At 70.0% G+C, this 56,818-nt stretch carries 50 protein-coding genes, 1 pseudogene and 1 riboswitch (1 of these 52 running past the window's edge); of the genes and pseudogenes, 27 read left to right on the top strand and 24 right to left on the bottom strand.

Annotated elements, in window-relative coordinates:
• Positions 1 to 399, bottom strand: the 5' portion of a protein-coding gene (locus tag K377_RS11410; protein ID WP_258395018.1) for an ABC transporter ATP-binding protein. Its footprint begins 624 nt before the window's first position; the window shows 399 of its 1,023 coding nt (coding positions 1-399); its start codon is at positions 397 to 399; the stop codon falls past the left edge of the window.
• Between the two features lie 302 nt (positions 400 to 701).
• Between K377_RS11410 and K377_RS11405 the strand changes: the two genes are divergently transcribed.
• The 6 genes from K377_RS11405 to K377_RS11380 all read left to right on the top strand — a co-directional run bounded on the left by K377_RS11405 (position 702) and on the right by K377_RS11380 (position 6,426).
• On the top strand, positions 702 to 1,547 hold the full coding sequence (locus tag K377_RS11405) for a M24 family metallopeptidase (protein ID WP_111663110.1): 846 nt from the start codon (positions 702 to 704) through the stop codon (positions 1,545 to 1,547).
• The gene (locus tag K377_RS11400; RefSeq protein WP_181512532.1) at positions 1,547 to 3,328 is read left to right on the top strand and encodes an SDR family oxidoreductase; all 1,782 of its coding nucleotides are present in this window, start codon (positions 1,547 to 1,549) and stop codon (positions 3,326 to 3,328) included. The genes K377_RS11405 and K377_RS11400 overlap by 1 nt, the downstream gene beginning before the upstream one ends.
• Complete coding sequence (locus tag K377_RS11395) at positions 3,325 to 4,245, top strand: metal-dependent hydrolase (protein ID WP_111663109.1); 921 nt, start codon at positions 3,325 to 3,327, stop codon at positions 4,243 to 4,245. Before K377_RS11400 ends, K377_RS11395 begins: the two co-directional genes overlap by 4 nt.
• Before the next feature lie 51 nt (positions 4,246 to 4,296).
• Complete coding sequence (locus K377_RS11390; protein ID WP_111663108.1) at positions 4,297 to 5,223, top strand: MerR family transcriptional regulator; 927 nt, start codon at positions 4,297 to 4,299, stop codon at positions 5,221 to 5,223.
• A 148-nt stretch (positions 5,224 to 5,371) separates the two neighbouring features.
• Positions 5,372 to 5,911 carry an RNA 2'-phosphotransferase gene (locus K377_RS11385; RefSeq protein WP_111663107.1) on the top strand — a complete coding sequence of 180 codons (540 nt, stop codon included), beginning with the start codon at positions 5,372 to 5,374 and terminating at the stop codon, positions 5,909 to 5,911.
• Between the two features lie 44 nt (positions 5,912 to 5,955).
• Positions 5,956 to 6,426 (top strand): hypothetical protein, encoded by a 471-nt coding sequence (locus K377_RS11380; protein WP_111663106.1) that lies wholly within the window; start codon positions 5,956 to 5,958, stop codon positions 6,424 to 6,426.
• Between the two features lie 67 nt (positions 6,427 to 6,493).
• Here K377_RS11380 and K377_RS11375 read toward each other — a convergent pair whose 3' ends face one another.
• Complete coding sequence (locus K377_RS11375) at positions 6,494 to 7,396, bottom strand: LLM class flavin-dependent oxidoreductase (RefSeq protein ID WP_111663105.1); 903 nt, start codon at positions 7,394 to 7,396, stop codon at positions 6,494 to 6,496.
• Between the two features lie 261 nt (positions 7,397 to 7,657).
• On the opposite strand from K377_RS11375, the gene K377_RS11370 reads away from it, so the two are divergent.
• From K377_RS11370 to K377_RS11350, 5 genes and pseudogenes are all read left to right on the top strand, one after another.
• Positions 7,658 to 8,068: a hypothetical protein gene (locus K377_RS11370; RefSeq protein WP_258395012.1), complete on the top strand. Its 411-nt coding sequence runs from the start codon at positions 7,658 to 7,660 to the stop codon at positions 8,066 to 8,068.
• A gap of 95 nt (positions 8,069 to 8,163) precedes the next feature.
• Positions 8,164 to 8,838 carry an ABC transporter ATP-binding protein gene (locus tag K377_RS11365; protein WP_111663103.1) on the top strand — a complete coding sequence of 225 codons (675 nt, stop codon included), beginning with the start codon at positions 8,164 to 8,166 and terminating at the stop codon, positions 8,836 to 8,838.
• Positions 8,839 to 8,921: 83 nt separating this feature from the next.
• Positions 8,922 to 11,162, top strand: a complete 2,241-nt coding sequence (locus K377_RS11360; RefSeq protein WP_237551501.1) for an FtsX-like permease family protein — start codon at positions 8,922 to 8,924, stop codon at positions 11,160 to 11,162.
• A gap of 24 nt (positions 11,163 to 11,186) precedes the next feature.
• Positions 11,187 to 11,483, top strand: a pseudogene (locus K377_RS11355) (LLM class flavin-dependent oxidoreductase); the annotation flags it as partial.
• An 89-nt stretch (positions 11,484 to 11,572) separates the two neighbouring features.
• A complete protein-coding gene (locus K377_RS11350) occupies positions 11,573 to 12,472 on the top strand; it encodes a Cof-type HAD-IIB family hydrolase (protein ID WP_111663101.1) in 900 nt (299 codons plus the stop codon).
• A 168-nt stretch (positions 12,473 to 12,640) separates the two neighbouring features.
• Here K377_RS11350 and K377_RS11345 read toward each other — a convergent pair whose 3' ends face one another.
• From K377_RS11345 to hisC, 6 genes are all read right to left on the bottom strand, one after another.
• Positions 12,641 to 13,693, bottom strand: a complete 1,053-nt coding sequence (locus tag K377_RS11345; protein ID WP_111663100.1) for a M23 family metallopeptidase — start codon at positions 13,691 to 13,693, stop codon at positions 12,641 to 12,643.
• A 155-nt stretch (positions 13,694 to 13,848) separates the two neighbouring features.
• Positions 13,849 to 15,594: a GAF domain-containing protein gene (locus K377_RS11340; RefSeq protein WP_111663099.1), complete on the bottom strand. Its 1,746-nt coding sequence runs from the start codon at positions 15,592 to 15,594 to the stop codon at positions 13,849 to 13,851.
• A gap of 43 nt (positions 15,595 to 15,637) precedes the next feature.
• Entirely contained in the window at positions 15,638 to 19,165 is a 3,528-nt protein-coding gene (gene cydD, locus K377_RS11335; protein WP_111663098.1) for a thiol reductant ABC exporter subunit CydD, read from the bottom strand.
• Between the two features lie 51 nt (positions 19,166 to 19,216).
• Positions 19,217 to 20,221 (bottom strand): cytochrome d ubiquinol oxidase subunit II, encoded by a 1,005-nt coding sequence (gene cydB / locus K377_RS11330; protein ID WP_111663097.1) that lies wholly within the window; start codon positions 20,219 to 20,221, stop codon positions 19,217 to 19,219.
• Positions 20,222 to 20,240: 19 nt separating this feature from the next.
• Positions 20,241 to 21,746, bottom strand: coding sequence for a cytochrome ubiquinol oxidase subunit I (locus tag K377_RS11325; protein WP_111663096.1), 1,506 nt, complete (start codon positions 21,744 to 21,746; stop codon positions 20,241 to 20,243).
• 252 nt (positions 21,747 to 21,998) lie between these two features.
• Positions 21,999 to 23,078 (bottom strand): histidinol-phosphate transaminase, encoded by a 1,080-nt coding sequence (hisC, locus tag K377_RS11320; RefSeq protein ID WP_111663095.1) that lies wholly within the window; start codon positions 23,076 to 23,078, stop codon positions 21,999 to 22,001.
• Between the two features lie 376 nt (positions 23,079 to 23,454).
• On the opposite strand from hisC, the gene K377_RS11315 reads away from it, so the two are divergent.
• The 3 genes from K377_RS11315 (at position 23,455) to K377_RS11305 (ending at position 26,954) form a co-directional block, all read left to right on the top strand.
• The gene (locus tag K377_RS11315; protein WP_111663094.1) at positions 23,455 to 24,570 is read left to right on the top strand and encodes a LacI family DNA-binding transcriptional regulator; all 1,116 of its coding nucleotides are present in this window, start codon (positions 23,455 to 23,457) and stop codon (positions 24,568 to 24,570) included.
• Between the two features lie 227 nt (positions 24,571 to 24,797).
• Positions 24,798 to 25,889, top strand: a complete 1,092-nt coding sequence (locus K377_RS11310; protein WP_111663093.1) for a metallophosphoesterase — start codon at positions 24,798 to 24,800, stop codon at positions 25,887 to 25,889.
• A gap of 183 nt (positions 25,890 to 26,072) precedes the next feature.
• Positions 26,073 to 26,954 carry a hypothetical protein gene (locus K377_RS11305; protein ID WP_111663092.1) on the top strand — a complete coding sequence of 294 codons (882 nt, stop codon included), beginning with the start codon at positions 26,073 to 26,075 and terminating at the stop codon, positions 26,952 to 26,954.
• A 94-nt stretch (positions 26,955 to 27,048) separates the two neighbouring features.
• Here K377_RS11305 and thiC read toward each other — a convergent pair whose 3' ends face one another.
• Entirely contained in the window at positions 27,049 to 28,842 is a 1,794-nt protein-coding gene (thiC, locus tag K377_RS11300; RefSeq protein ID WP_111663091.1) for a phosphomethylpyrimidine synthase ThiC, read from the bottom strand.
• Positions 28,835 to 28,991, bottom strand: a riboswitch (TPP riboswitch). Its footprint overlaps the gene before it by 8 nt.
• A gap of 71 nt (positions 28,992 to 29,062) precedes the next feature.
• On the opposite strand from thiC, the gene K377_RS11295 reads away from it, so the two are divergent.
• Positions 29,063 to 30,418, top strand: coding sequence for a YibE/F family protein (locus K377_RS11295; protein WP_111663090.1), 1,356 nt, complete (start codon positions 29,063 to 29,065; stop codon positions 30,416 to 30,418).
• Between the two features lie 93 nt (positions 30,419 to 30,511).
• On the opposite strand, the gene K377_RS11290 is transcribed toward K377_RS11295, so the two are convergent.
• The 4 genes from K377_RS11290 to K377_RS11275 form a co-directional block, all read right to left on the bottom strand.
• A complete protein-coding gene (locus tag K377_RS11290) occupies positions 30,512 to 30,979 on the bottom strand; it encodes an SsgA family sporulation/cell division regulator (RefSeq protein ID WP_111663089.1) in 468 nt (155 codons plus the stop codon).
• 100 nt (positions 30,980 to 31,079) lie between these two features.
• Positions 31,080 to 31,859 (bottom strand): IclR family transcriptional regulator, encoded by a 780-nt coding sequence (locus K377_RS11285; RefSeq protein WP_258395010.1) that lies wholly within the window; start codon positions 31,857 to 31,859, stop codon positions 31,080 to 31,082.
• A 174-nt stretch (positions 31,860 to 32,033) separates the two neighbouring features.
• A complete protein-coding gene (locus K377_RS11280; RefSeq protein ID WP_111663224.1) occupies positions 32,034 to 32,252 on the bottom strand; it encodes a DUF5326 family protein in 219 nt (72 codons plus the stop codon).
• Between the two features lie 194 nt (positions 32,253 to 32,446).
• Positions 32,447 to 32,764 carry a cupin domain-containing protein gene (locus K377_RS11275; RefSeq protein ID WP_111663088.1) on the bottom strand — a complete coding sequence of 106 codons (318 nt, stop codon included), beginning with the start codon at positions 32,762 to 32,764 and terminating at the stop codon, positions 32,447 to 32,449.
• Between the two features lie 59 nt (positions 32,765 to 32,823).
• Between K377_RS11275 and K377_RS11270 the strand changes: the two genes are divergently transcribed.
• The 5 genes from K377_RS11270 (at position 32,824) to K377_RS11250 (ending at position 36,516) form a co-directional block, all read left to right on the top strand.
• Complete coding sequence (locus K377_RS11270) at positions 32,824 to 33,201, top strand: phage holin family protein (protein WP_111663087.1); 378 nt, start codon at positions 32,824 to 32,826, stop codon at positions 33,199 to 33,201.
• A 9-nt stretch (positions 33,202 to 33,210) separates the two neighbouring features.
• Positions 33,211 to 33,711, top strand: coding sequence for a low molecular weight protein-tyrosine-phosphatase (locus tag K377_RS11265; protein ID WP_111663086.1), 501 nt, complete (start codon positions 33,211 to 33,213; stop codon positions 33,709 to 33,711).
• A complete protein-coding gene (locus tag K377_RS11260) occupies positions 33,708 to 34,874 on the top strand; it encodes a cystathionine gamma-lyase (protein WP_111663085.1) in 1,167 nt (388 codons plus the stop codon). Before K377_RS11265 ends, K377_RS11260 begins: the two co-directional genes overlap by 4 nt.
• Positions 34,875 to 35,068: 194 nt before the next feature.
• Complete coding sequence (locus tag K377_RS11255) at positions 35,069 to 35,974, top strand: LysR family transcriptional regulator (RefSeq protein ID WP_111663084.1); 906 nt, start codon at positions 35,069 to 35,071, stop codon at positions 35,972 to 35,974.
• Between the two features lie 59 nt (positions 35,975 to 36,033).
• The gene (locus K377_RS11250; RefSeq protein ID WP_111663083.1) at positions 36,034 to 36,516 is read left to right on the top strand and encodes an NUDIX domain-containing protein; all 483 of its coding nucleotides are present in this window, start codon (positions 36,034 to 36,036) and stop codon (positions 36,514 to 36,516) included.
• A gap of 30 nt (positions 36,517 to 36,546) precedes the next feature.
• On the opposite strand, the gene K377_RS11245 is transcribed toward K377_RS11250, so the two are convergent.
• Positions 36,547 to 37,986 carry a globin domain-containing protein gene (locus K377_RS11245; protein ID WP_237551472.1) on the bottom strand — a complete coding sequence of 480 codons (1,440 nt, stop codon included), beginning with the start codon at positions 37,984 to 37,986 and terminating at the stop codon, positions 36,547 to 36,549.
• Between the two features lie 695 nt (positions 37,987 to 38,681).
• On the opposite strand from K377_RS11245, the gene K377_RS11240 reads away from it, so the two are divergent.
• Complete coding sequence (locus K377_RS11240) at positions 38,682 to 39,548, top strand: GNAT family N-acetyltransferase (protein WP_111663081.1); 867 nt, start codon at positions 38,682 to 38,684, stop codon at positions 39,546 to 39,548.
• Positions 39,549 to 39,627: 79 nt separating this feature from the next.
• Here K377_RS11240 and K377_RS11235 read toward each other — a convergent pair whose 3' ends face one another.
• Entirely contained in the window at positions 39,628 to 40,050 is a 423-nt protein-coding gene (locus tag K377_RS11235; RefSeq protein ID WP_111663080.1) for a heme-binding protein, read from the bottom strand.
• A 60-nt stretch (positions 40,051 to 40,110) separates the two neighbouring features.
• Positions 40,111 to 41,310, bottom strand: a complete 1,200-nt coding sequence (locus K377_RS11230) for an MFS transporter (protein WP_111663079.1) — start codon at positions 41,308 to 41,310, stop codon at positions 40,111 to 40,113.
• Positions 41,311 to 41,454: 144 nt separating this feature from the next.
• Here K377_RS11230 and K377_RS11225 point away from each other — a divergent pair, with 144 nt between their 5' ends.
• Positions 41,455 to 41,913 (top strand): MarR family winged helix-turn-helix transcriptional regulator, encoded by a 459-nt coding sequence (locus K377_RS11225; protein WP_111663078.1) that lies wholly within the window; start codon positions 41,455 to 41,457, stop codon positions 41,911 to 41,913.
• A gap of 39 nt (positions 41,914 to 41,952) precedes the next feature.
• Positions 41,953 to 42,405, top strand: a complete 453-nt coding sequence (locus tag K377_RS11220; protein ID WP_111663077.1) for a GNAT family N-acetyltransferase — start codon at positions 41,953 to 41,955, stop codon at positions 42,403 to 42,405.
• A 70-nt stretch (positions 42,406 to 42,475) separates the two neighbouring features.
• On the opposite strand, the gene K377_RS11215 is transcribed toward K377_RS11220, so the two are convergent.
• Complete coding sequence (locus tag K377_RS11215; protein ID WP_111663076.1) at positions 42,476 to 43,855, bottom strand: serine hydrolase; 1,380 nt, start codon at positions 43,853 to 43,855, stop codon at positions 42,476 to 42,478.
• 76 nt (positions 43,856 to 43,931) lie between these two features.
• Positions 43,932 to 45,407, bottom strand: a complete 1,476-nt coding sequence (gene dnaB, locus K377_RS11210) for a replicative DNA helicase (protein WP_111663075.1) — start codon at positions 45,405 to 45,407, stop codon at positions 43,932 to 43,934.
• 461 nt (positions 45,408 to 45,868) lie between these two features.
• Between dnaB and K377_RS11205 the strand changes: the two genes are divergently transcribed.
• Positions 45,869 to 47,206, top strand: a complete 1,338-nt coding sequence (locus tag K377_RS11205; RefSeq protein ID WP_111663074.1) for an MATE family efflux transporter — start codon at positions 45,869 to 45,871, stop codon at positions 47,204 to 47,206.
• A gap of 165 nt (positions 47,207 to 47,371) precedes the next feature.
• On the opposite strand, the gene rplI is transcribed toward K377_RS11205, so the two are convergent.
• From rplI to rpsF, 4 genes are all read right to left on the bottom strand, one after another.
• The gene (rplI, locus tag K377_RS11200) at positions 47,372 to 47,818 is read right to left on the bottom strand and encodes a 50S ribosomal protein L9 (protein WP_111663073.1); all 447 of its coding nucleotides are present in this window, start codon (positions 47,816 to 47,818) and stop codon (positions 47,372 to 47,374) included.
• Positions 47,819 to 47,836: 18 nt separating this feature from the next.
• Complete coding sequence (gene rpsR, locus K377_RS11195) at positions 47,837 to 48,073, bottom strand: 30S ribosomal protein S18 (RefSeq protein ID WP_003949403.1); 237 nt, start codon at positions 48,071 to 48,073, stop codon at positions 47,837 to 47,839.
• Between the two features lie 60 nt (positions 48,074 to 48,133).
• Positions 48,134 to 48,742 carry a single-stranded DNA-binding protein gene (locus K377_RS11190; protein ID WP_111663072.1) on the bottom strand — a complete coding sequence of 203 codons (609 nt, stop codon included), beginning with the start codon at positions 48,740 to 48,742 and terminating at the stop codon, positions 48,134 to 48,136.
• Positions 48,743 to 48,814: 72 nt separating this feature from the next.
• The gene (gene rpsF, locus K377_RS11185) at positions 48,815 to 49,105 is read right to left on the bottom strand and encodes a 30S ribosomal protein S6 (protein ID WP_010353482.1); all 291 of its coding nucleotides are present in this window, start codon (positions 49,103 to 49,105) and stop codon (positions 48,815 to 48,817) included.
• Between the two features lie 298 nt (positions 49,106 to 49,403).
• Between rpsF and K377_RS11180 the strand changes: the two genes are divergently transcribed.
• From K377_RS11180 to K377_RS11170, 3 genes are all read left to right on the top strand, one after another.
• Positions 49,404 to 49,724: a hypothetical protein gene (locus K377_RS11180; RefSeq protein ID WP_111663071.1), complete on the top strand. Its 321-nt coding sequence runs from the start codon at positions 49,404 to 49,406 to the stop codon at positions 49,722 to 49,724.
• Between the two features lie 127 nt (positions 49,725 to 49,851).
• Positions 49,852 to 50,973, top strand: a complete 1,122-nt coding sequence (gene femX, locus K377_RS11175) for a peptidoglycan bridge formation glycyltransferase FemX (protein WP_111663070.1) — start codon at positions 49,852 to 49,854, stop codon at positions 50,971 to 50,973.
• A gap of 144 nt (positions 50,974 to 51,117) precedes the next feature.
• On the top strand, positions 51,118 to 52,149 hold the full coding sequence (locus tag K377_RS11170) for an alanine racemase (protein WP_111663069.1): 1,032 nt from the start codon (positions 51,118 to 51,120) through the stop codon (positions 52,147 to 52,149).
• An 82-nt stretch (positions 52,150 to 52,231) separates the two neighbouring features.
• Here the strand turns inward: K377_RS11170 and K377_RS11165 are convergent, their stop codons facing one another.
• Entirely contained in the window at positions 52,232 to 53,743 is a 1,512-nt protein-coding gene (locus K377_RS11165; RefSeq protein ID WP_111663068.1) for a glycosyltransferase family 87 protein, read from the bottom strand.
• A 120-nt stretch (positions 53,744 to 53,863) separates the two neighbouring features.
• A complete protein-coding gene (locus K377_RS11160) occupies positions 53,864 to 56,593 on the bottom strand; it encodes a transglycosylase domain-containing protein (RefSeq protein WP_111663067.1) in 2,730 nt (909 codons plus the stop codon).
• Between the last annotated feature and the right edge of the window lie 225 nt (positions 56,594 to 56,818).

Below are 56,818 nucleotides of genomic sequence, written 5' to 3'. Positions count from 1 at the left end.
CGAGTAGCCGCCGATGGGGCGGTAGCGCTCCTCGTAGAGGCCGACGTGGCGCAGGGTGTCCGCCGTGCGCTCGCGGGCCGCGGTCGGTGGCAGGCCGGACATGCGCGCCATGTGGACGACGAACTCGGTGGCCGAGACGTCGGGCGGCAGGCAGTCGTGCTCCGGCATGTATCCGACCCGCTCGCGGATCTCGGCGCCCTTGGTGGCGACGTCGAGCCCGAGCACCTCGGCACGGCCCTCCGTCGCCGGAGACAGACCCAGCAGGATCTTGATCATGGTGGACTTGCCGGCTCCATTGGCACCCACGAGCCCGGTCACTCCGGGCCCGATGTCCATGGTCAGCCGGTCAAGCGCGGTCACCCGTGGGAACCGCTTGCTCAGGCTTTCGGTCGCGATCACAGTCACGTCATCGAAGGTAGTGGCGCACGCCACACGACGCGTCAGACCAGGGTGTCGACCTCGTATGAGACCTGAGTATTACGGGTCCGTAGGGGTCATCCCCGAGTAGCCCCTCGGGCTCAGGGTGTTCCCCGGCGGCGGGGACCGCGCCTGTCCACAACCGGCAGGTAATCCACAGATCCGCGCAGGCCCCTTGACGTCGCCGTCAGCCATTGTCACATTCATCAGTGTCAAGTTACGAGCGCGTACGGCGACGGCCCCGGCACCGGGTCCGGGCGGCCGTGACACGGACGGACGGTGGCATGACCTCAGCAGTGGTACTGCCTGAACTCTCCGCGGAGCTGCGGGGGTTCAGGGAAGTGCAGACGCTCGCGTACGAGTGCGCGGAAGCGGTCGCGGCGCAGCTGAAGCCAGGGGTGACCGAGCGCGAGGCCGCGCGGATGCAGCGGGAGTGGCTGCGCGAGCGCGGGGTGCGGGACTGGTTCCATCTGCCCTTCGCCTGGTTCGGGGACCGCACGGCGTTCGCGAACTTCCGGGTACCGCTGCAGTTCTTCCCCACGAACCGCCGGCTGGAGGCGGGGATGCCGTTCATCCTCGACATGGCCCCGGTCTTCAAGGGATACACGGCGGACATCGGCTACTCGGGCTGTCTCGGGCTCAATCCCCTGCACGACAAGCTGCTCGCCGACCTGGAGGCGCACCGCGAGCTGATCCTGCGCGAGGTGCGCGAGCGGCGCCCGCTGCGCGAGATCTACGAGAGCGTCGACCGGCTGATGGTGCGCCAGGGCTATGCGAACCGGCACCGGGCCTATCCGTTCGGCGTGATCGCGCACAAGGTCGACCGGGTCAGGGAGCGCCGTCTCAACCCGACGCTCTTCGGCTTCGGCACCCAGTCGCTGAAGGGTCTGGCGAGCGACGCGCTGCACGGGCACCGGGACGGCTGGTCGCCGCTGTGGTCGCCGTACCGGTTCTCCGACCATCCGCCGCAGCCCGGCCTGTGGGCGGTGGAACCCCACCTCGGATTCCGGGGCACGGGCGCCAAGTTCGAGGAGATCCTCGTGGTCACGGACTCCGCGGACCCCCAGGAGAGCGCTTTTTGGCTGGACGACGATCTGCCGCACGTGCGGCGCTGGGCGGAGGGCATCTGATGACGGACCTGACGACGATCCACGGAGCGCGCGAGCGCGTCGTGCACACGGGCGGCGTCGAGCTGTGCGTCGTGGAGCTGGGCGACACGGCGCGGCCGACCGTCGTGCTCGTCCACGGCTACCCCGACTCCAAGGAGGTCTGGTCGGAGGTCGCCACGCGCCTCGCGGACCGCTTCCACGTGGTGCTCTACGACGTCCGGGGCCACGGACGCTCCACCGCGCCGAAGCCGCTGCGCGGCGGGTTCACCCTGGAGAAGCTGACCGACGACTTCGTGGCGGTCATCGACGCGGTGAGCCCGGACCGGCCGGTCCACGTGGTGGGCCACGACTGGGGTTCGGTGCAGTCCTGGGAGTTCGTCACGGTCCGCCGCACCGAGGGCCGGATCGCGTCCTTCACCTCGATGTCGGGCCCATCCCTCGACCACTTCGGACACTGGATCAAGCAGCGGGTGAAGCGGCCCACGCCGCGCAAGGTGGGCCAGTTGCTCGGACAGGGCGCCAAGTCCTGGTACGTGTACATGCTGCACACGCCCGTCCTGCCGGAGCTGGCCTGGCGCGGGCCGCTCGGCAAGCGCTGGCCGAAGATCCTGGAGCGCGTGGAGCGGATCCCGGCCGGTGACTATCCGACGGCGTCGCTGCCCTCGGACGCCGCGCACGGCGCCTGGCTCTACCGGGACAACGTCCGGGCCCGGCTCGCCCACCCGCGAGAGGACGCGTACGCGCACGCGCCCGTGCAGCTCATCACGCCGCTCGGGGACGCCTTCCTGTCGCCGAAGCTGTACGACCGGCTGGAGCTGTGGGCGCCGCGGCTGACGCGCCGCACCATCCCGGCCAAGCACTGGGTGCCGCGCACCCGGCCCGACCAGCTCACCGCCTGGATCGGCGAGTTCGTCACCGCGACCGAGGAGCTGGCCGACGGGGTGCCTGCGCAGCAGAAGGTGGCCGACGGCAAGTACGCGGACCGGTTCGGCGGTCAGCTCGTGCTCGTCACCGGGGCGGGCAGCGGCATCGGGCGGGCCACCGCGTTCGCGTTCGCCGAGGCCGGCGCCCGCCTGATCGCCGTCGACCGGGACGCCGAGAGCGCCACCCGCACCGCCGAGATGGCCCGGCTCATCGGCGCCCCCGAGGCCTGGGCGGAGACCGTCGACGTCTCCGACGAGCAGGCCATGGAGAAGCTCGCGGAGAAGGTCGCCGCGGAGTACGGCGTGGTGGACGTCCTGGTGAACAACGCGGGGATCGGCCTGTCCGGCTCCTTCTTCGACACCACCCCCGAGGACTGGAAGAAGGTCCTCGACGTGAATCTGTGGGGGGTCATCCACGGCTGCCGGCTGTTCGGCAAACAGATGGCCGAGCGCGGGCAGGGCGGCCACATCGTGAACACCGCGTCCGCGGCCGCGTACCAGCCCTCGAAGGCCCTGCCCGCCTACTCCACCTCCAAGGCCGCGGTGTTGATGCTCAGCGAGTGCCTGCGCGCGGAGCTGGCCGGACAGGGCATCGGCGTCTCCGCGATCTGCCCCGGCCTGGTGAACACGAACATCACGTCGACGGCCCGGTTCGTCGGCGCCGACAGCGCGGAGGAGGAGCGCCGGCAGAAGAAGTCCTCGCGGCTGTACGGTCTGCGCAACTACCCGCCGGAGAAGGTCGCCGACGCGATCCTCGCCGCCGTCGCGCACAACAAGGCGGTCGTCCCGGTCACCCCCGAGGCCCGCGGCGCCCATCTCATGTCGCGCTTCACGCCCAGGGCCCTGCGCGCCGTCGCCCGGCTGGAGCCCCCGCTGTGAGCACGGCGGCGGAGCACCCGGGGCACCACACGATCACCCCGCGCCGTGTCTCCTTCGGCTGGGAGGCGACGCCCCTGCACTGGATACCGGACGAGCCGACGGCCACCCATGTCATCAACGTGCTGCATCTGTTGCTGCCCGCGGGCGAGCGCTGGTTCGTGAAGGTCTTCAAGGAGGGTCTGCCCCTGGTCCGGGACCCGGCGCTCCTCCAGGACGTGAAGGGGTTCATGGGGCAGGAGGCGACCCACAGCGTCCAGCACGCGCACGTACTGGACCACTTGGCGGCCCAGAAGCTGGAGACGGCGGACTACACCAAGTACGTCGACTTCCTCTTCGAGCGGCTGCTCGGCGAGCGGCCACCGCTGGGGCTGCCGATACCGGAGCGGGAGTGGCTGCGTCACCGGCTCGCGGTCGTCGCGGCGATCGAGCAGTTCACGGCGGTCCTGGGCGACTGGGTGCTGCACGCCGAGGCACTCGACCGCGCGGGCTGCGACGCGATCATGCTCGACCTGCTGCGCTGGCACGGCGCGGAGGAGGTCGAGCACCGCTCGGTCGCCTTCGACATGTACCAGCACTGCGGCGGCACGGGCCTTCCGCGTTACGCCCGCCGGGTCGCCGCCATGGCCGTCACCGCGCCGGTGATGCTCTACCTGTGGGGCTGGGGCGCCGCCTATCTGATCCGCCACGACCCGCAGCTCGCCGGCCGCCTGCGCTACTCGCTCGCGGAGCACAACCGGGCGGCGCGCAGGGGCCTGTTGCCCGCATGGCGCGACTTGGGTGCGGCGATACCCCGCTATCTGCGCCGGTCGTACCATCCCTCGCAGGAGGGTTCGCTGCGCAAGGCCGTCGAGTATCTGGCCGTCTCACCCGCGGCCAGGGCCGCGGCCGGAGCGATCGGCCGTTCGGCGATCGCGTGAGCGGACCGGGACCTTCCGCCGAGTGACCGGTACGACCGAGGGACGTGGGGTGTGACGGAGCGAGCGGGGCAGCCGGCCGCCGAGTACCGGATCGAGGACCTGGCCCACCACAGCGGCGCCACGGTCCGCACGATCCGCGCCTATCAGGACCGCGGCCTGCTGCCGCGCCCCGAGCGTCGCGGCCGGGCCAATGTGTACACGGACACGCATCTGGCCCGGCTGCGCCAGATCGCCGATCTCCTCGACCGGGGATACACGCTGGCCTCCATCAAGGAACTCCTGGAGGCGTGGGACGCCGGCCGGGGCCTCGGCGGGGTCCTCGGTCTGGTCGCCGAGGTCGACAAGCCGTGGACGGACGAGCGGGCGGGCCGCATCACCCGGGCCGAGCTCGACGAGCGTTTCGGCGGCGATCCCGACGAGGCCGCGGTGCGCGACGCGATCGAACTCGGGGTGCTGGAGCGCGTACCGGACAAGGACGACGAGTTCCTCGTCCCGAGCCCTCAAGAGCTCGCGGTGGCCGTCGAGTTGTACGCGGCGGGTGTGCCGCTCTCCGCGATCTCCAACCATCTGCGGGAGTTGAGGGGTCAGGTCGAACATATAGCGGCGCGTTTCCTGGAGTTCACCACCGAGCACGTGTTCGCGCGCTATCTCGGTCCACAGCCACCGACGGACGCCGAGGCCGCCGAGGCCGCTGCCCTGGTCCGCAGGCTCCGGCCGCTCGCTCAGCAGTCGGTGGATGCCGAACTGGCCCGGGCCATGCGGTTGTTCGCGACCCGTCATCTGCACCATCACTTGTCCGCAGGACCGGTCGCCCCGCCCGCCGACGAGCCGCAGTCCGTCGCCGTACCAGCGGAGACAATGCGCGCCGTGAGTGCGCTGGTTGGGGCCGAGAACGTCTCGGCGTTCGTCGCGGCTGCCGCCCAACGCGAGGTACAAGCACGGACATTGGACGCATTGACGACAAGTCACAACAAGTAGCGCTTAATTACTCAAGTGCCGTGTACCGCATGCCAGTTGTCCACAGATTCGTCAATTCCCCTGTGGATAACTGGACTTGCTTGTGGATCAAACATGCGAGCCAAAAAATCCGGAGGAGTTTTCACGGACCGTCCGGCACCCTGACGCCATGGACGAACAACGCACGGTGAAGGTGTCGAAGTACCTCTCGAAACACCTGCGCCACCAGCCCGAGCGCCTCAGCCTCGCTCCCGACGAGGCGGGCTGGGTGGAGATCGACGACCTGCTCGCCGCCACCGCCGCACACCGGTTCCGGATCACCCGCGCCGAGCTGGACCACGTCGTCGCCACGAACGACAAGCGGCGCTTCACGATCGACGGCACCCGGATCCGCGCCAACCAGGGCCACACCATCGACGTCGACCTGGGACTCGCGCCGGCCGAACCGCCCGCGTACCTGTACCACGGCACCGTCGCCCGTTTCCTCGACGCGATCCGCGCCGAGGGCCTGCGCCCCATGGACCGGCACGACGTGCACCTGTCGGCGGACCGCGAGACCGCGACCCGCGTCGGCGCCCGGCGCGGCCGCCCGGTCGTACTGCCGGTGGACGCGGGCGCGATGCACCGCGACGGCCACGTCTTCCGGCTGAGTGCCAACGGCGTCTGGCTCACCGCCGCCGTACCCCCGCGCTACCTGCGCTTCTCCTGAGGCCCGGGCCCACGCCCGTACCCGCTGAGGCATCATCAACAGGTATGGACCACAGGCACGCTTCCTCGTATCCCCACCTGCCCACCACGGAGACGGCCGTCGCAGCCCTGCGCGAGGTCGCCCGTGAGTTCAACCTGGAGATCGAGGTCACGCACGACATCGGCGCCGACCAGACCTCCCGCCGCAGCCACGCCGGCCTGGGCGTCACCACCGACCCCGACGGCTCCCTGCCCCACGAGGCCCACGTGGAACTGGGCGGCACACCCCGCATCGACGTCCGGCTCTTCCCCGAGGACGACGCGCTGATCACGGTCGAGGGCGTCGAGTTCCACGACATCCCGCGCGACGAGGTCCCGGCCTTCCTGCGCTCCTGCTACACCGACCTCGCCCACGTCCGCGGCAAACGCTTCCCGCCCGGCTACCGCCTCATCGTGCCACTCCCCGGCGACCGCACGTACAAGGAGTACCTGCCGATGATCGGGCTCACTCGGTGGTTGAGCGGGCGGGTGCGCTGAGGAGGCCCGCCCGGTTGAGCGCCGGGGTTGCCCGAACCGGCTGAGGTGCCCCGGCTTCAGTCAGCGTTCAGCGGAGTTGGGCCGCGGCCTCGACGGCGATCTTCTCGAAGACGGCCTGGTCGGCCGCGAAATCCGAGTCGGGGATGGGCCAGTGCACCACGAGCTCGGTGATGCCCAGCTCGGCATAGCGGCCGGCGAAGTCCACGAAGGCGTCGACGGACTCCAGCGGGCTCGTGCGGTCCGGGGTGAAGCCGGTGAGCATGATCTTGTCGAGCTCGTCCGGGTTGCGATCGAGCTCGGTGCACGCGGCCGTGAGCCGGTCGATCTGGCCGCGCACGGCCTGGACCGACTGCTCGGGCGTGCCGTTCTCGAAGAGCTTCGGATCCCCCGTCGTCACCCACGCCTGTCCGTGCCGGGCGGCGAGACGCATCCCGCGCGGGCCGGTGGCGGCCACCGCGAACGGCAGCCGCGGACGCTGGACGCAGCCGGGAACGTTGCGCGCCTCGACCGCCGTGTAGTGGTCGCCCGCCCAGGACACGGCGTCCTCGGTCAGCAGCCGGTCGAGCAGAGGTACGAACTCACCGAAGCGGTCGGCCCGCTCACGCGGCGTCCACAGTTCCTGGCCGAGTGCCGTCGCGTCGAATCCGGTGCCGCCGGCGCCGATCCCCAGGGTGATCCGCCCGCCTGAGACGTCGTCGAGGGAGATCAGTTCCTTGGCGAGCGTGACCGGGTGCCGGAAGTTCGGAGACGTGACGAGCGTGCCCAGACGCAGCCGCTCGGTCGCGGTCGCCGCGGCGGTCAGGGTGGGGAGCGCCCCGAACCAAGGCCCGTCCCGGAACGTGCGCCAGGACAGGTGATCGTAGGTGTAGGCGGCGTGGAACCCCAGCTCCTCAGCGGACCGCCACTTCGCACGGCCTCCCTCGTGCCATCGGTCGACGGGGAGGATGACGGTGCTGAGACGAAGTTCCATGAGGCCGAGCCTACGGTGCTGAGCAACGGCCCACCGGCGCAGGTGCCGGACGACCCGCCTCGGGCAGCGGCCCCTCCGCGGCAATCAACAGATCCTTTTCGCCCTGCTCGAAAAGGCCCATGACCTCCCGTTCAGCGGGGCGCGTCATCGATCCTCCCTGGTTCACCGGATGGGAGGAATCAAGATCCCAACTATGGGCCCTTCGGAGTCAAATCGATACTCTCCGTTACATCTGGTCGGGCGGTCACACATGGAGGAAGCGTGCGAAAACTGGCAACAGCGACGGTCGCCACTGCCTTGTTCATCGGAGGAATGGGAACCGCGTTCGCCGGAGCCTGGCATTCCATCCCCAAGCTGGACACCAGCGGCGCGGCGTTCACCAGGGGCACCTACACGTGGGAACCCCGCGGACAGAACCACGGCGCCTTCCACCTCAGAGGAGACCTGTCCGACACGTCGAAAAGCGACGGCAACAACGTCTACGCGCAGGCAAAGGTCGAGGGCTACTCCTGGAATCGCTTCAACGGCAAGCAAGGAAAGACCGTCCCGCTCGACAAGGTCGTCTATGACGGGGCCGCGCAACTCACCAAGGACGCCTGGGTCCGGATGTGTCGCGACAGAGGCTCGACCCATCCGGACAACTGCTCTGTGACCAAGCACTACCAGAGGTAGCGGCACGGACGGTGTGGTGGGGCCGGACGGCAGTCGGGCCCCACCGCCGGGTCAGGGCCGCGGGGCCGTCGAGACACGGAGAGGTACCGGTCACCATGAAAGCCATCCTTCGCGCGACGCGTGTGGAGCTGTGTTACGGCTCGCACAGAGCCGTGAGCGGAGTGGACTTCGCGCTGAGTCCCGGAGAGGTCTGCGCGATCATGGGCAGCAGTGGCTCGGGGAAGTCGTCGCTGCTCCACTGTCTGGCCGGGATCGTGGCACCGACCCGTGGTGAGGTCTCCTTCGACGGCGTGCCGCTCCAGCGACTCGGTGACGACGAGCTGAGCACCGTACGCAGAGAACGGTTCGGGTTCGTCTTCCAGTACGGAGAGCTGCTACCGGAGCTGACCGTGGTGGAGAACGCGGCGCTACCGCTCCGCCTGGCCGGTCGGCGCAAGGGGCAGGCGCACGAGGAGGCCGGGAAAATTCTCGACCGCCTGGGTCTCGCGGAGTTGCGGCAGCGCAGAACGTCACAGATCTCAGGGGGCCAGAGTCAGCGGGTCGCCGTGGCCCGGGCTCTTGTGCACCGGCCCGACGTGGTCTTCGCGGACGAGCCGACCGGCGCCCTCGACAGCGCCAACGCCGATGCCGTGCTGGAGGAGTTCCTGGCATTGGCGCGGTCCCAGGGCACCGCCGTGATCATGGTGACGCACGATGCCTCGGTGGCTGCCCGCGCGGACAGCCGGTACACGATGGCCGACGGTGCCCTGGCCAGGCGGGCCGTGGTGTGACGGCGCGGTCCGGCACCACGCTCCTGATCGGGCTGCGACTTCTGCGCGGGACCGGCCGCAGAGGGCAGGCCCGCTTTCTCCTGATGTCTCTCGGCTGCGCGATGGGCGTCGCCTGTCTCGCCGCGGTGCTGACCATCCCCGCGATCCTGGCGGCGCACGACAGCCGGGCCGCGGCGCGCGCACCGCAGCCGGTGACGGGCGTTCCGCATGCTCGGTCCGCCGAGGACACCGTCTTTCTGACGCGCCAGGACCCCTACGGTTCGCAGCCGTTCACCCGGGTCTTCGTCAGTCACCCGGCAGGCGGCCGTGCGGCCCACCCACCCGGCATCGTGCGCCTGCCGAAGGCCGGCGAGGTGCTCGTCTCCCCACGGCTGCGCGCGATCCTGGCCGAACAGCCCGACCTCGCCGGCCTCCTCCCCGGCCGGATCACCGGAACCATCGGCCCCGAAGGTCTCACCGGCCCCGACGAGCTGTATGCCTATCTGGGCCGCGCACCCGGCCAACTGCCCTCCTCGGCACGCCCGCTGGCGGGCTTCGGATCCGAATGGGCCCCGACTCCCGCTGTGGACTCCTCCACCCTGGACATCCTGCGCTTCGCCCTGGGCTGTCTGGTGCTGCTGCCGCTGGCCGTGTTCCTGTCCGTGTGCGCCAGGCTCTCCGCCGAGAGCAGAGCACGCCGACTGGCCGCACTGCGCCTGCTCGGGCTGAGCGTGAAGGACACCTTGCGGATCAACGCCGTGGAGACAGTGGCCGCCGCCCTCCTCGGCGCGCTCCTCGGCGTCGGCGTGTACGCACTGGCCAACGAGTTGCTGGCCCAGGTCGGCCTGCCGGGACTTCAGTGGTACCCACCCGACGGGCGGCCGTCCGTCTCCACCCTCACCGTGTGTCTGGTCGTCTGCCCCGGAATGGCCTGGTTCGTCGGGCGCCACCGTGCCCGTGAGGCCGCACTCAGTCCACTGCGGGTGCGCCGGGGCGTCCAGCCCGGTCCCCCGAAGAAGTACGGGATGCTGCTGCTCCTGCCGGGGCTCGGTGTCATCTGCGGCTACTGCGCGCTCGGGGCCCTCGGCCGGGATCCCTCCGACGGACCGGCCGGCGCGGTGCTCGTCCCCGTCGGTGTCCTGCTCACGGGGGCCGGCCTCGTCCTCGCGCTCGGACCGGCGACGGCCTGGCTCGCCCGCAGGCTCGCCGGCACCACTCAGTCGCTTCCGCTTGCCCTGGCCATGCGCCGAAACGAAGTCGAGCCGGGGAGTTCCCTGCGCGTGGTCACCGGCCTCGTCCTCCTCGTCTACGCCACGTCCCTCGCCCAGGGCGTCCTCGTCGAACTCGCCCACGTCAGCCGCCCCACCGCGCCCACCCAGGAATACGCTCTTCCCTTCAGCGATCTGAGCGAGAGTCAGCGCGACCGCATGCGTCAGGTCGACGGTGTCCGGTCGCAGGCCCTCGCCATGGACTCCTGGATTCCGACGGCGAGCTCCACCACGCCCCGTATCACCGCGGTGGTCGCCGACTGCGGCCAGCTCGCGGCGTTCACCGCGGTGCCGCCCCGGGGGTGCGTGGACGGCAGGATCCAACGCCTGACCGACTCCGACATGGCCGAAGACCTCGCTGCCCGGCCCGGCCGCACGTACCCGTTCCTCCTGCGCGCGGACGGCGGGCAAGAGTCGACCACGGGGAGGACAGAGAAGTTCCGCGTCACGGTTCCACGTGAAACCCTCGCCATCAGAGCGCGTCAGCCCTCGGCCTTCGCCGGCGCGGACGTCCTCGTCCCACCCTCCCTGCTCCCGGAGGGGCAGCGACCCGCGACAGGGCAGTTCCTCTTGATGTCGCGTTCCACCCCGGACACCGTGCGTACGGTGCTCGACGGCCTCGGCGCCATCGCTCCCACCGCGGAGATCGAGGCCGTGGGCGTCAACATCGATTCCCTGCAGCAGATCACCGTGGTCAAAAGTCTTCTCGCGGCGGGCATCGTCCTCGGCCTCGCCATCGGTGTCGCCGCCTTCGCCGTGTCCGCCGCCGACCGCGCCATGGAGAACCGCGGCAGGCTCGCCACGCTCAATCTCCTCGGCGCCCGCCCCCTGACGGTTCGCATGTCCCAGTGCATCCAGGTCCTGCTGCCGCTCACCGTCGGCCTCGTCGGAGCCTTGGTGGCCGGTCGTCTCGCCGAGTCCAGTTACCTGATCACCGGAGGCGGAACCGTCCACTGGGACAGCGACGGCCTCCCTCTCCTCACGGCCTGCACCGCCGGAATCCTGCTCACGGCGGCGCTGGCCTCGCTTCCTCTCACCCATCGCCACGTCGAACTCGAACACATTCGGCGCGACTGACCCGGCGTCGCAGACCGCGGGAAGGGCACGCCCCAAGAATCGATTCAGGCCATTCGTGGACAGCTGGGCAAGCTCGGTGCCGCCTGTGACGCCATCGGGCGGGACGTGGCCGAACTCGGCAAGGTGCTGCTCACCGGGTTCACCCCGGACCGGGCCCGGCCGCTGGAGTCCGTCGAGGCGTTCGTGGACTTCGCCGGGCACCACGGTGAGCTGGGCTTCACCGAGCTCGTCGTGCACTGGCCGATCCCGGAGACGCCGTTCGCCGCCGGCCTGAAGACCTTCGAGCGGATCGCCACCGAGGCGCTCGCCCAGCTCGGCTGAAACCGATGCCGTCACGCCGTGGGTCCGGCGGGGCCCGTGGGCCGGCAGGGTACTCATCTGCGCGACCCGCCGCACGGCCGTGCGCGCATATGCGCGACGATGGGGCGGTGACCTCATCGACTCCAGGGCCCCGGATCCCGGCCCCCACCGCGCCCCGGCTGATCGCCACGGACCTCGACGGCACGCTGCTGCGCGACGACAAGAGCGTCTCCCCGCGGACGGTCGCCGCGCTCGCCGCCGCCGAGGAGGCCGGGATCGAGGTCTTCTTCGTGACCGGCCGCCCGGCCCGGTGGATGGACGTCGTCAGCGACCATGTGCACGGCCACGGCCTGGCGATCTGCGGCAACGGCGCGGCCGTCGTGGATCTGCACGGCGGCCCCGGGCAGCATCGTTTCGTCAAGATCCGCGAGCTGGCCGTCCCGGACGCCCTGGAGGTCGTACGGATCCTGCGTGCGGCGGCGCCGGGCACCTCGTTCGCGGTCGAGCGGACCGGTGGACTGCACCACGAGCCGACGTATCCGCCGCTGCACGTGGAGCCGGGGGAGAGCGTCGCGCCTGCGGAGAAGCTGCTCGGTGAGCAGTCCACGGACTCGGACGTCGCCGATCAGCCGGTGCTCAAGCTGCTCGCGTACCACCCCGAGCTCGGCCCGGACGCGTTCCTGACGCTGGCCCGCACCGCGGTCGGCGATCTGGCGGCCGTGACCCGTTCCAGCCCGAGCGCCCTGCTGGAGATCAGCGCCCGCACCGTCTCCAAGGCGAGCACGCTCGAACTGTGCTGCCGCGAGCGCGGGATCTCACCGGCGGAGGTCGTCGCGTTCGGTGACATGCCCAACGACATGGAGATGCTGGCCTGGGCGGGCACCTCCTACGCGATGGGCAACGCGCACCCCGACGTGCTCACCGCCGCGACAGGCGTGACGGACACCAACAACGAGGACGGCGTCGCCCGCGTCATCGAGCAGCTGCTGGCCGCCCGCGCCACGGCCTGACGCCCTCTCCGGCGAACCACCTCGCAGGGCCACGCCACGGCCTGACGTCCCCTGCGGCGAGCCACCTCGTACGGCCGCGCCACGGTCTGACCCCCTCGTCGGCGAGCCACCCCACAGGGCCGTGCCACGGCCTGCCCACCCTTTGGCGAGCCACCTCACCGGGCCGCGCTACAGCCTGACCCCCCGCTCGGCGAACCACTTCACGGGGTCGATCCCCGACCCCAGATACGGCGTGAGCCGCACCTCGAAGTGCAGGTGCGGCCCCGTCGAGTTGCCCGTGGTGCCGGCCTGCCCGATCCACTGGCCCGCCGCGACCTTCTCGCCCTGGTCGACGGCGGCCGCCGCCAGATGCGCGTACTGCGTGTAGTAGCCGCCGGGATGGCGCACGACGACCTCGATGCCGAAGCCGCCGCCGCACGACACGCTGACCACCTTCCCGGCCCCGGCGGCCCGCACCGGCGTGCCGATGCCGACCGCGAAGTCCTGCCCGGTGTGCCGGTGCGCCCAGTGCGCACCCGCGCTGTCGAAGCCCGCGGACAGCTGGTACGACGCCACCGGGGGCAGCCACGCGCGCGTGGTGCGAAATTTCGGCTGGTGCAGGCGCACGGCACCGCGACACCGCCCCGCCGAAGCCGATACGTCGGCCTCGCTCTGCAACTGAGCGCGGGCCGTCTCCAGCTTGGTCCCGATGCTCTCCTTGAGACGCGCGAGCCGCACGTTGCGCGCCTCAAGGGAGTGCCACGCGGCCGTCGCCGTACGCTGCCCCGCCGCGAGACGTCGCTCGGCCCGCTGGCTCCGCTCCACGGCGTTGTTCACCGCCAGGTCGGCCTGCAGCACCGCACGTTGACCGTGCATCAGCTCCGCGGGACGGTCGCTGAGCAGCATCTGCGCCGTGAGCGGGATGTCGCCGCCGCTGCGGTACTGGGCGCGGGCGATCCGGCCGAGGTCGTCGTGGAGCGCGGCGATCTCGCGTCGCTCTCGCGCGAGCAGCCGTTCCAGCTTCCGTGCCCGCGACTGCTGGATGGCCGCCGCCCGGCGCCCCTCCTCGTAGTGCTGCGACGCCGCTGACGCCTGCTCAAGAAGGCGTGCCACCTCGGCACTCGGCTCCGGGCCCTCCCCGTCCTCGGAGAGGGCGGGCGTGCCGCCCAGGGCGACGAGCGCGCACATCAACAGCGCCGGCACGAGGAGTGAGCGGCTGGAGCGGCGGGGTCCTGGACGCATGTCCCGGATCGTCACCCGCCACGCGCGCGGCCTCTCGCAGGACTGGTACGGGCGGGGCACGCGGTGCCCCGGACGGCGCAGAAACGTACCGCCAACTCAGGTACCGCCACCTCGGGACGTCCGCGCCCGAACCTCAGAACATCCGCCCCCTAACCTCAGTACGGCGCCTGCCACACCACCGTCGTCCCGCCCCCGTCGTCCCCGATGCCGGGCCCGTACCAACTGTCGCCGCCCAGCGACTCCGCACGCCGCTTGAGGTTCTTCAGGCCGCTGCGCCGGCCGCCCTCGGGGATGCCCACCCCGTCGTCGGCGACCGTCAGCCGCACTCCCTGCTGCCCGTCCGGCAGGATCATGCCGGAGTCCACGACGACGTCGATGTGGTCGGCCTGCGCGTGCCGGAAAGCGTTCGACAGGGCCTCCCTGAGGGCGGCGATGAGGTTCTTGCCGGTGAGTTCGCCGACGACCGTGTCGACCGGGCCGAGGAAGCGGTGCGAGGGCTTGAAGCCCAGCGGCACGGCGGCCATGTTGATCTCCCGCAGCACCCGCGTGCGCAGCCCGGACGGAGCCTCGGCGGGCCCCTGCTGGAGCGCGAAGATGGCGGTGCGGATCTCCTGGATGGTGGTGTCGAGTTCGTCGACGGACTTGCCGATCCCGGCCTGCACCTCGGGCACGACGGAGCGGCGCTGGGCGGTCTCCAGCATCATCCCTGTGGCGAAGAGCCGCTGGATGACGAGGTCGTGCAGGTCGCGCGCGATCCGGTCGCGGTCCTCGAAGACGGCGAGCCGCTCCCGGTCGCGCTGCGCCTCGGCCATCATCAGCGCGAGCGCGGCCTGCGAGGCGAACTGGGTGGCGAGCGTGCGCTCCGCCTCGGTGAACGGCCGTCCCCCACGCGCGCGGGGCGTCACGAGCGTCCCGAGCACGCGGCCGTCGCTCTGCAACGGCAGCATCATGGCCGGTCCGAAACCGCTCGCGAAGCGGGTCATCACACGCGGGTCGCCCGCCGCGTCGTCGATGAACACCGCCTGCCCGTCGAGGAGCGCGGCGACGATCTCGCTCTCCGGCGGCACGACCACGCCGAGCATGGCGCTCGGCTCGTCGGAGGCGACGGCGACGATCTCCATGCCGCCCTCCTCGGCGGGCAGCAGCACGATCCCGGCGGCCGAGTCGGACAGCTGGCGGGCCTGTTCGGCCACCACCTGGAGGGCGTCCTCCGCGTCGCCCCCGGAGAGCAGCTCGGTGGTCACGGCCACCGATCCGTCGATCCACCGCTCGCGCTGCCGGGCCGCCTCGTACAGGCGTGCGTTGCCGATGGCGATGCCCGCCTCCGTGGCGAGCACCCGGACCATGTTCAGGTCGTCGTCGTTGAACTCGCCGCCACCGTGCTTCTCCGTGAGGTACAGGTTTCCGAAGATCTCTCCCTGTACGCGGATGGGGACGCCCAGGAAGGTCCGCATCGGCGGATGGTGCGCGGGGAATCCGCACGAGCGCGGGTCGTCCGAGAGGTCGGCGAGGCGCACCGGCCGGGGCTCGCGGATGAGCGCGCCGAGCAGCCCCTTGTGCCCGTCGGGCAGGTGCCCGATGCGCGCGGCGGTCTCCTGGTCGACGCCGTGGTAGACGAAGTCGGAGAGCATGTCGCCGTCCTCGGAGACGACGCCGATCGCCGCGTACGTGGCGTCCGCGAGCTCGGCCGCCGTCTCGCAGATCCGGTCCAGGGTGGTGTGCAGTTCCAGGCCGGTCCCCACGGAGCGCATGGCTTCGAGGAGCTGCGGCACGCGCGCGGTCAGCTCGGTCGACAGACCTTGCAGACTGCGGGTGGCCAGAGCCGCCGCCTCCGCGGAATCCGGGTCGGAGGCGGAGTCGGCGTCGGTGCGGGGCGCGGCGGGGTCCGGGGGTGCTGCCATGACCTTGAGAGTAGTTAGTCCTATTTGGCGAGGAAAGTCGGGATCAGCCGGTGAAACCGGCGGCGGCGACAGCCGGCCCCGCGCCGACCAGCAGCTCGGTCTCTCCCTCCCGCTCCCGCATCCGCCGCAGCGGCCCGTCGACAGCGGCCAGCTCGGCGTAGGAGCCGCGCTGCGCGACCCGCCCGCCGTCGAGCACGATCACCTCGTCCACGGCGTCCAGACCGGCGAGCCGGTGCGTGATCAGCACGGTCGCCCGTCCCCGGGTCGCATCCAGCAGGTCCGCGGTGAGCGCGTCGGCGGTCTCCAGGTCCAGGTGCTCGGCGGGCTCGTCGAGCACCAGGACCGGGAAGTCGGCGAGCAGCGCGCGGGCCAGCGCGAGCCGCTGCCGCTGCCCGCCGGAGAGCCGGGCCGCGTGCTCGCCCACCAGCGTGTCGAGCCCGTCGGGAAGCGCGTCCGCCCACTCCAGGAGCCGTACGCGGTCGAGCGCGGCCCGCAGTTCGTCCTCGCCGGCGTCCTTCTTGGCGAGCAGCAGGTTCTCGCGGACCGAGCTGTCGAAGAGGTGCGCGTCCTGCGCGCAGAGCCCGACCAGGCGGCGTACGGCGTCGCCGTCGAGGGCGTCGGCGTCCGTCCCGCCGAGCGTGTACGTCCCGCTCTCCGCGTCGAGGAAGCGCAGCAGCACCTGGGCGAGGGTGGTCTTGCCGGAGCCGGACGGGCCGACGACGGCGACCCTGCGGCCCCGCTCCAGGGTCAGGCCGACGCCCGCGAGCGCGGGCCGCGCCGCGCCCTCGTAGCGCGCGCCGAGGTCCCGCACGACGAGCGGGAAGGGGTCCTGCGGCGCCGGAGCGGGCCGCTCGGGCTCGCGTACGGGTTCGGGGGCGTCCAGGACCTCGTAGACCCGCTCGGCGCTCTTGTGGACCCGCTGGCGGTACTGCACGGCCAGCGGCAGCCCGAGGACCGACTCGAACGCGGCGAGCGGGGTCAGCACCACGACGGCGAGCGCGACCCCGTCGAGCTGTCCGGCGCGCACGCCCTGGACGCCGACGAGCGCCGCGGCGGCCACGGTGAGGCCGGTGATCAGCGCGGTGAGGCCGTCGCCGAGAGCGGTCGCGGTGGCGGTGCGCGAGGCGATCCGGGTCAGCGCGGAGTCGGCGGCGCGGGCCTCCGCCGTGCGGCGCGGCAGGGCACCCGCGACGGTCAGTTCGGCGGTGCCGGTGAGCAGTTCGGCGGCGCGGGTCGCGAGGACGCCCCGCGCGGGCGCCAGCTTCCGTTCGGCGCGGCGGGACACGGCGCCGGACAGCAGGGGCACGCCGATCCCGGCGAGCAGCAGTCCGACGGCGAGGACGGCACCGGCGGCGGGCAGCATCCAGGCGGTGAAGGCCACCGATCCGACGCCGACCAGGGCGGCCACGGACGCGGGCAGCAGCCAGCGCAGCCAGTAGTCCTGGAGGGCGTCCACGTCGGCGACGAGGCGGGACAGCAGGTCACCGCGGCGCTGCGTGCGCAGTCCGGCGGGCGCGAGCCGCTCCAGGCGCCGGTAGACGGCGACCCGGGTGTCGGCGAGCATCCGCAGCACGGCGTCGTGCGAGACGAGCCGCTCCGCGTACCGGAAGCAGGCCCGGCCGATGCCGAACGCGCGCGTGGCCGTCACCGCGACCATCAGGTACAGCACCGGTGGCTGCTCGGAGGCGCGCGAGATCAGCCATCCCGAGGTGGCCATCAGGCCGACGGAGCTGCCGAGCGCGAGGGCGCCGAGCAGCAGTGCGAGAAGCAGCCGCGAGCGGCGGGGGCGGGCGGCGGCCCGCAGCCGGGTGAGGACGTGACCGCGCGCTGCCCCCTCGTCGCGGGTCTCCCGGGCCTGCTCGGACGCCTGCCGCGCCAGCTGCGCAGGCACCGCGGCGGGCGCCGGGACCGTGGGGGCCGAGCCGGTCCGCCCCTCGCCCGGTGCCTCGATCCGGACCACCCGGTCGGCCACCGCGAGCAGCGCGGGCCGGTGCACGACGAGGAGCACGGTCCGTCCGACGGCGAGCCTGCGCACCGCCTCGACGATGCCCGCCTCGGTCTCGCCGTCCAGCGCGGCCGTCGGCTCGTCGAGCAGCACCACGGGCCGGTCGGCGAGGAACGCCCGGGCCAGCGCGAGGCGCTGCCGCTGTCCCGCGGAGAGCCCGGCCCCGTCCTCGCCGAGTACGGTCGCCACGCCCTCGGGCAGCGCTTCCACGAACTCCAGGGCGCCGGCGTCCCGCAGGGCGCCGAGCACCGCCGCGTCGTCGGCGTCGGGCCGCGCGAGCCGTACGTTGTCGGCGATCGACCCGGCGTACAGCTGCGGCCGCTGCGGCACCCACGCCACGCGCGCGTGCCACGCCTCCCGCGACACGTCCGCCAGATCGGCGCCGCCCACGAGGACCCGCCCGCCCGAAGGACGGACGAAACCGAGCAGCGCGGCCAGCAGGGTCGACTTGCCCGCCCCGCTGGGCCCCACGAGGGCGACCGTCTCCCCTTCGGCCACCTCGAAGGAGAGGTCGGAGACCGCGTCCGCGTCCCGTCCCTCGTAGCGGACCGACACCCGGTCGAAGCCGATGCCGCGGCCCGCCGGGACGTCCTGCGTGCCGGACTCGGGCAGCGGGGTCTCCAGGACGGCGAAGATCTCCTCCGCCGCCGCCAGGCCCTCGGCCGCCGCGTGGAACTGGGCGCCCACCTGCCGCAGCGGCAGATACGCCTCGGGCGCGAGAACGAGGATGACCAGACCCACGTACAGGTCCATCTCGCCGTGCACGAGCCGCATGCCGATGGTGACGGCCACCAACGCCACCGAGAGCGTCGCCAGCAGTTCCAGCGCGAACGACGACAGGAAGGCGATCCGCAGGGTGCGCATGGTCGCTGCGCGGTACTCGCCGGTGATCTTGCGGATGGAGTCGGCCTGCGCCTTGGCGCGGCCGAACACCTTCAGGGTCGGCAGGCCCGCGACCACGTCCAGGAAGTGCCCCGAAAGCCGCGACAGCAGCCGCCACTGACGGTCCATCCGGGACTGGGTGGCCCAGCCGATGAGCATCATGAAGATCGGGATTAGGGGCAGGGTGCCGACGATGATCGCCGCCGACACCCAGTCCTCGGTGACGACCCGGACGAGTACCGCCACCGGGACCACCACCGCGAGCCCCAACTGCGGCAGATAGCGCGAGAAGTAGTCGTCCAAGGCATCGACGCCGCGCGTCGCGAGGGCCACCAGCGAACCGGTGCGCTGTCCCGCGAGCCACCCCGGGCCGAGCCGCGCGGCCCGCTCCAGGAGTCGCCCGCGCAGCTCGGACTTGACCGCCGCGCTCGCCCGGTGCGCGGCCAGCTCGGTCACCCAGGCCACCAGACCGCGCCCGGCGGCGACCACCGCGAGGAGGATCAGCGGGGTGGCGAGCCGCCCCGCGTCGAAGCCGTGCTGGAAGGCCCCCACCACCACCTCGGCGATGAGCATCGCCTGAGCAATGACCAGGCCCGCCCCGACGGCGCCGAGGAGGACCACCGCGATCAGGAAGACGCGGGTGGCCCGGGCGTACCGGAACAGGCGCTGGTCGATCGGTTTCACGTGAAACACACCCTCACGTAGGCGAGTCGGAGTGCGGGGGCGAGCAGGTGCTCAGTGCGCGGCGTCGGCGATGTGGTGCGTGCCGATCCGCTTGCGGAACACCCAGTAGGTCCAGCTCTGGTAGAGCAGCACGATCGGTGTCGCGATCCCCGCGCACCAGGTCATGATCTTCAGGGTGTACGGGCTCGACGAGGCGTTGGAGGCCGTCAGGCTCCAGTCCGGGTTGAGCGAGGACGGCATGACGTCCGGGAACAGCGCCAGGAAGAGCATGGCGACCGCCGCCGCGATGGTGACGCCGGACAGGGCGAACGACCAGCCCTCACGTCCCATCTTGATGGCGCCGAGCGCCCCGACGAGCGTGACCACGGCCACGATCATCGCGCCGAGCGACCAGCCGTCGCCGGTGTGCACCTGGGTCCAGATCAGGAAGACGAGCGCGAGCACCGCGGTCACCAGACCGACCGTCAGCGCCAGCTTCCTGGCCCGCATCCGGATGTCGCCCACCGTCTTCAGCGCGGTGAACACCGCGCCGTGGAAGGTGAACAGCGTCAGGGTGACCAGGCCGCCCAGGATCGCGTACGGGTTGAGCAGGTCCCAGAAGTTGCCGACGTACTCGAAGTTCTTGTCGATCTTGACGCCGCGCACGATGTTGCCGAAGGCCACACCCCACAGCAGCGCCGGGATCAACGAGGTCCAGAAGATGGCGTGCTCCCAGTTCGTCTGCCACTTCTCCTCGGGCCGCTTCGCCCGGTACTCGAAGGCGACACCCCGGACGATGAGGCAGACCAGGATGATCAGCAGCGGCAGGTAGAAACCCGAGAAGAGCGTCGCGTACCACTCGGGGAAGGCCGCGAAGGTCGCGCCGCCGGCGGTCAGCAGCCAGACCTCGTTGCCGTCCCAGACCGGCCCGATCGTGTTGATCAGGACGCGCTTCTCGGTGCGGTTCCGGGCCAGCAGCTTGGTGAGGATGCCGACCCCGAAGTCGAAGCCCTCCAGGAAGAAGTACCCGATCCACAGGACCGCGATGAGGACGAACCAGACGTCGTGAAGTTCCATGACAGATGCTCCCTGGGCCTCAGTACGAGAAGGCCATCGGCTTGTCGGCGTCCCGGTCTCCGCCGATCTTCGTGGGCGGGTTGAGATCGTCGTCGGTCAGCTCGGGAGGTCCGGCCTTGATGTACTTCACGAGCAGCTTGACCTCGATCACGGCGAGCACCGCGTACAGCAGGGTGAAGACGATCATCGAGGTGAGGACCTCGCCCTGCGAGACACCGGGGGAGACCGCGTCACGGGTCTGCAGCACGCCGTAGACGACCCACGGCTGACGGCCCATCTCGGTGAAGATCCAGCCCCAGGAGTTGGCGATCAGCGGGAAGCCGAGCGTCCAGAGGGCGGCGAGCCAGTAGAGCTTGGTGAACTTCGGGCTGAGGGCCTTGTTCTTGAACAGCACCAGGTTCGGCACTTCGTCCTCACCCACCCGCAGGTGCTGAGGCAGCATGAACTTCTTGCGGGTGAGCCAGAGCCCGAGGATGCCGAGCGCGAAGGACGCCATCCCGAAGCCGATCATCCAGCGGAAGGCCCAGAAGGTGACGGGGATGATCGGGCGGTAGTCGCCGGGCCCGTACTTCTCCTGCTCGGCCTTGTTGGTGTCGTTGATGCCGGGGACGTACGAGTGGAAGTTGTCGTCGGCGAGGAAGGACAGTATCCCGGGGATCGACAGCTCGACGGAGTTGTGGCCCTTGCTGACGTCGCCGTACGCGAACACCGAGAACGGCGCGGAGTTCTGTCCGTCCCACAGGGCCTCGGCGGCGGCCATCTTCATGGGCTGCTGCTTGAACATGACCTTGCCGAGCTGGTCACCGCTGACCGCGGTGAGCAGGCCGCCGACGATCACGGTGATCAGGCCGAGGCGCAGCGAGGTCTTCATCACGGGGATGTGCTTCTTGCGCGCCAGGTGGAAGGCGGCGATGCCGACCATGAACGCGCCGCCCGTGAGGAAGGAGGCGGTCAGCGTGTGGAAGGCCTGGGTGAGCGCGGTGTTCTGGGTGAGCACGTGCCAGAAGTCGGTCAGCTCGGCGCGGCCCTTGGCCTCGTTGTACCGGTAGCCGACCGGGTGCTGCATCCAGGAGTTGGCCGCCAGGATGAAGTACGCGGACAGGATCGTGCCGATCGAGACCATCCAGATGCAGGCCAGATGGATCTTCTTCGGCAGCTTGTCCCAGCCGAAGATCCACAGGCCGATGAAGGTCGACTCGAAGAAGAACGCGATCAGCGCCTCGAAGGCGAGTGGCGCCCCGAAGATGTCACCGACGAAGCGGGAGTAGTCCGACCAGTTCATGCCGAACTGGAACTCCTGCACGATGCCGGTGACGACACCCATCGCGATATTGATCAAGAAGAGCTTGCCCCAGAACTTGGTGGCCCTGAGGTACTTCTCGTTCTCCGTCCGCACCCAGGCGGTCTGCAGCCCGGCGGTCAGTGCCGCGAGCGAGATCGTCAGGGGGACGAACAGGAAGTGGTAGACGGTCGTAATACCGAACTGCCATCGCGCCAGGGTCTCCGGCGCCAAAGCCAGGTCCACTGCGTCTCTCCTTACATCGCTGTGGTCACAGCGGCAGTTTGCCCCTTTAATCCCACAAATCCCGGGAGGAACCGGGACACGCTTGTGAACGCGTTCACATTCACAAGCATTATGTCGTACTGGTTGTCGGGATCCGAAGGGGGGTCCCCCTACTGCGATGAACGCCACAGGCGCTCCCGGACGACGACACAGAACGGCCGGAGGGCGCTGTGCTCGCCCTCCGGCCGTTCGCCGCCGTTCCCGCCGTCCGAGCTACATCTCCTTGCGGAACGCCTTGGCCGCCTGAAGGAAGATGTCGTTGGCCTCGGTCTCGCCGATCGTGGCCCGCATCCCCTCGCCGGCGAACGGGCGGACGACCACCCCGGCCGCCTCGCACGCCGCCGCGAAGTCCAGGGTCTTCTCCCCCAGCCGCAGCCACACGAAGTTGGCCTGCGTCTCCGGCACGGTCCAGCCCTGCTCCCGCAGCGCGTCGACGACCCGGGTCCGCTCGGCCACCAAGGAGCCGACACGGCCGAGCAGTTCGTCCTCCATACGCAGCGAGGCCACCGCCGCGTCCTGCGCGAGCTGGCTCACGCCGAACGGCACCGCGGTCTGCCGCAGCGCGGCCGCCACCGGCTCGTGCGCGATGGCGAAACCGACCCGCAGGCCCGCGAGGCCGTACGCCTTCGAGAAGGTCCGCAGCACCGCCACGTTCGGCCGGTCCCGGTAGATCTCCACGCCGTCCGGCACCTCGGCGTCACGGATGAACTCCCGGTACGCCTCGTCGAGCACGACCAGCACGTCGGAGGGAACCCGGTCGAGGAACCGCTCCAGCTCGGCACGTCGCACCACGGTGCCGGTCGGGTTGTTGGGGTTGCAGACGAAGATGAGGCGCGTGCGGTCGGTGATGGCGTCGGCCATCGCGTCGAGGTCGTGCACCTCGTCGCCGGTCAGCGGCACCCGCACCGACGTCGCGCCGCTGATCTGCGTGATGATCGGGTACGCCTCGAAGGACCGCCAGGCGTAGATGACCTCATCGCCGGGACCGCTGGTCGCCTGGAGCAGCTGCTGGGCGACGCCGACCGAGCCGGTGCCCGTGGCCAGGTGCGTCACCGGCACGCCGAAGCGGTCCGCCAGCTCGTTCATGAGCCCGGTGCAGGCCATGTCCGGGTAGCGGTTGAACGCCCCGGCCGCGGCGATCGCCTGCTCCATGACGCCGGGCAGCGGCGGATACGGGTTCTCGTTGGAGGAGAGCTTGTACGCCACCGGGCCCCCGGCGGCCGCGGGCTTGCCCGGCTTGTAGGCGGGGATCCCCGCCAGCTCCGCACGCAGCTTCGGGTTGGTCTCGCTCACCGCAGTCCTCCTTGTGGCCACCGTTCCAATACTGCTCACCTTAAGAGGATTCGCCGGCCGCCCCAATGGGCCGGCTCACCTCGGCTCACACGGGACCGCGCGGCGTACGGAGAGGGGGGAGCGCTCCATGCCCTGGCGTGCGCCCCTGGCTCGCGCCGTGGCGCGCATCACCCGTGAAGGTGAGTTGAGACCTGTTCGCAACATCGCCGACTTGGCAGGCTCATGCGTGCCGACAAGTGACGTACTAGCGTGATGACCTCCAACTCCCCTACATTCCAAGGTCATTGACGGTGCATCACCTTGCAGAAACGTGCCTGTCAACCCCGGCATATGCGCCCCCGCCATGCAGCCGCATGAGCCCTACTATCGGCTCGCCATGACAGCAGCAGGGAAGCACCAGGTGAGCCGGGCGGAGACGACGACCCGCAGAGGCACCCGGCCGGGCAGAGCGGGCATCAGAGATGTCGCCGCCGCCGCGGGGGTCTCGATCACTACTGTCTCCGATGCACTCAACGGCAAGGGCCGGCTCCCCGACGCCACCCGACGCCACGTCCGCGAGGTCGCCGACCGGTTGGGCTACCGCCCGTCCGCGGCGGCCCGAACGCTCCGTACCGGCAAGTCGGGCCTCATCGGCCTGACCGTGACGACCTACGGGGATGAACCTTTCACCTTCACCGAATTCGCGTACTTCGCGGAGATGGCCAGAGCCGCGACCTCGGCCGCGCTCGCCCGTGGGTACGCCCTGGTCATCCTGCCCGCCACCTCACGTCACGACGTGTGGTCGAACGTCGCGCTCGACGGCACCGTCGTCATCGACCCCTCCGACCACGACCCGGTCGTCAGCGAGCTGGTCCGCCAGGGCCTGCCCGTCGTCTCGGACGGGCGCCCCGGGGGCACCCTGCCGGTGACCGCCTGGGTCGACAACGACCACGAGGCCGCCGTGCTCGGCATCCTCGACCATCTCGCCGAGGCCGGCGCCCGTCGCATCGGCCTGCTCACGGGCACCACCACCGACACGTACACCCACCTCTCCACCTCCGCGTACCTGCGCTGGTGCGAGCGGATCGGGCAGGAGCCGGTCTACGAGTCGTACCCCGCGCACGATCCGTGTGCGGGTGCCGTCGCCGCCGACCGCCTGCTCGCCCGGCCCGACCGCCCCGACGCGGTGTACGGCCTCTTCGACCCCAACGGCACGGACCTGCTCGCCGCGGCCCGCCGCTACGGCCTGCGCGTCCCCGAGGACCTGCTGCTCGTCTGCTGCAGTGAGTCGAACGTGTACGCGAACACCGAGCCGCCCATCACCACCCTGTCGCTCAAACCGCGACGCATCGGCACGGCCGTCGTCCAACTGCTCATCGACGCCATCGAGGGCCTCGAATCCGATCAACCGGTCGAGCAGGTGATACCGACGGAACTCATCGTGCGGACGTCCTCGATGCGCCGCCCTTCCCGCACCACGGTCAGCCCACCGCGCTCCCCGAAGCAGGGCTGACCGTCCCGCCGCCGCCCCGCGACCGCGGGGCGGCCCGGAAACCAGCAAGGAAAAGTCCGCACCAATTCGGGAGAAATGAGGGGCGAACAGCCCCCCGTCACCGATTCACCACCCCTGGTGCATCACACAGCGCGAGCCGCATTCCTATGATGGGCGGACGACACCGCGGGCCGCTGCGACCAGGCAGTCCGATCCGGTGCACAGGCGGCGCAATGGTGGAGGGGTCGATGACTCAGGGGGCCGGTCAGGGACCCGCAGCGCGCACAGAGACGCTGCGTGATTTCCGCGTTCCCGCGTACGTCCATGACGTACCGGCGAATGTGATGCCCACCGAGCCCGCCCCCGGAGCGGAGAATCCCGACGCCTATCCGGAGGGATACACGCCGACGGAGCGCGATCTGCCGGTCATCAGCAGGACCGATCCGCCCCCGCCCGAGGCCCCGCAGCAGGCGCCGGTTCCCGCCCCCGTGGCGGGCGAAGGACCCGGTCCGCTGTTCGTCGTCGGCGACGTGCACGGCTATCTCGCCGAGCTGATCGCCGCCCTTCAGGAGAAGGGCCTGATCGACGCGGAGGGGAACTGGGCGGCGGGCACCGCCCGCCTGTGGTTCCTCGGCGACTTCACCGACCGCGGGCCCGACGGGATCGGCGTCATCGACCTCGTGATGCGGCTCTCGGCTGAGGCCGCCGCGGCGGGCGGCTACTGCAAGGCCCTCATGGGCAACCACGAGCTGCTGCTGCTCGGCGCCAAGCGGTTCGGCGACACCCCCGTCAATTCGGGCGCCGGCACCGCGACCTTCCAGGCCGCCTGGCTGCTCAACGGCGGACAGAAGTCCGACATGGACCGCCTCCAGGACGTCCATCTGCAGTGGATGTCCCGACTCGACGCGATCGAGATCGAGGACGACCACCTGCTGATGCACTCCGACGCCACGTCGTACCTCGACTACGGCGATTCCATCGAGGCCGTCAACGACACCATCCGCGAGACGCTCACGCGCAACGACGCGGACGAGTGCTGGGACCTGTTCCGCAAGTTCACCAAGCGGTTCGCCTTCCGCGACGAGGAGTCGGGCCCCGGCGCCGTCCGCGAGCTGCTCGGCGCCTTCGGCGGCAGCCGAGTGGTGCACGGCCACAGCCCGATCCCGTACCTCCTGGGCGAGGTCGGAGCCGAGTCCGGCGCCGACGACGCCGAGGAGAAGCCCGCCCGGCCCGCCGTCGAGGGACCGCACGTGTACGCGGGCGGACTCGCCATCGCCATGGACGGCGGTGTGACCATGGCCGGAAAACTCCTGGTCCAGCAACTGCCGATGGATATCTGAGAGTTGATCGGGAAGGCGCGGTAGACGGAGGATTCCTCCGGCCGCAAGGCCAATTTCCGGAAACCCCCTGTCACCGCGCGCCGTGGCAGCTCTACCATCGGCTTATCCGTAGCAGGCTCCCCTCCGTTTCTGCCCGACGGCTCGTACCCATGCGGGCCACCAAGCCCTACGGAGCATCGGGGGATGCACATGAACAGCGCTCCGCATTTGCTGAACGAGGACCGCCCCGAGTTCGAGCGGATCCTCGATGAGGCGCTGCGTACCGCACCGAACCGGCCTGATCTCGCCGCAGTGGGCCAGCGGCTCAACCCCGAACAGCTGCGCACCATGGCTCTCAACGCGGCGGCGTTGATCAGTGCCGCCGCAGCGACCGAGTACCAGCACTACATATCGGTCCGTGAGGATCTGCGTACCTCCCCGCGGCCCCAACCGCTCGACGAAGGAGGCACCTCCGGCACGACCTCGGAAACCGGCGGCGGCAATCCCCTGGGCTTCGCCGCCACCGTGAGTGACGTCGCGGAGACGACAGGGCCCGGTATCGCCGCGGTCGCCGTCGTCCTCTTCCCGGTGCTCGCCGGGACGGCCGCCGCGATCTTTCTGCTGGTCGGCTACATCCTGAAGATGCTCAACCCGCCACCGGACTTCGCCGGCACCCTGCTCACGGCCGGCTGGGTCTTCGGCGCGCTCACCGCGGCGGGCATCCTCGTCGCGGCGGTGTGCCTGCTGCTCACGGCTCTGCGCAACGGGGCGACCTCGCTCCAGGCCGGAGCCCACGGCGCGGCGAACGAGGCGGTGACGCGGGCCAGGGAAGCCTGGGCCAAGGCACTGCTGGAGCGGGGCATCCTGCCGTTCCTGCGGGAGGCTCTCGCCGAGCCGCCCGCGGGCGGTGGCTCACTCGGCGCCGGCCGGGCCGAGGCCACGAGCCGGATGCCCCAGCTCGGCTACAACAGGCCGGGGTTCAGCAGCCCTGACGGTGGCGGCACCGCCACCGGACAGCGCGCCGGCTTCTCCAGTCCGGACTTCTCCAGCCCGGACTTCGGCGGCCCCGAGCGCCGGCCGGACTGACCGTCCGACAGGTACACGAAGGCCGTGACCTCGGCTCGGGGCGCTGTGCACGAAGCCCCGAGCCGCAGTCGTGCGCGCCGGTACGGCCGACGCCTCAGTCGGCGATCGGCAGGTACACGCGGTTGCCCGCCTGCGCGAACTCCTTCGACTTCTGCTCCATGCCCGCCTCGATCTCGGACTGCTCCGACAGGAGCGTGCCGTGCTCGCGGCGGATGTCCTGGGAGATCTTCATCGAGCAGAACTTCGGGCCGCACATCGAGCAGAAGTGCGCGGTCTTCGCGGGCTCCGCGGGCAGTGTCTCGTCGTGGAACTCCCGTGCCGTGTCCGGGTCGAGGGCCAGGTTGAACTGGTCCTCCCAGCGGAACTCGAAGCGGGCGTCGGACAGCGCGTCGTCCCACTCCTGCGCGCCCGGGTGGCCCTTGGCGAGGTCGGCCGCGTGCGCCGCGATCTTGTAGGTGATGACGCCGGTCTTCACGTCGTCCCGGTTCGGCAGGCCCAGGTGCTCCTTGGGCGTGACGTAGCAGAGCATCGCCGTGCCCCACCAGGCGATCATCGCGGCGCCGATCCCGGACGTGATGTGGTCGTAGGCCGGGGCGACATCGGTGGTCAGCGGGCCGAGCGTGTAGAACGGCGCCTCCTCGCAGATCTCCTGCTGAAGGTCGATGTTCTCCTTGATCTTGTGCATCGGGACATGGCCCGGACCCTCGATCATCGTCTGCACGTTGTGCCGCTTGGCGATCGTGTTCAGCTCGCCGAGCGTGCGCAGCTCGGCGAACTGGGCCTCGTCGTTGGCATCCGCGATGGAGCCGGGGCGCAGGCCGTCGCCGAGCGAGTACGTGACGTCGTACGCCGCGAGGATCTCGCACAGCTCCTCGAAGTGCTCGTAGAGGAAGCTCTCCCTGTGGTGCGCGAGGCACCAGGCGGCCATGATCGAGCCGCCGCGCGAGACGATGCCGGTCTTGCGGTTGGCGGTCAGCGGGACGTACGGGAGGCGGACCCCGGCGTGGACCGTCATGTAGTCGACGCCCTGCTCGGCCTGCTCGATCACCGTGTCCTTGTAGATGTCCCAGGTCAGTTCCTCGGCCTTGCCGTCGACCTTTTCGAGAGCCTGGTAGAGGGGCACGGTGCCGATGGGGACGGGGGAGTTGCGCAGTACCCACTCGCGCGTGGTGTGGATGTTGCGGCCGGTGGAGAGGTCCATGACCGTGTCGGCGCCCCACTTGGTCGCCCAGGTCATCTTGTCCACCTCCTCCTCGATGGACGAGGTGACCGCGGAGTTGCCGATGTTGGCGTTGACCTTCACCAGGAACCGCTTGCCGATGATCATCGGCTCGATCTCCGGGTGGTTCACGTTGGCGGGCAGCACCGCGCGGCCGGCCGCGATCTCCTCGCGCACGACCTCGGGCTCGACGTTCTCCCGGAGGGCCACGTACTCCATCTCCGGGGTGATCTCGCCCCGTCGTGCGTACGCGAGTTGGGTCACCGCCTGTCCGTCGCGGCCGCGGCGCGGCTGGCGCGGGCGGCCGGGGAAGACCGCGTCCAGGTTGCGCAGACCGCCGCGCGGCGAGGTGTGCTTGATGCCGTCGTCCTCGGGGCGGACGGGGCGTCCCGCGTACTCCTCGGTGTCACCGCGGGAGATGATCCAGTTCTCGCGGAGGGGTGCGAGGCCCCGGCGGACATCGGTGTCGACGGTCGGATCGGTGTACGGGCCCGAGGTGTCGTAGAGCGTGACCGACCGGCCGTTGGTGAGATGCACCTGACGGACCGGCACATGGAGGTCGGGGCGCGAGCCCTCGATGTACCCCTTGTGCCAGCCGATGGACTTCCCGGCCTCGATCGGGCTGTCGCCCTGGTCGGAGGCAGGCGTGCGTGCGTCCTTGATGCTCATGAGAGCTACTCCCTACGCCGGCATTACCCGGTAACAGGTTCGGCGGTCGACGCAGCCGTCTTCGTCCTGCCTGTTTCACGTGAAACAGGTCCTGCGACGAAGGTCAGCGCCCTCTCAGCCCGGTGCTCCGAGCTCCCGCGTGTGCAAAGGTGCCCCCACGCTAGCGCCCCTTCGGACGCGTTGAACAGAGGGCCCCTGTCGTTCTTGCGATGATCGGTCGGTGACCACCACCCAGCAACCGCCTCCCCCGCCCCAACCGCCCCACGGACACGGCCCGTCCGAGGGAGGCCACGGCCACTCCCACAGCCACGGCCCGGCCGCCCCGGTCTCCAGGCATCTGCGAAAGGTCATCGCAGCGGTCCTGATCCCGTTCTCCGTGGCGGTGGTGGTGGGCCTCGCGGTGCTGTGGCCCGGCGGCGCACCGGCTCACGAGCGCACCGGCGTCGGCTTCGACCGGCAGACGCAGCAGGCCACGGTGGCCAAGGTCGAGAAGGTCTCCTGTGCCTCCGTGAACGCCTCGGGGGACACCCCGACCGGCGACACCTCCACGGCCGAGGGCTCCTCCGCGCAGCAACAGGCCCACGGCACCTGCGAGAACGCGACGATCCGCATCAACACCGGCAAGGACAAGGGCCGTACGTTCACCGAGGTCGTCCAGCCCGACTCGCCGCGGCAGTTGCACGAGGGCCAGAAGGTGATCGTGGCCTACGCGCCGGACGCCCCGGAGAATCTGCAGTACTCGGTCACCGATGTGAACCGCAAGATCCCGATGGTGCTGCTGGCCGGAATCTTCGCCCTCGCCGTGGTGCTGGTCGGTCGCATGCGGGGCGTCATGGCGCTGGTCGCGCTCGCGGTCAGCTTCGGGGTGCTGACGCTCTTCATCCTGCCCGCGATCCTCCAGGGCTCGAATCCCCTGGTGGTGGCGGTCGTCGGGGCCAGCGCCATCATGCTGATCGCGCTCTACATGTGCCACGGTCTGTCGGCGAGGACCTCCGTCGCCGTCCTGGGCACCCTGGTCTCCCTGGTGCTCATCGGTCTGCTGGGCTCGCTGTTCATCGGTTGGGCCGCGCTGACCGGCAACACGGACGACAACACCGGCCTGATCCACGGTCTGTATCCGGACATCGACATGAGCGGCCTGCTGCTGGCGGGCGTCATCATCGGCTCGCTCGGTGTGCTCGACGACGTGACGGTCACCCAGACGTCGGCGGTCTGGGAACTGCACGAGGCCAACCCGTCGATGGGCTGGCGGGGGCTGTACCGCGCGGGCATCCGCATCGGCCGCGACCACATCGCGTCCGTGGTCAACACCCTGGTGCTGGCGTACGCGGGCGCGGCGCTGCCGCTGCTGCTGCTGTTCTCGATCGCGCAGAGCAGCGTGTCGGACGTGGCCAACAGCGAGCTGGTGGCCGAGGAGATCGTCCGCACGCTGGTCGGCTCGATCGGCCTGGTGGCCTCTGTGCCGGTGACGACGGCGCTGGCGGCCCTGGTGGTCTCCGCCGACCGTCCGGGCCCTCAGGCCCCTGCCGGAGCCGCTCCTGCACGCGGTGGCAGAGGCCGACGACGTAAGGCGTGAGCGCGGAACTGCTCGGGTGCACCGCGCTGCTGAAGCGTTACGTCGACGTCGTCGAGGTCGTCGAGATCGTCTGAAGCCGTCGGCACGGGGGAGTCAGCCGGCGCTCTGCTCCTCGGCCAGGATCCGGTCGAGCGCCTCGTCGAGGTCGGCCTCGAAGTCGGCGAGGGCCTGCTCGTGACCGAGAGGCACCAGCTTGTCGGTGCGGTCGAGGAAGGCGATGATCGGCGCGACCCCGGCCCGGAACAGCGCCTGGTCGCTGCCGACCTGGAGCCTGATGTGGACCTCGCCCGGCAGCTCGGTGGTGATCCCGCCGCCCGACAGCTCCACGGGGGAGATCCGCACATCACCGTCGCCGGTCGCGCCGTTGACCCCGTCGACGAGGAGCTCCCGGCCGAACGCCCAGGTCACAGGTGCGTCACCAGGAAGATGGAAGGTCAGCCGCACGGCGTACGGGTCGGTGGACTCGTACCGGAGCTCCACCGGAATACGGAAAGCGAGCTCCTCGGAGACGAGGAAGCTCATCATGACCTCTGCTTGGACTGCTTGTACCGACTCGCGCATCGCCTACCCCGTCAACTTGCCGTCGATTGGCCAGGAATGACCTTCCTGACACTGCTGGCATCTTGCTCAACGTACACGGGGGATTACAAGGAGTGAGTTTTCAGATGCTGATAGAGAAGGCGAGTGTCCCCACCAGCCTGCCGATCTCGCCCTGCAGCCGACGGGTCACGGGAAGCAGTTTCTCGAACTGATGGGAGGGGAGAGAAATGGCCAACGTCGCGGCGGTGGAACCGACGGTGATCGGGAAGGCGGCACAGGCCGTGCCGAGCGCGTACTCCTGACGCTCGACGACGGGTTCCATGCGCTCCAGCGAACGGAGTTTCCGCAGGAGAGCGCGGTCGTCGCGCGGTGAGTACGGGGTGAGGGACGAGACGGGATAGCGGTCCAGATGGTCCCTGCGCGCGCCCTCGTCGAGCTGGGAGAGCAGGCACTGGCCGACGGCGTGGGCATGGCCGGTCTCGCGGAAGTCCGCCCACTCCTCGACGGCCGGACTGGCGGGGGTGTCGGCGACCGCGACGAGCTCGATCTCGCCGTCCCGATAGACCGCGAAGTAGACCGGGACCCCGAGCGTGTCGCGCCAGTGTCCCAAGGCGTCGATGATCATGCTGCGACGTTTCTGCTGCGCTCCGCTGCTGCTCAGCCGCTCGGCCGCGTCACCGAGAACGAAGACGCCCTTCTCCCTGCGCAGGTATCCCTCATGGGTCAGCGTGCGCAGCAGGTGATAGGCCGTGGGCAGGGCGAGCCCCGCCTCCCTCGCGAGCTGCTTGGCGGGCGCCCCCTCATCGTGCGAGGCGACCGCTTCGAGCAGGCGCATGGCTCTCTGGACCGAGCCGATGAGCGTCGTCTGCGAGGTGGCGGGTGCGGGATCAGCCGTGGCCAAGGTGTACCCCCGGTGCGCATGAGTCCCCCGCGTCTCCGGGGCTCATCCAGGGCTCACGGGGGCAAAGCAGTCGGATTCTGGACTTTAGCCCTTGAACACCGCCTGGTCGGGCCCGGAACCGAAACTTCCCCCGGTCGTGCGAACCGGCTCACCGCACGGGAACACGCCCGGCGCTCACCAGTCGCTGCCCCGCGAGGACGAGGAGCCCGTCATGAACCGCCGTACGAGGTAGATCAGTCCGCCGACCAGCGCGGCGAAGATCAGCACCTTGAAGAGCAGCCAGACCACGAAGCCGACGACGCTGGCGATCAGTCCGCCGAACACGACCAGGGCGATGACCGGCACCGCGACCCACTTCACCCACCACGGCATGCCCGCGAATATCTCTCGCATCGCCATCGCTCCTTCTCCGTGTCCCGCGCGGGACTCCTCCGATGCCCGTCGCCGGGACGCTTCTGTCTTCCTGCCATGAATGCTGGCACGCCGGGCCCGCGAACGGGGGCCCGCGAGCCCTTGTCCTCCCCTGACCCGACCCTTAGGGATTCCCGGGGTCGGCGGTCAGCCCTCCGGAGGGTCAGCCCTCGGGATCAGCCCTCGGGAGGGGAGAAGACCACGAGGACCCGCAGATCCTCGCTGATGTGGTGGAACTTGTGGGCGACGCCGGCCGGGACATAGACCACGCTGCCCCGTCCGACCTGCGTGGTCTCCATGCCGACGGTGATCGAGGCGCGGCCGCTGACCACCAGGTAGACCTCGTCCTGCTGGTGCGGCTGCTGCGGATCGTGCTCCCCCGCGTCCAGCGCGTAGAGCCCGACCGACATGTTCCGCTCGCGCAGGAACTGCAGGTACGCGCCGTCGTTGGCGGCGCGCTCCGCCTCCAGTTCATCCAGCCGGAATGCCTTCATCGCCGCTCGCCCGCCCCTGTCCACGTTCCACACCGATCATGTCTGCCACGATCAGACACATGAAGAATTTCGTAGTCAAGACGATCGCCAACGCGGGCGCCCTGGCCGTGGCGGTCTGGGTGCTCGACAAGATCACGTTGACCGGCGACAGCACGCCCAAGAAGGTCGGCACGCTGATCGTCGTCGCGCTCCTCTTCGGCCTGGTCAACTTGCTCGTGAAGCCGATCGTGAAGGTGCTCACCTTCCCGCTCTTCATTCTCACGCTGGGCCTGATCACGTTGATCGTGAACGCCCTGATGCTGCTGCTGACCTCGTGGCTGGCCGGGAAGCTGGACGTCAGCTTCCACGTCGACGGGCTGTGGACCGCGATCCTCGGCGGCCTGATCATCTCGGTCGTCTCCTGGGCGCTGAACCTCGCCCTGCCCGACGAGGACTGAGCCGCCGCCATGACCACCTCACCCTTCCGCGTCTGTTTCGTCTGCACCGGCAACATCTGCCGCTCACCCATGGCCGAGCACGTCTTCCGCCGTCATGTCGAGGAGGCGGGGCTCGACGGCCTCGTCGAGGTCGACAGCGCGGGCACGGACGGCTGGCACGAGGGCGACGGCGCCGACCCGCGCACCGTCAGCGTGCTGGAGGAGGGCGGCTACACCAGCGCGCACACGGCCCGGCGGTTCCACCGCGACTGGTTCGACCGGCTCGATCTGGTGATCGCCCTCGACTCCGGTCATCTGCGGACGCTGCGCGGGCTCGCGCCGACGCCGCGGGACGCCGAGAAGGTGCGGCTGCTGCGTTCCTACGATCCCGCGGCCGACGGTGCCGATGTGCCGGACCCGTACTACGGCTCCATGGACGGCTTCGAGGAGTGCCTGAAGATGGTCGAGGCCGCGAGCGACGGGCTTCTCGACGCCGTGCGTGAGGGCGTGGAGGGGCGGCGGACGGCATGACGGAAACGGGGCGGCCCGAGGAGAGCGGGACCGGTGACGGGACGCGGGCGGTCAGGGCCGGACTTCCCGAGCCGCTGAAGAACGAACCCACGCTCCCCGGGCCGGTGTTCGCCGCACACTTCCATCTGCCCGGCGATGTGTCAGGGCCCTACACGTACGGCCGGGACGAGAATCCGACCTGGACCCATCTCGAACGTGCCATCGGCGAGTTGGAAGCACCGGGGACGTCCGCCGTCCCGTGTCTGGCCTTCGCCTCGGGCATGGCCGCGATCTCCGCCGTCCTCTTCTCGCAGCTGCGCACGGGCGACGCGGTGGTCCTGCCGTCCGACGGCTACCAGGTCTTCCCGCTCGTCCGCGAGCAGCTCACCGCCTACGGCATCGAGGTGCGCACCGCGCCGACCGGCGGGGACGCCCAGCTCGACGTCCTGGACGGGGCGCGGCTGCTGTGGCTGGAGACGCCGTCCAACCCCGGGCTCGACGTCTGCGACATCCGCCGGCTCGCCGCCGCCGCCCACGCGCGCGGGGCGCTGGTGGCCGTCGACAACACCCTCGCCACCCCGCTGGGGCAGCGCCCGCTGGAGCTCGGCGCGGACTTCTCCGTGGCCAGCGCCACCAAGCAGCTCACGGGCCACGGCGACCTGCTGCTCGGTTACGTCGCCTGCGCGGACCCGGAGTCGGCCGCCGCGGTGAAGCGCTGGCGCAAGATCGTCGGGGCGATCCCGGGGCCGATGGAGGCCTGGCTCGCCCACCGGTCGCTGGCCACGCTGGAGCTGCGGGTGGCACGGCAGGACGCCAACGCGCTCGCGGTGGCGCAGGCGCTGCGCGGGCGCGTCACGGGCCTGCGCCATCCCGGGCTGCCCGAGGATCCCTCGCATGCCGTCGCCGCCCGTCAGATGCGGCGCTTCGGCTGTGTCGTCTCCTTCGAACTGCCCACGCGCGCACGGGCCGAGCGCTTCCTCGACGCCCTCGGCCTGGTCGACGAGGCGACGAGCTTCGGTGGCGTCCGGTCGACCGCCGAGCGCCGCGGCCGCTGGGGCGGGGACGCCGTCGCGGACGGCTTCATCCGCTTCTCCGCGGGCGCGGAGAACACCGAGGACCTGGTGGCGGACGTGCTGCGGGCGCTGGCGGAGGCCACGGACCAGGACGGCCGCACCGGCGTCTAGTACCGGGCTACGTAGAACGGACGGTCCGAGCCTCCCCCCTCGTGGCTCGGACCGTCCTCGGTTCTGCGCGCGAAGAACCGCGCAAACAAGGCTAGTTGACTCTGTGTCAGTGTCCAATCACCCTAGCGACAGAAACCTATCGACATATTTATAGTTGAGCGCGGCCCGGGTGCCGGGAGGGAAGGGGTACCGCCATGGATCTCGCCCTGCTGCGCACGTTCGTGACGGTTCACCGAGCCGGGTCGTTCACCCGGGCCGCCGCGCTGCTCGGTCTCTCCCAGCCGGCCGTGACGTCCCAGATACGCACGTTGGAGCGGCAGTTGGGGCGGCCGTTGTTCCTGCGCCAGGCGCGCGGCGTGACGGCCACGACGATCGGCGACGAGCTGGCGCACAAGGCGGCGCCGCATCTCGACGCGCTCGTGGAGATCACGGAGACCGGGCTCGACGAGGAGTCCAGCGTCCGCACCCTGCATCTCGCGGGCCCGCCGGAGTTCACCGCGGAACGCGCTCTTCCCGCACTCACCGCGCTGACCAGGGACGACGGCCAGAGCATCGCCCTTCGGGCCTCGTTCGGCACCGCCGAGGAGACGCTGGAGGGGCTCGCCGCCGGGCATCACGATCTGGCCATCACGACGGCCCGTCCGCGCGGCACACTGCTCACCGCGACTCCGCTCTGCGACGAGGAGCACGTCCTGGTCGCCGCGCCGCGCTGGGCCGCACGGATCGGTTCCGGCCGGCTGCACCGCGACGCGGCGCCCTCGCTGGAGCGGTTCCCGGTGGTCGAGGTGCACGAGTCGCTGCCCCTGGTCACCCGGTACTGGACCGCGGTCTTCGACTCCCGGCCCGCGGTCTCCGGGACGGTCGTCGTCTCCGATCTGCGTGCGGTGCTGTCCTGTGTGATCGCGGGGGCCGGGCTGGCCGTCCTGCCGCGCTATCTGTGCGACCCGGCGCTCGACCGGGGCGAGATCGTCGCCCTGCTGGATCCGCCGGTGCCGCCACTGCGCACGTATTTCCTGGTCGTACGCACCGGCACCTTCGCCCTGCCGCACATCGCGCGGGCGCACGAGTGGCTGCTGCGCGCCGCCGTCGACTGGTCGTGAGGAGGGCGCCAAGCGGTGTCGGATGTTTCACGTGGAACCAACCGGGCCACATTTCTCCCATGACCGTCCGACCCGTGGTCAAGCGCACCGCACGCGCCGTTCTGCTCGACGGCGACGACCTGATCCTGATCAAGCGGACCAAGCCAGGCGTGGATCCGTACTGGCTGACCCCCGGTGGCGGGGTGGAGCCCGAGGACACGACCGTCGTGGACGCCCTGCACCGTGAGGTGCACGAGGAACTCGGCGCCAAGATCATCGATGTGGTGCCCTGCTTCGTGGACACCGTCGAGCACATCGGCGAGGACGGCGGCGCCACCGGCGTGAAGGTCCAGCACTTCTTCGTCTGCCGTCTGGAGTCGATGGACCTCGACCAGCGCCACGGCCCCGAGGTCGACGAGCCGTGCGGCGAGTACGAGATCGTGCGGGTGCCCTTCACCCGCGTCGGCATCGCCTCGGTCCATCTGGTGCCGCTCTCACTGCGGCACTTCCTGGACGGCAACATCGAGGGCGTACGGGCGATGCACGCACCCGACCTGGGCTGACACCGTCGCAGCGCTTCGGTCGTACGGGCGTCAGGTGGCGGCCGCGACCAGGTCCTCGATCGAGTCGTGCCGGATGCGGTCGCCGGGGACGCCGACGGAGCGCAGGGCGTCGACACCGCTGCGGATCATGCCGGGCGGGCCCGACAGATAGGCGTCGTACTCGTTCCAGGGGCCGTACTCGCGCACCGCGTCCGGCAGTTGGAGGTGGGCCTGCCGGTCGACGATCGGCCGGACCGAGAGCCAGTGGTGGCTCTGCTGAAGGCGCAGCATCGTGTCGATGTCGTACAGGTCGTGGTCGGTGCGGGCGCCGTAGAACACCTCGACCGGGCGCCGTCTGCCGTGCTCGGCGACATCCTCCACCAGGGCCTTGATGGGGGCGATGCCGGTGCCGCCGCCCAGGCAGAGCAGGCCGCTGTCGGTGTTGTGGTCGACCGTCATGGAGCCGGCGGGCGGGCCGAGCCGCAGGACGTCGCCGGGGCGGGCGCGGTGCACCAGCGCGTTGGAGACCCAGCCGGCCGGGACCGCCTTCACATGGAAGGAGAGCAGCCCGTCGGAGCGGGGCGCCGACGCGAACGAGTAGTGCCGCCAGATCCGCGGCCACCACGGCGTCTCCAGCGTCGTGTACTGGCCGGCCAGGAACGGGTAGGGCTGGTCCGGCCGCACGGTCACGACAGCGATGTCGGGGGTGCGCAGATCGTGCGAGACGACCTCCGCAAGCCACCAGGCGGGCGCCTTCAGCTCGTCCTCGGCCGCCGCGTCGATCATCACCTGGGAGATCGTCGTGTACGTGCGGACCCAGGCGGCCTCCGCCTCGGGGCTCCAGGTGGTCGTCGCGTACTGGGTGAGCGCCGCGATGAGGCATTCGCCGACGGCCGGGTAGTGCGCGGCGTGGGTGCCGTACTTGCGGTGGCCGCGTCCCAGGTTCTTCAGGTACGGGACGAGCACGAGCTTGTTGTCGACGTGCTCGGCCGCGGTCAGCAGCGCTCTCAGGAGCCGGTCGCGCTGGGTGTCCATCGCGGCGGGAAAGAGCTGGCGCAGCTCCGGGTGGCGCACGAAGAGCAGGGCGTAGAAGTACGAGGTGACCTGGTCGGCGACGGGGCCGACCTCCTCCATCGTGCGACGCACGAGGATCGCCTCCGGGGAGGCGTTGTCGCGGAGCGAGCGCGGGGGGCGGGGCTCCGCGGAAGGGCCGGCAGAAGCAGAGGGGCCGGCAGGCCCGGCAGGTGTGGCCGGGGCCGCGTGCGGCGGCTCACTGTGACTGCGGGGCTCGGGTATTCGGCCCTCGTCCGCCAGCGGCCCGGACGGGTCGGGCGCGGGCCTGCCCACAGGGCGTACGGGGGCGACCCGGCGGTCGGCGGCGTCCTGCCGCTCGGAGCCGCTGGTCTCCGGATCCGGGGTCTTGCGCGGCGTGAACCAGCCGCCCCCGCCGTCCGAACCGGAATCGGCCGACGTAGTGGTCGGAGCGTCCATGCTGTGCCTCGCCTCGAACATCTTTCGGTCGGTCTAGGAACTTCTCTGCTCCTCGGCACTCTCCCGAGCGCTTCGTGAGCGGAAGCCTTGCGGTTTCCCCCGTGTGGTTCGACTAGTCAATGCGGCCCACATTGAACACTGCATTTCGACCTGCTACGGACAAGTAAGGCAAGAATGTGACATTGTCCGCAGTCCCCTCTTCGCAGCTTGCCACCTGAGGTCATTGCACGGAGTGCAAAGCGGAAAGCGCAGGTCTTCGATCTCTCCGTGCGGTTAGGCTGCGTCGGCCTGCGTGTGCCGCGGCCTGCCGCTCCCGCCTCGGCCCGTCCGGTCCGGACAGGAACCGGAGTCGACCCTACCGGCAGCCGACGACGCCACAAGCACCTCCCGTCCTCCGTACCGATTTGCCGGATCTCGCGGTCAATGCAATTCCCTCAATTCCAGGTCGCGCCAGACCAATTCGTACGTCTTCCACAGATCACGTCGGGAGAAGATGTGCGTGAAGCGCTCGACAACACGCAGCCGGTACTCGATCTTCGTTGCGAGAGGGTGCCTGGGGCTTGTTTCACGTGAAACTGCGGCCCGTTCCCGGCGGCCGGACCGGTACCGAGTGCCCCGCGACGTGGCCTAAAGCACCACGTCACTGCGGGCAAAGTGGTGGACGGCACGGGGGCAAGTCCGACAGCCTGACCTGCGTGTCGACACCTTCCCTCTCCGATTTGCCCATTCGCCGCCTCACTCGTGGCGACGTCTCCGCCTGCGCCGATCTCTCCGAGGACCGCGGCTGGCCCCGCGAGGAGCACAAATGGGGCCTGCTGCTGAGCGCCGGCACCGGCTACGGCATCGACGATCCCGACGGGGGACTCGTCAGCGCCTGCGTGGTGACGTCGTACGGGCCCGGTGAGCGGCCCGAACTCGGCGCGATCGGCATGGTCCTGGTCGCCGAACGTCACGCGCGGCAGGGAGTCGGCAGGCGCCTGATGAACTACGTCGTCGAGCAGGCGGGCACGACTCCGCTGACCCTGCACGCGACTCCCTACGGACAGCCGCTGTACGAGGAACTGGGGTTCAAGGTCACCGGCCGGGCCGAGATGGTGCGCGGCCGTTTCACCCAGGGCGGCAGCGTCCCGGGTGTCACCACACGCCCGGCGACCGCCGAGGACCTCTCGGCGATCCTGCGCCTGGACGCCGAGGTGTTCGGCCCCGACCGCACGCATGTCATCACGCGGCTTCCCGCCTTCTCGGACCAGCTGCGCGTGGCGGAGGAGGACGGCCGGCTCATCGGCTACGCGGCGCTCTGGCCCAACATGGACACCCATGTCGTCGGCCCGCTGATCGCCCGTGACACCGAGACCGCGAAGGCTCTCGTCGCCTCGCTCGCGGCGGGCTCGGACCGGCCCCTGCGCACCGACATCGACGTGCGCCACGAAGAGCTGCTGGCGTGGCTGAAGGAGCGTGGCCTCGAAGGCGTCGCGTTCAACGCGGTGATGAACCACGGCGCTCCGGATCTGCCCGGCGACTGGACCCGCCGGTTCGCCCCGCTGACGGTCGCGGCGGGCTGAGACACCAAGAGGACCAGCCCCCAAGAAGCGCCGTCGTGCGGCGACTTGGGGGCTGGTCCTCTTTCTGCGGGAGGAGGGCTCAGGCGAGCGTGCCGACGGCCTCCGTGGCGAACCCGTGGTCCTGCTCGGGGGCGCCGCCGCCGACACCGACGGCGCCGATGAGACGGCCGTCGCGGTGGACCGGCACACCACCGGCGATGAACAGCAGCGGCTGGTCGAGGGCGGTGGACAGGGTGTGGAACGGCCCGTCCGGCTTGACCAGGTCGACGAGGTCGGCGGTGGGCGCGTTCAGCTGGAGCGCCGTGTACGCCTTGCGGGTGCTGGTCTCGCCGGAGATGAGGACGGCGCGGTCGTCGCGGCGGAACGCGAGGAGGTGGCCGCCCGCGTCGAGGACGGTGACGCTGACGGTGACTCCGGCTGCCTCGGCGGCCTTGCGGGCGGCGGAGACGAGCGTCTCGGCGTCCTCGATGGTCAGCGGGGCGACAGCGGTGGGGGTGCTCATGAGGTGATGCTCCTTGCGGGGTGGTGCTGGTGATTGCGGATGCGTGAGAAAACGGTCGGGTCAGACGCGGACCGGCTCGGCGTGCCGCTGTTCGACGGTCCCCACGGCCGGGACCGGGGCGCGCCGCTCCAGGAAGGCCGACAGGATCGCGAGGACGAGGGCGCTCGCCGCGAGGACGGCACCGACCCAGTTGGGGGCGGTGTAGCCGAGCCCGGCGGAGATCACCAGGCCGCCGAGCCAGGCGGAGAGGGCGTTGCCGGCGTTGAAGGCGCCGATGTTGACGGCCGAGGCGAGTGTCGGTGCGCCGGAGGCGTGGTCGAGGACCCGCTTCTGCAGCGGCGGCACCGTCGCGAAGCCGAGCGCGCCGATCAGGGCGATGGTGATCGCGGCCAGGACCTTGTGGTGCGCGGTCACCGTGAACAGGCCGAGGACGAGGGCGAGGGCGCCCAGTGAGACGTAGAGCATCGGCATCAGGGCGCGGTCGGCGAACTTGCCGCCGACGAGGTTGCCGCCGACCATGCCGAGCCCGAAGAGGACGAGCAGCCAGGTCACGGAGCCTTCGGCGAATCCGGCGACGTGGGTCATCATCGGCGTGATGTAGGTGATGGCCGCGAAGACTCCGCCGAAGCCGAGCACGGTCATCGCCATGGCGAGCAGGACCTGCACGTTCTTGAAGGCGGCCACCTCGTGGCGCAGCCGTACGCCCTCCGGCTTGGGCAGGTCGGGTACGAGCTTGGCGATACCGGCGAGGCCGAGGACGCCGAGCGCGGCGACGACCGCGAACGTGACACGCCAGCCGACGGACTGGCCGATGAGGGTGCCGAGCGGGACGCCGACGACGTTGGCCACGGTCAGGCCCGTGAACATCATGGCGATCGCGCCGGCCTTCTTGGCCGGGGCCACCAGTTCGGCGGCGACGACCGAGCCGATGCCGAAGAACGCGCCGTGGGCGAGCGAGGCGACAACGCGGCCGATCAGCATGACGGCGAAGACGGGCGCGACGGCGGAGAGCAGGTTGCCGACGATGAAGAAGCCCATCAGCACCATCAGCATCCGCTTGCGCGGGACACGGGTGCCCAGGACGGTCATCAGCGGGGCGCCGAGCATGACGCCCAGGGCGTAGCCGGTCACCAGGAAGCCTGCCGTGGGGATGGAGACGCCGAAGTCACCCGCGACCTGTGGGAGGAGTCCCATGATCACGAATTCCGTGGTTCCGATCCCGAAGGCCCCGATCGCGAGAGCCAGAAGCGCGAGAGGCATGGGGTTCACCTTCCCAGATTGTTGCGGGTGCGCTTAACGAGACCTCACAATAATTGCAGGCGCTGGTTAATTGCAAACGCGGGCAATCTCGGTGCATCGACTACCCTGGTACGCATCCACTCCGGGACGGAGGATCCACGAGCCATGACCGCCACAGACCCCGCACTCACCGCCCTCTCCCAGGGCTGGTGCGCCCTCTCCCTGCTGCACGGAAGGATCGAGGCGCACATCGAGCGCGCTCTCCAGGCCGGACACGACCTGAGCGTGCGCGAGTACTCGCTGCTCGACGTCCTGAGCCGCCAGCACGACGGCGAGGGCGGGCATCTCCAGATGAAGCAGGTCGCCGACGCCGTGGTCCTCAGCCAGAGCGCGACGACCCGTCTGGTGACCCGCCTCGAGGACCGCGGTCTGCTCCAGCGCTATCTGTGCCCCACCGACCGGCGCGGGATCTACACCAACGTCTCCGAGACAGGCCTGAAGCTCCTGGAGGAGGCCCGCCCGACCAACCAGACGGCCCTCCGCGAGGCCCTCGACACCGCGGCCGAGGACCCGGAGCTCGCCCCGCTGGTCAGGGCCGTCGAGGAACTGCGCGTGCCCGCGTAACCCTGCGGTGCGCCTCGCAGCACGGCCTAGGCTGCGGGCATGGGAGATCTTGAGATAAGAGCGGCCGAGGTCGAGGACGTACCGGCGATCGTCGCGATGCTGGCGGACGATCCGCTCGGCGCGCAGCGGGAGTCGCCGGACGACCTCGCCCCGTACCTCGCCGCACACGCCCGGCTGGCGGCCGATCCGAACCAGCACCTGGTCGTGGCCGTTCGCGAGGGCCGGGTCATCGGCACCCTGCAGCTCACCGTCGTCCCCGGACTCTCCCGCAAGGGCGCCGTCCGCTCGATCATCGAGGCCGTACGCATCCACGTGGACGAGCGGGGCGGCGGGCTCGGCACCCGGCTCATCGCCTGGGCCGTCGACGAATCCCGGCGCCAGGGCTGCCAGTTGGTGCAGCTGACCTCGGACGCCACCCGCACCGACGCCCACCGCTTCTACGAGCGCCTCGGCTTTTCGGCGTCCCACGTGGGGTTCAAGCTGCAGCTGTGACAGAGGCTGCTTCGGTGGGGGCCGTTTCCTGTACGGGGCCCGTTTCACGTGAAACGGGCCCCCACGGCACTCAGCCCGGAATCCCCCGCCACCCCTCCGGGTCCACTCCGCCGGGCACCGGCGCATCCACGTCGTACGGCTGCCGCGTGAAGACGAACGACCCGAGGTCCAGGTGGCTCACCGACCCGTCGGGCCGCCGCACCGCCCGCAACTGCTCCCCCGCGTAATAGCCGTCGAGGCCGGTCCAGGTGCCGTCGCCGTTGGCCCGGAACCGGGAACGCCGTCCCCCGCCGGCCACCGGCCCCAGCACGACAGCGCCGTCCGCCGCCAGACGCAGCGCCACGATCTGCGTGCCCCAGTACCAGGGGCCAGCCAGCTCCAGCACCGCCGGATCGACCTCGGGCAGTGGACGCCACGGCTCGGGGATGCGCGGCTCGGCGTCGGCGACGAGGCCCAGGAGTTCGGCCGCCACGGTCCCCGAGGGCAATCTGGTCGTGCAGTTCGCCAGGACGACCGCCGCGAGCCCCTCCTCCTCGCTCAGCCACAGGCCCGCCACGAACCCGGGCAGCGATCCGGTGTGCCCGGCCAGAATCCGGCCCGAGCTGCGCACCACCTGCATGCCGAGGCCGTACGACGTCTCCCAGTCACCGGGCAGCGTCGGCGCGGCCGGGGTGCGCATCTCCCGTACGGAGTCCGCGCTCAGCACCCGGTCGTCGCCCGTGGTGAGGAAGCCCGCGAAGACCGCCAGGTCCCTTGCCGTGGACCAGAGTTGCCCGGCCGGTGCCATCAGGCCGAGGTCCTCGCTCGGCTCCGGCAGCAGCACATCGGCGTAGGGGTGCACGGCCCAGCCACCGGCATGCGGCATCTGCGGCCGGACGCCGGTCCGGGTCAGCCCGAGCGGTTCGAGGATCTCGCTCCGCAGGGCCTCCTCCCAGGTGACTCCGCGCACCGCCTCCACCAGGGAACCCAGCAGCGTGTAGCCGGGGTTGGAGTAGTGGTGCCGACGCCCGACGGGGTGCCGGAAAGGCCGCTCGCCGAGGACATCGGCGAGGGTCGGCCGCAGCGCGGCGGACGACCGCTCCCACCACTCGCCCGGCGTCTCGGCCGCCAGCCCACCGGTGTGCGCGAGGAGTTCGGCGACGGTGACGTCCCCGGCGCCGGTCCCGGGCAGGTGCTTCTCCAGCGGATCACTCAGATCGAGCAGCCCCTCGTCGCGCAGCCGCAGCACCAGGACAGCCGTGAACGTCTTCGTGATCGAACCGATCCGGTACTGCACGTGCTCATCGGGCCCGTGCCCGTCCACCGAGGTACGCGACCCGGCCCACACCACCTCACCGTCCCGGGCCACCGCGGCGACGAGAGAGGGCGCGCGTCCCTCGCTCTGCGCGACCGCGATGCGGTGCAGGAGACTACGGCGCGTACTGGGCAACAACTCTTCTGATGACGTCATCCGCCCAGTCCACCGTGGGGGTCCGCCCACGTCGAGCCGTTTTCACCAGGGGCAGATCAGTGCAGGCGGGTCGTCATCACGTCTGCGCCATGTCCACGAAGCGCGAGTAGTGGCCCTGGAAGGCGACCGTGATCGTCGCCGTCGGACCGTTACGGTGCTTGCCGACGATGATGTCGGCCTCGCCCGCGCGCGGTGACTCCTTCTCGTAGGCATCCTCGCGGTGCAGCAGGATGACCATGTCGGCGTCCTGCTCGATGGAGCCGGATTCACGCAGGTCGGAGACCATCGGCTTCTTGTCGGTGCGCTGCTCGGGGCCACGGTTCAGCTGCGAGAGCGCGATCACCGGGACCTCCAGCTCCTTGGCCAGCAGCTTCAGGTTTCGGGACATGTCCGAGACCTCCTGCTGACGGCTCTCGGAGCGCTTGGAGCCACCGGCCTGCATCAGCTGCAGATAGTCGATGATCACGAGCCGGATGTCGTTGCGCTGCTTCAGGCGGCGGCACTTGGCGCGGATCTCCATCATCGACAGGTTCGGGGAGTCGTCGATGTAGAGCGGCGCGGCCGAGACCTCGGGCATCCGGCGCGCGAGCCGCGTCCAGTCCTCGTCGGTCATCGTGCCGGACCGCATGTGGTGCAGAGCCACGCGCGCCTCGGCCGATAGCAGACGCATCGCGATCTCGTTGCGCCCCATTTCGAGGGAGAAGATGACGCTGGGCAGGTTGTTCTTGATGGACGCCGCCCGCGCGAAGTCCAGGGCGAGCGTGGACTTACCCATGGCGGGACGGGCCGCGATGACGATCATCTGGCCCGGGTGCAGACCGTTGGTGAGCGAGTCGAAGTCGGTGAAACCGGTCGGCACACCGGTCATCTCGCCGCTGCGCGAGCCGATCGCCTCGATCTCGTCGAGGGCGCCCTCCATGATGTCGCCGAGCGGGAGGTAGTCCTCGCTGGTGCGCTGCTCGGTGACGGCGTAGATCTCCGCCTGCGCCTTGTTGACGATCTCGTCGACGTCGTCGTCGGCCGCGTATCCCATCTGCGTGATCCGCGTGCCCGCCTCGACGAGCCGGCGCAGCACGGCCCGCTCGTGCACGATCTCCGCGTAGTACTCGGCGTTCGCAGCCGTCGGGACCGTCTGGACGAGGGTGTGCAGATACGATGCGCCGCCGACCTTGTTGATCTCGCCGCGCTTGGTCAGCTCGGCGGCGATGGTGATCGGGTCGGCCGGCTCGCCCTTGGCGTAGACGTCGAGGATCGCCTGAAAGATCGTTTCGTGGGCGGGCTTGTAGAAGTCGGCGCCCTTGAGGACCTCGACGACGTCGGCGATCGCGTCCTTGGACAGCAGCATGCCGCCGAGCACGGACTGCTCGGCGTCGAGATCCTGCGGCGGTACGCGCTCGAACGTGGCGGGACCGTCGTCCCAGCCGCTGTCCTCCCGGCCCCGCTCGTGCTGGTCACCCTGGCGACCGCCGTTGCGCCGCGGCCGGGACGGGGGCAGGCGATCGCTGGGACCGCTGTCGGCCCAGGGGTCGTCCAACGGCTCGGAGATACTCACCGGGCCACCTCCTCCCGTCCGCCGAGCGGACCTCGCCGTGCCCTTCATTCCTACGGCACGACACTGACAAATAAAGAGGCCCGACTCCGGTTCTGACGCGTCGGATATGTGCAGGTTTCCGAGGTCGGCGGAGACAGTGGGCGCCGCTCCACCGTAGGCGCGTCTGCACCGTCAGCCAATCTGGTTATCCACAGGCTCTGTGGAAGACGGCGCTCTCCCTGTGGAGAACTGGGGAAAACCTGTGCACGACCCGGTGGACAGGCCTGTGAACAAGCCCTCAGCCATTCCCACGCACCCCACCTGACCTGCTCATATCCCGTCCACCGGCTGTGCAGGAGAAAAACTTTCCCAGTCGGCCCAAGATCTGTGCGAGAGACGTTCCACACGCTCCGCAAGCCCGCCCGAAGTAAGGGTCTCAATGCCATTGCATCTCTTACCTGTGGAAGATTAGATTGGTGCCCATGACACAGGCTCCCGTGACGCCCAAGGGCGACAGACGCCGGCACGACCGAGAGATCGTGGCTCTGGCCGTTCCCGCCTTCGGCGCGCTCGTCGCGGAGCCCCTTTTCCTCATGGCCGACAGCGCCATCGTCGGTCACCTCGGCACCTCCCAGCTGGCAGGGCTCGCCGTCGCCTCGGCGCTGCTGACGACCGCGGTCAGCGTCTTCGTCTTCCTCGCCTACGCCACCACCGCGGCGGTGGCCCGTCGGGTCGGCGCGGGCGACACCCGGGCCGCGATCCAGCAGGGCATGGACGGCATCTGGCTCGCACTGCTCCTGGGAGCCGCCGTCGTCGCGGTCGTCCTGCCCACCGCGCCGGGCCTGGTCAGCCTGTTCGGCGCATCGGACACCGCCGCACCGTACGCGACTACGTATCTGCGCATCTCCACCCTCGGCATCCCCGCGATGCTCGTGGTCCTGGCCGCCACCGGTGTCCTGCGCGGTCTCCAGAACACCAAGACTCCGCTGTACGTGGCCGTGGCCGGCTTCGTGGCCAACGGCGTGCTCAACGTCGCGCTGGTCTACGGCGCCGGACTCGGCATCGCGGGCTCCGCCTGGGGCACCGTCATCGCCCAGTTCGGCATGGCCGCGATCTATCTGATCGTGGTCGTCCGCGGTGCCCGCCGCCACGGCGCCTCGCTCCGCCCGGACCTGGCGGGCATCCGCGCCTGTGCCCAGGCAGGAACCCCGCTCCTCGTCCGCACCCTCGCTCTCCGCGCGGTCCTCATGATCGCAACGGCCGTCGCGGCCCGCCTCGGTGACGCGGACGTCGCCGCCCACCAGATCATCCTGTCCCTCTGGAGCCTGCTGGCCTTCGCCCTCGACGCCATCGCCATCGCAGGTCAGGCCATCATCGGCCGCTATCTCGGGGCCGACGACGCCGAAGGGGCCCGTGATGTCTGCCGCCGCATGGTGCAGTGGGGCATCGCGGCCGGAGTCGTCCTCGGCGTACTGGTCGTCGTCACGCGCCCGCTCTTCGTCCCGCTGTTCACGAGCGACCAGGTCGTTCAGGACGCGGCCCTGCCCGCCCTCATCGTGGTCGCGCTGTCCCAGCCGATCTGCGGCATCGTCTTCGTACTCGACGGAGTCCTGATGGGCGCCGGCGACGGCCCGTACCTGGCCTGGGCCATGCTGGTCACCCTGGCGGTCTTCACTCCGGTCGCGCTCTTGGTCCCGGCCCTGGGCGGAGGGCTCACGGCGGTCTGGGGAGCGATGACGCTGATGATGGCGGTCCGGATGGCGACGCTCTGGATGCGCTACCGCTCCGGACGCTGGGCCGTCACCGGCGCGACGCGCTGACCACGGCGGCCGTCCGGTATCGCCGTTTCACGTGAAACGGGACGCGTGAAACGGCGAAACGGACTCACCGGGGCCGCCACCACATGCCTGCCACGACATGCGTATGGGGCCGCACCCCGAAGGATGCGGCCCCACATCTCGCTTCAGCGCTGCTCAGGGCAGTGCTCAGGCAGAGACGACCTCGACGTTGACCTTGACGGACACCTCGGGGTGCAGACGCACGGTCGCCTCGTGGGCGCCCAGCGTCTTGATCGGCGAGCCCAGCTCGACACGGCGCTTGTCGACCTTCGGGCCACCCGCGGTCTCGATCGCCGAAGCGACGTCGGCCTGGGTGACGGAGCCGAAGAGACGACCGGCGTCGCCGGAGCGGACGGCCAGACGGACCTTGACGGCCTCGAGCTTGGCCTTGACCTCGTTGGCCTGCTCGATCGTCGCGATCTCGTGGATCTTGCGGGCGCGGCGGATCTGCGCCACGTCCTGCTCGCCACCCTTGGTCCAGCGGATCGCGAAACCACGCGGGACCAGGTAGTTGCGGGCGTACCCGTCCTTGACGTCGACGACGTCGCCGGCGGTGCCGAGGCCAGAGACCTCGTGGGTCAGGATGATCTTCATTGTTCGGTCACCCTTCCCTTATCGCGCGGTGGACGTGTAGGGCAGCAGCGCCATCTCACGGCTGTTCTTGACGGCCGTGGCGACGTCACGCTGGTGCTGCGTGCAGTTGCCGGTCACGCGGCGGGCACGGATCTTGCCGCGGTCGGAAATGAACTTCCGCAGCATGTTCGTGTCCTTGTAGTCCACGTACGTGACCTTGTCCTTGCAGAAAGCGCAGACCTTCTTCTTAGGCTTGCGCACAGGCGGCTTCGCCATGGTGTTTCTCCTGTGTGATCAAGAAGTGTGGGTGCGAGCCCGGCCCCGAGGGGCGCGTCCCTAGAAGGGGGGCTCGTCCGAGTAGCCGCCGCCGGAGCCGCCGGAGCTTCCGCCCCAGCCGCCCCCGCCGCCGCCCTGCTGGCCGCCGCCGGAGGGCGAACCGGTCGCCCAGGGGTCGTCGGCGGGAGCACCGCCGCCGCCACCCTGCTGCTGACCGCCGCCGGAGCCACCGCCCCAGCCGCCGCCCTGCTGGCCGCCGCCACCGCCGCCGCCGTAACCGCCCTGGCCACCGCGACCGCCACCGCCACTGGTCTTGGTGACCTTGGCCGTGGCGCTGCGCAGACTGGCGCCGACCTCGTCGACGTCCAGCTCGTAGACCGTGCGCTTGACGCCCTCACGGTCCTCGTAGGACCGCTGCTTCAGCCGGCCCTGCACGATGACGCGCATGCCTCGCTGGAGCGACTCCGCGACGTTCTCCGCCGCCTGACGCCAGACCGAGCAGGTCAGGAACAGGCTCTCGCCGTCCTTCCACTCATTGGTCTGCCGGTCGAAGGTGCGGGGAGTGGACGCGACACGGAACTTCGCGACCGCCGCACCGGAGGGGGTGAAGCGCAGCTCGGGGTCGTCGACAAGATTGCCGACGACCGTGATGACGGTCTCGCCTGCCATGGGGTACCTCTCGGCGGGTTTGCTGCGGACTGCTTGCTGCTACTCGAATCCCGAGTGGCTGAACCGGGAGGTTCAGTGGGTCTCGGGGCGGAGGACCTTGGTCCGGAGGACCGACTCGTTCAGGTTCATCTGGCGGTCGAGCTCCTTGACGATCGCGGGCTCAGCCTGCAGATCGATGACCGAGTAGATGCCCTCGGGCTTCTTCTTGATCTCGTACGAGAGACGACGACGGCCCCAGGTGTCGACCTTCTCGACCTTTCCGTTGCCCTCACGGACGACGGAGAGGAAGTTCTCGATCAGGGGGGCGACAGCGCGCTCCTCCAGATCGGGGTCGAGGATGACCATCACCTCGTAGTGACGCATGTGGAACCCACCTCCTTTGGACTCAGCGGCCACGGTCGTTCCGTGGCAGGAGGGTTGTTATGCGTGAGCAACGGTATCGGCCACCACTGACAATCGGCCCTCCGAAGGAGAACCGGGCAGTTCAATGCCGGATCAGTGGGTACCCGTCCCGTGCCGGGACGTGGGCAGACACCGATGCAGACGGTACAGACTACCCGCACCCCGGCTTCCGGTTGAAATCCGACAGCGATCGACCGCAGTCTGTACACATCGGGTGTGTACGGCGCTACGATGCGCCGCCTTCCGCAGGAGGTGCCCTATGGCACAAGCAATGCGACCCAACAGCACGAGCGCCGGCTCTCTTCTGGCCAGCGACGGCAAGGCCCATCCCCTCCCCGACACCCTCCTCTACGTGACCGCGGTGCTCGGCATCCTCGCCCTCGTCACGTCGATCTGGAGCAACCTCCATCTCCTCAGCTCCTGGGCCGGACTCGTCGGGATCTTCACCGGGGCCTACGGCCAGTACGTCTCGGAGACCACGCGCGAGCGGTTCGGCCTGATCCTGGGCCTGGGGGCCTCGGCCGTCGGCTTCTTCATCGGCATGGCCCACGGAGGCCTGTTCGGCGGGGTCCTCGGCTGAGCCGGGCCGTCCGCGGAGACTTACTCCGACACAGCCATTCGGGGCGCTCACGGGGCACAGTAGGCTTCGGCGCGAGAGCCGGAGCCCCTGTATCCATGGGGACACACCAGCCCGAGGAGCGCCCCGAATGAGCCTGACCCTGAGGACCATCAGCCGAGAGCAGCATCTGGCCTACATCCAGAGCCTGCCGTCGGCGAGCCACATGCAGGTCCCGGCATGGGCCGACGTGAAGGCTGAATGGCGCTCGGAGAACCTGGGCTGGTTCGACGAGAAGACCGGCGAGATGGTCGGCGCGGGCCTCGTCCTGTACCGCCAGCTGCCCAAGATCAAGCGCTACCTCGCGTACCTGCCCGAGGGCCCGGTCATCAACTGGTACGCCCCGAACCTGGAGGAGTGGCTGCGCCCGATGCTGGCGCACCTCAAGCAGCAGGGCGCCTTCTCCGTGAAGATGGGCCCGCCGGTGATCATCCGACGCTGGGAGGCCCCCTCCATCAAGAAGGGCATCCAGGACCCCGATGTGAAGCGCCTGCGCGACATCGAGGCCGACTTCATCGAGCCCCGCGCCTTCGAGGTGGCCGACAAGCTGCGCCGCATGGGCTGGCAGCAGGGCGAGGACGGCGGCGCCGGCTTCGGCGACGTGCAGCCGCGGTACGTGTACCAGGTGCCGCTGGCCAACCGCTCCCTGGAAGAGGTCCACAAGAACTTCAACCAGCTGTGGCGCCGCAACATCAAGAAGGCCGAGAAGGCCGGTGTCGAGGTCGTCCAGGGCGGCTACCAGGACCTCGCCGAGTGGCAGCGCCTGTACGAGATCACCGCCGAGCGCGACCACTTCCGGCCGCGCCCGCTGTCGTACTTCCAGCGCATGTGGACGGCCCTCAACTCCGAGGACCCCAACCGCATGCGCCTGTACTTCGCCCGGCACAACGGGGTGAACCTGTCGGCCGCGACGATGCTCGTCGTCGGCGGGCACGTCTGGTACTCCTACGGCGCCTCGGACAACATCGGCCGCGAGGTCCGGCCCTCGAACGCGATGCAGTGGCGGATGCTGCGCGACTCCTACGCGCTCGGTGCCACCGTCTACGACCTGCGCGGCATCTCCGACTCGCTCGACGAGACCGACCACCTCTTCGGCCTGATCCAGTTCAAGGTCGGTACGGGTGGCCAGGCCGCCGAGTACCTCGGCGAGTGGGACTTCCCGCTCAACAAGCTGCTCCACAAGGCGCTCGACATCTACATGTCGCGGCGCTGACCGGCGGCCGGAAACGGCCCCGCAGGATCCGGCACGGCACTTCGCGCTCTGTTTGCCCGGCGGACCCGGCACAATTCATGTAGCTCCAAAGTCTCTTCATACCTCTGCTACACCGCAGCCACGAGAAAGGTTCCGGGACCGGCCATGGCGCTCACGCTCTACGTCGACACCGCGCGCTGGCGGGCACACCACAAGCACGTGCTCGAGCAGTTTCCGGGGCTCGTCCCCGTGTGCAAGGGCAACGGCTACGGCTTCGGCCACGAACGGCTTGCGGAGGAGGCCACGCGCCTCGGCTCCGACATCCTCGCCGTGGGGACCACCTACGAAGCCGCCCGGATCAAGGACTGGTTCAGCGGTGACCTGTTGGTCCTGACCCCGTTCCGGCGCGGCGAAGAACCGGTTCCGCTGCCCGACCGTGTCATCCGCTCCGTCTCCTCCGTCGACGGCGTGCACGGCCTCGTCGGCGCCCGCGTCGTCATCGAGGTCATGTCCTCGATGAAGCGGCACGGCGTGACCGAGCAGGACCTGCCCCAGCTCTCACACGCCATCCAGGACGTACGCCTGGAGGGCTTCGCCATCCACCTGCCGCTGGACCGCACCGACGGCTCGGACGCCGTCGAGGAAGTCATCGGCTGGATGGACCGGCTGCGCGCGGCCCGGCTGCCGCTGCACACCATGTTCGTCAGCCACCTCAAGGCCGAGGAGCTGGCCCGCCTGCAGCAGCAGTTCCCGCAGACCCGCTTCCGCGCTCGTATCGGCACGCGGCTGTGGCTGGGCGACCACGAGGCCACCGAGTACCGCGGCGCCGTCCTGGACGTCACGCGCGTCGCGAAGGGCGACCGGTTCGGCTATCGCCAGCAGAAGGCGGCCTCGGACGGCTGGCTGGTGGTCGTGGCCGGCGGAACGTCGCACGGTGTGGGTCTGGAGGCCCCGAAGGCGCTGCACGGCGTCATGCCGCGCGCCAAGGGCGTCGCCCGCGCCGGCCTGGCGACGGTGAACCGCAACCTCGCGCCGTACGTCTGGTCGGGCAAGCAGCGCTGGTTCGCCGAGCCGCCGCACATGCAGGTGTCGATCCTGTTCGTGCCGTCGGACGCGGCCGAGCCGAAGGTCGGCGAGGAACTGGTGGCCCATCTGCGGCACACCACCACCCAGTTCGACCGGATCGTGGACCGCTGAGGCGGACCGGCACACGACGGACAGAGGGCGGGGCGGGCACTTGTGAAGTGCCCGCCCCGCCCTCTGTCCGTCCGTCGTCCGGTCAGTGTGAACCGTCGGGGCTCTTGCCCCAGTCCACCGACGCGGGCGGCTGCTCCCAGTCGTGGGCGGCGTGCCGCGGGGGATGGGCCGCGTAGCCGAGGACGAAGACGTCCTCCGCTCCGTCCAGCACCCCGCCCGAGGGGTCGTCGTCCCCGGAGCGCCGCACCACGTCCCGCTCGGGCAGCCAGATGTCCCGCACGATGACGGCGCACAGGTACAGCGTGCCCAGCAGGTGCACGGCGATGGCCAGCTGGTAGCCCTCGGTGGGCAGGCCCTGGTGCTTGTCGCCGCTGGTCGTGTAGGCCAGGTACAACCAGATGCCCAGGAAGTACGCGACCTCGCACGCCTGCCAGATCAGGAAGTCCCGCCACTTGGGCCGGGCCAGGGCGGCGAGCGGGATCAGCCACAGTACGTACTGCGGCGAGTAGACCTTGTTGGTGAGGATGAAGGCCGCGACCACCAGGAAGGCGAGCTGCGCGAAGCGCGGCCGTCGCGGGGCGGTGAGCGTCAGGGCCGCGACGGCGAGGCAGGACACCACCATCAGGGCCGTGGCCAGCGTGTTGACGACGTCCGTGTCGAGCGGCGTGTCCATGTGCTGGGAGAGGATCAGCCAGAAGGAGCCGAAGTCGACACCGCGTTCCTGGCTGAACGTGTAGAACTTCGACCAGCCCTCGGGCGCGAGGATCATCACCGGCAGGTTCACGACCAGCCACGAGACGACCGCGCCCAGCGTCGCGATCCCGAAGTCCCGCCACTTGCCCGCCCGCCAGCACAGCACGAGCAGCGGGCCGAGCAGCAGGAAGGGGTAGAGCTTGGCGGCGGTGGCGAGCCCGAGCAGGATGCCGAACGCGAGGGCGCGGCCGCGCGACCACATCAGCATCGCGGCCGCTGTGAGGGCCACTGCGAAGAGATCCCAGTTGATGGTGGCGGTCAGCGCGAAAGCGGGCGCCAGAGCGACCAGGAGGCCGTCCCAGGGCCTCCTGCGGTGGGTCCTGGCGACACACACGGCGATGACCGCCGCGCAGATCATCAGCATCCCGGCATTGACCATCCAGTACACCTGCTCCTGGTGCTGGATGGTGCCGCCGCCGGGGGTCAGCCAGGCGGCGACCTCCATGAACACACCGGTGAGGACCGGGTATTCGAGGTAGTCCATGTCGCCGGGCAGCTTGTCGAAGTACGGCACGAGACCGTCGGCGAAGCCGCGCCCCTGGTAGAGGTGCGGAATGTCCGAGTAGCAGGCGTGCGTGTACTGGGAGCTCGCGCCGTAGAACCAGGCGCCGTCGTAGCAGGGGAACTTCTGCACCATGCCGAGCGCGAACATGCCGAGCATGACGAGCGCGATGACACGTACAGGGGTCCACCAGGAGCCGCCGAGCAGCCCGCGCCGCCCGAAGGGTCCACCGATGAACTCGCTGCCGGCCGCGGCGACCTCGTCCTCTCTGGTCGGCCGTACGAGGTCCGGCTGCTGCGGGTTCACACGCGTCGTCTCTGCACTGGGCATGCCGCACATCCTGCCGTACGCGGCTGAGAACGGGGCGAGGGCCGCCGCACCCGATCGGTGCGACGGCCCTCGACTGTCCTCAACCACACACTGTTTCACGTGAAACACGCTGTGTGACAAGAATGGTGGCTAGCCGGTTCCTCCGAAGAGGCTCCCGCCGTTCTGGTTGCCTCTCGTGTCTCCTGGAGTCTCGGAGGTCGACGGCGACGACGATGCTCCGCCGTCGGCGCCACCGTCCGTCGTCCCACCGGTGTCGTTGCAGTCCCAGTCCGTCCACTTGTTGCACGTCTCGCTGGGGGACGGCGACGGATCGGCGGAAGTCTCGCTCGGCGTCGGGGAGGCCGGGGCCGAGGAGGACGGAGGCGTGCTGACCGTCGGGGTCGGAGTCGGGCTCGCGGTCTCGCCGACGATCTTGCCGATGGGCTCGGGAGCCGGGAAGGTCTCGTACTTCTGGCCCTGCATGGCCTGGGCCATGTAGTCGTGCCAGATCTCCGCCGGGAACGACGCACCGTGGATCTTGTCCTGACCACCCGTTCCGTACATCTCGAGGAACTTGCGGTTCTTGGACTTCTCGTTGTCGTCCATCCGGTACATCGTGATCGCGGTGGACAGCTGCTTGGTGTAGCCCACGAACCAGGCGGACTTGTTGCCGTCGGTGGTACCGGTCTTGCCGGCCACGTCACGGCCCGGCAGCTGTGCGGCCGTACCCGTGCCCTTGTCGACGACCGTCTTGAGGACGTCGGTCACGTTGTTCGCGATGTTCGCGTCGAAGGCCGACTCGGTCTTCTTCTCGTGCCGGTAGATGCGGTCGCCCTCGTGGTAGACCTCCGTCACCGAGTACGGATCGTTCTGCTGGCCGCTGGCCGCGAACGTGCCGTAGGCGCCGGCCATACGGATCGCGCTGGGGTCCGAGGTACCCAGGGAGAAGGAAGGGTAGTTGGCGCTGGCGAAGCTGTTCTCCAGAAGGCCCGCGCGCAGCGCGGACTGCTTCACCTTGTCCAGGCCGACGTCCATGCCCAGCTGCACATAGGCGGAGTTCACGGACTCCCGCATCGCCTCACGCAGGTCGATCTGGTAGGTGGGAGGGTTCAAGGAGTCGCCGCCGTCGTTGGTCTGCAGCCACTCCTTGCCTTCCTTGTCCTTCCAGACCGTGCCGTCGAAGTTCTGGATCTTCAGCTTGTTCTTGCCGCTGTAGAGACTCTTCGGCGAGACGATGGTGCGCGCGCTGTCGGGCTGCTCTGCCGCAAGGTCCGGGTTCCGCACGCCCCACTTGAAGGCGGCCGCCAGAACGAAGGGCTTGAAGGTCGAGCCGACCTGGGCACCCGTCACATCAGCGTTGTTGGTGAAGTGCTTCGTGGCGTCGGCACCGCCGTAGATGGCCTTGATCGCACCGTCCTCGGGGGAGACCGAGGCACCGCCGAACTGGACGTACTTGTCCTTCTCGCGCTGGTCCGGCTTGATGCTCTCCTTGCGGACCTTCTTCACCGCGGCCTCGAGCTGCTTCACCTTCGTTTTGTCGAAGGTGGTGTGGATCTCGTAGCCGCCTCGCTGGAGGGCGTTGGCGGTGACCTTGCCCCCGCTGTTGTTGATGACGTAGGCCTTGGCGAGGTCGACGAGGTAGCCGACCTGGCCGCTCAGCTGGGCGTTGGAGCGCGGGCTCTTCAGCTCGGGGAAGCCCTTTTTGATGAACGTGGCACGCTCGGACGCGGACAGCCGACCGTCCTTCACCTCTTCGCCGAGGATCCAGCTCCAGCGTGCCTTGGCGCGTTCCGTGTTCTTCTCGCGAGTCGCGTTGATCGGGTCGATCTCGGGGGATCCCGCGGGGTCGTAATAGGTCGCGCCCTTGAGCACGGACGCGAGGAAAGCCGTCTGGCTGGCGTTCAATTCAGAGGCGTTCTCGCCGAAGTACGCGCGCGACGCCGCCTGGATCCCGTAGGCACCGCGCCCGTAGTACGCCGTGTTGAGATAGCCGGCCATGACCGTCTTCTTGCCGACCGTCCGGCCGACCTTGATGGAGACGAACAGCTCCTTGAGCTTTCGGGAGACCGTCTGCGACTGGTCGTTGAGCATCGCGTTCTTGACGTACTGCTGGGTGATCGTCGAGCCACCCTGCGTCTGACCGCCCTTGGCCATGTTGGCCACGGCACGGGCGATACCCATCGGGTCGATGCCCTTGTCGGTCTCGAAGGTCTTGTTCTCCGCCGACATGACGGCGTAGCGCATGGACTTCGGGATGTCCTCGTAGTTGATGATCTGCCGGTTGGTCTCACCACCGGTCGCGACCATCTGGGTCCCGTCGGACCAGTAGTAGACGTTGTTCTGGGCCTTGGCCGTGTCGGCGACCGTCGGGGTGTCGACCAGCGCGTAGGCGATGCCCGCGGCCGCCATCATGCTTCCGAGGAAGCCCACGCAGGCGCCCGTCACGAGCCGCCAGGACGGCATCCAGCGACGCCAGCCGTCCTTGTTGGCGCGCGGGTAGTCGATGAACCTCTTCTTCTCCGGGCCACCGGAGCCGCGGCCTCTGCCGCGCCCGGGACCGCTCGGCCCGCCGGGACCGCCGCCGCCACGACGGCCACCGCCACCGGATCCGCCGCGGCCACCGCCCTCGGGGGCTCTGCGCCTTCCTCCGCCACTGCGCTGGGCCGCACGGCGCGCTTCGGCGCGGCCGCCCCAGGGACGATCTTCGGTCCCGCCCTCGGACGGCCCCGATGACATCGGGGCGTCATAGGAACCGGACGGTGAACCGGTGGAGCCGCGCGGTGCCGCGCGGCGGCCCGACTGTGCTCCGGACGCTCCGCGACGGGCCGCGGCACGCCCGCCGCCCTGCGGCGGCGGCGATTTGCGACGGTGCTCGCTCATCGAACGACTACTCCTCGGGCAGGCGCGTCTGGCGCGCCTGGACGACGGCTGGTTTCCGGTCCCCCCGACGTACGGATGCGCACCTTCCGGCGCTCACCCGTACTGCACCCGGGACGACGACGCCCTCAGGCGTCACTCGGTTCCCGGTGGTCTGCATGGCGGACAGACTACGCACCGTCAAAACCCACCTAGGGCCGAAGTTCACCCCAAATCAGGCAAGTTACT

Source organism: Streptomyces sp. PsTaAH-137 (assembly GCF_003259365.1).
Lineage (GTDB): Bacteria > Actinomycetota > Actinomycetes > Streptomycetales > Streptomycetaceae > Streptomyces.
The sequence above is the reverse complement of the archived record's forward strand: the minus strand, read 5'-3'. Positions and strand labels throughout refer to the sequence as shown.

Excerpts from the sequence above, each read along its gene's own strand:
- K377_RS11405 (WP_111663110.1), top strand. The coding sequence starts at position 702 with ATGACCTCAGCAGTGGTACTGCCTGAACTCTCCGCGGAGCTGCGGGGG.
- K377_RS11290 (WP_111663089.1), bottom strand. The coding sequence starts at position 30,979 with ATGCGCGAGTCGGTACAAGCAGTCCAAGCAGAGGTCATGATGAGCTTC.
- K377_RS11385 (WP_111663107.1), top strand. The coding sequence starts at position 5,372 with ATGGACGAACAACGCACGGTGAAGGTGTCGAAGTACCTCTCGAAACAC.
- K377_RS11365 (WP_111663103.1), top strand. The coding sequence starts at position 8,164 with ATGAAAGCCATCCTTCGCGCGACGCGTGTGGAGCTGTGTTACGGCTCG.
- K377_RS11310 (WP_111663093.1), top strand. The coding sequence starts at position 24,798 with ATGACTCAGGGGGCCGGTCAGGGACCCGCAGCGCGCACAGAGACGCTG.
- K377_RS11375 (WP_111663105.1), bottom strand. The coding sequence starts at position 7,396 with ATGGAACTTCGTCTCAGCACCGTCATCCTCCCCGTCGACCGATGGCAC.
- K377_RS11340 (WP_111663099.1), bottom strand. The coding sequence starts at position 15,594 with ATGGCAGCACCCCCGGACCCCGCCGCGCCCCGCACCGACGCCGACTCC.
- K377_RS11160 (WP_111663067.1), bottom strand. The coding sequence starts at position 56,593 with ATGAGCGAGCACCGTCGCAAATCGCCGCCGCCGCAGGGCGGCGGGCGT.
- K377_RS11250 (WP_111663083.1), top strand. The coding sequence starts at position 36,034 with ATGACCGTCCGACCCGTGGTCAAGCGCACCGCACGCGCCGTTCTGCTC.
- K377_RS11270 (WP_111663087.1), top strand. The coding sequence starts at position 32,824 with ATGAAGAATTTCGTAGTCAAGACGATCGCCAACGCGGGCGCCCTGGCC.
- K377_RS11225 (WP_111663078.1), top strand. The coding sequence starts at position 41,455 with ATGACCGCCACAGACCCCGCACTCACCGCCCTCTCCCAGGGCTGGTGC.
- thiC (WP_111663091.1), bottom strand. The coding sequence starts at position 28,842 with ATGAGCATCAAGGACGCACGCACGCCTGCCTCCGACCAGGGCGACAGC.
- K377_RS11380 (WP_111663106.1), top strand. The coding sequence starts at position 5,956 with ATGGACCACAGGCACGCTTCCTCGTATCCCCACCTGCCCACCACGGAG.
- rplI (WP_111663073.1), bottom strand. The coding sequence starts at position 47,818 with ATGAAGATCATCCTGACCCACGAGGTCTCTGGCCTCGGCACCGCCGGC.
- K377_RS11215 (WP_111663076.1), bottom strand. The coding sequence starts at position 43,855 with ATGACGTCATCAGAAGAGTTGTTGCCCAGTACGCGCCGTAGTCTCCTG.
- cydB (WP_111663097.1), bottom strand. The coding sequence starts at position 20,221 with ATGGAACTTCACGACGTCTGGTTCGTCCTCATCGCGGTCCTGTGGATC.
- K377_RS11315 (WP_111663094.1), top strand. The coding sequence starts at position 23,455 with ATGACAGCAGCAGGGAAGCACCAGGTGAGCCGGGCGGAGACGACGACC.
- K377_RS11190 (WP_111663072.1), bottom strand. The coding sequence starts at position 48,742 with ATGGCAGGCGAGACCGTCATCACGGTCGTCGGCAATCTTGTCGACGAC.
- K377_RS11360 (WP_237551501.1), top strand. The coding sequence starts at position 8,922 with ATGTCTCTCGGCTGCGCGATGGGCGTCGCCTGTCTCGCCGCGGTGCTG.
- K377_RS11265 (WP_111663086.1), top strand. The coding sequence starts at position 33,211 with ATGACCACCTCACCCTTCCGCGTCTGTTTCGTCTGCACCGGCAACATC.
- K377_RS11230 (WP_111663079.1), bottom strand. The coding sequence starts at position 41,310 with ATGCCTCTCGCGCTTCTGGCTCTCGCGATCGGGGCCTTCGGGATCGGA.
- K377_RS11245 (WP_237551472.1), bottom strand. The coding sequence starts at position 37,986 with ATGGACGCTCCGACCACTACGTCGGCCGATTCCGGTTCGGACGGCGGG.
- K377_RS11275 (WP_111663088.1), bottom strand. The coding sequence starts at position 32,764 with ATGAAGGCATTCCGGCTGGATGAACTGGAGGCGGAGCGCGCCGCCAAC.
- rpsR (WP_003949403.1), bottom strand. The coding sequence starts at position 48,073 with ATGGCGAAGCCGCCTGTGCGCAAGCCTAAGAAGAAGGTCTGCGCTTTC.
- K377_RS11235 (WP_111663080.1), bottom strand. The coding sequence starts at position 40,050 with ATGAGCACCCCCACCGCTGTCGCCCCGCTGACCATCGAGGACGCCGAG.
- rpsF (WP_010353482.1), bottom strand. The coding sequence starts at position 49,105 with ATGCGTCACTACGAGGTGATGGTCATCCTCGACCCCGATCTGGAGGAG.
- K377_RS11305 (WP_111663092.1), top strand. The coding sequence starts at position 26,073 with ATGCACATGAACAGCGCTCCGCATTTGCTGAACGAGGACCGCCCCGAG.
- K377_RS11220 (WP_111663077.1), top strand. The coding sequence starts at position 41,953 with ATGGGAGATCTTGAGATAAGAGCGGCCGAGGTCGAGGACGTACCGGCG.
- K377_RS11180 (WP_111663071.1), top strand. The coding sequence starts at position 49,404 with ATGGCACAAGCAATGCGACCCAACAGCACGAGCGCCGGCTCTCTTCTG.
- K377_RS11170 (WP_111663069.1), top strand. The coding sequence starts at position 51,118 with ATGGCGCTCACGCTCTACGTCGACACCGCGCGCTGGCGGGCACACCAC.
- K377_RS11255 (WP_111663084.1), top strand. The coding sequence starts at position 35,069 with ATGGATCTCGCCCTGCTGCGCACGTTCGTGACGGTTCACCGAGCCGGG.
- femX (WP_111663070.1), top strand. The coding sequence starts at position 49,852 with ATGAGCCTGACCCTGAGGACCATCAGCCGAGAGCAGCATCTGGCCTAC.
- K377_RS11165 (WP_111663068.1), bottom strand. The coding sequence starts at position 53,743 with ATGTGCGGCATGCCCAGTGCAGAGACGACGCGTGTGAACCCGCAGCAG.
- K377_RS11400 (WP_181512532.1), top strand. The coding sequence starts at position 1,547 with ATGACGGACCTGACGACGATCCACGGAGCGCGCGAGCGCGTCGTGCAC.
- K377_RS11345 (WP_111663100.1), bottom strand. The coding sequence starts at position 13,693 with ATGCGTCCAGGACCCCGCCGCTCCAGCCGCTCACTCCTCGTGCCGGCG.
- K377_RS11260 (WP_111663085.1), top strand. The coding sequence starts at position 33,708 with ATGACGGAAACGGGGCGGCCCGAGGAGAGCGGGACCGGTGACGGGACG.
- K377_RS11280 (WP_111663224.1), bottom strand. The coding sequence starts at position 32,252 with ATGCGAGAGATATTCGCGGGCATGCCGTGGTGGGTGAAGTGGGTCGCG.
- K377_RS11350 (WP_111663101.1), top strand. The coding sequence starts at position 11,573 with ATGCGCGACGATGGGGCGGTGACCTCATCGACTCCAGGGCCCCGGATC.
- K377_RS11205 (WP_111663074.1), top strand. The coding sequence starts at position 45,869 with ATGACACAGGCTCCCGTGACGCCCAAGGGCGACAGACGCCGGCACGAC.